Below are 42,543 nucleotides of genomic sequence, written 5' to 3'. Positions count from 1 at the left end.
TCGCCAAGCGTGACGCGGAGCGTCCCTAGCGCTCCGACAAAGGGCTGGGCCGGGAGTTCAGGCCCCGTGGCAGCAAGCCGGCAAACAAGGGCGTGATACGCCCCATACGCCGTTTAGCGGTAGATTCGCCCTCCGTTGTGGCGATGGCCTGCATGACGTCTGCACGCAAATACCACAAGGCCTCAATATCCGCGGCATTGCGCACCCGCCGCGCGACATGCTCAAAGCCGACCTCTTGCGCATGCGCCATGGCCTCTGACATTGCCGTTCGGATGAACTCGACTTGCCGCTTGGTGTCGGTCAAGTCTGGTTTGGGCTTGGTCAGAAGGCCGTAAAGGCTGCTGAGAAGACTGACTTTTGTCGTTTGCATGGTGTTTCTCAAGGGCGAATATAGCCATGCGTGCGGCTGTTAATGCAATCAATACATATTGTTTTCTTGGTTCACAAAATGTGACATTTCCAAGTTCAAACAAGCCTCATTTTTGAAATCGTATGCAATATGCTGTGGAATAATTTGGTATGCCACTGGAAAAAGCCGCAATATCTTGATGGTGTTGAATCAACAATAGATGAAGCTGGCGCGTTGTATGCTTGCGCTTTGTGTTGAACGGGGTATCTGTCCGTTACACCACAGGGCGTCAATCCACTAAACTGCGTTCCATTCATCCTGCTTTAAATCATTCGAATGGGTGTTCAAGCCACTGTTGTTTTCGCTGATCTCACTGAAAGCACTGCGTTTTTTGAAGCATTGGGGAACGAAAAAGCGACCCGAGCCATGACGCGGCTGACGCAGTGGATTGGTGACATTTGCCAAGCTCATCACGGTCGTGTGGTGAAACAGCTGGGCGATGGTGTGCTGGCCATCTTCTACAACGCGGGCGATGCCGCACGTGCCGTGATCGAAATGCAAAAGGGCCATCAATTGCGCCTGTTGCATTGGCCGCCCGCGATCCGCATGGAAATCAAGGCCGGCATTGCCAGCGGTGACGTGGTGGAGGTCAACGGCGATTGTTACGGTGATGCCGTCAACGTGGCTTCGCGTTTGAGTGACCTTTCTGGCGCCAACCAGATCTGGGCGACCGAGTCTGTGGTCGACCAGCTAGACGAAAACTCCGGCATCAGGCTGTTGTCGCTAGGATCGGTCAATGTGCGTGGCAAGGCCGAACCGTTGCGACTCTACCGTGTCGAATGGGAAGAGGCCGCCGGCAACGAAAACGTCACCTTGCAGGCAACCTTGCCGCAAATCAGAAAACTCGACAGCCACGGCGAGGGGCGCATTCACCTCACTTACCTGCATCGCAACCTCGAATTCACCTCGTCCAGCACTCCTACAACCCATCTGGGGCGTGGCGACAATGCAGAGTTCTTGGTCGACGACCCACGGGTTTCACGCATGCACGCCAAAATCGAATGGCGCAATGGAACGTTTGTTCTCACCGACCTGAGCAGTTTTGGCACCTGGGTTCGGTTTTCCGGAAGCGAGGGTGATGTGCCTTTGCGGCGCGACGAATGTTTGTTGCACGGCCAGGGCGAAATTGCCTTGGGTGTGCCTTTCAACGACCTGAGCTGTCCCACGGTCAACTTTTCGGTTTCGTTTAGTCACCCTTCGCTGTATTGAAGAGGCGCTGCGCGCGGCCCGGGTTTCGCGCACCAAGCTCGCCGGAACCGCTGTTTCAAGATTGGTTCGACAGACCACTAGAATTGGTGGGCGTAGTTGTCAAAAAATCGCAACAATTTCCAAGATAGACCGGTGTTGAAGTCATGACAAAGAAAACAAATATTGAGTTTGAAGATATGAACCTGCAGGTGGGCGTGCGTCTGCAGATCATGCCGGCTGAGTCAGCCAGCCCCGTCGTTCAATACTCCACCTTGATTGGATTTGTGGCCGACGAATACCTGTTGTTAAAAACGCCGCAAGAAGGTATTCAGGGGGTCAAGGACGGCAGCGCCTTGATGATTCGGGTGTTCTCGGGTGTGTCGGTTTACACCTTCGCCAGCAAGGTGCTGCATGTGCAGCAAAAGCCGTTTGCGGCGCTTTACCTGAGTTTTCCCAAGGAAATCCAGAAGGTCGGTTTGCGCAAGGCCGTGCGCGTGAAGGCTGACTTGCCCGTCAAGATCAAGAGTGGCAGTGACCCCGCCGCGTTCAAAATGGCGACGCTGTCTGACATCAGTCTGACCGGCGCCTTGGTTTCCACGGCGCGCCCCCTGGGCGGTGCGGGGGATTCGATCCAGATCGAGTTTTCGCTGCGCGATGAAAGCACCCATTCGGATGTGACCATCAGCACCGCCGCTTCGATTCGCAGTGTGCAGCAGTCGGCTGGCAGCACGGCCGATGGCATGAGTTTTCACACCGTGTATTCGCACGGCATCAACTTCCAGGATCTGAATGCCGCAGATCAAACCGTGCTGCAGAACTTCGTTTATCAAACGCTGCTGATACACCGTAGCTGATCGGCCTAGGTCTTCTGGGCGATGCCTTGTGGAGCGCTGATTTTTGTAGCGCACCCAAGGTGAATGAATCAGAATGCTGCTGCGTTCCTCTCTTTTTTCCAGCAGCAGCAAGGATTTCCGATGCCCAATATCGACTCTTTTTTTCAGTCGGTTAAGTTGCCCGTGATCTCCGAGGTTGGCCAAGCGCTGATCCGGACCTTGAACGACGAAGACGCCTCGGCCGCTGAAGTGGCGGCCATTGTGGCCAAAGATCCCGCACTCACCGCACGTTTGTTGCGCTTGGCCAATAGCGCCAGTTTTGGCCTGAGCAGAAGCGTGAGCACGCTGGACGACGCCATCAGCCTGGTCGGCATGGCGCGGGTGCGAACACTGTGTCTCGCGGCCTGTCTGGGAGATGCCTTTCCAGACGTCGAAGGCCTCAAACGCAGTGACGTATGGCGCAGTTGCATGGTCAGCGCGGGTTACGCGCAGTGGTTGTCCAACCATCTGGGCATGGACGGCAGCCAAGCCTGGTTGTGCAGCATGATGGTGCGTTTGGGCGAGGTCATCATTGCCCAAGCCCAGCCCTCGACACTGGCCGAGATCGAACGTTTGCCTCACGCCCCCGGTGGACGCTGGGAGCGTGAAACCCGTCTGACGGGTTTCAGCGAAGGCGAGGTCACCGCAGAGCTGGCCAGGCGCTGGAATTTTCCGGCTGAAATTGTCCGCGGGCTGAATGCTTCGGCCGAGCCCATGGCCGCGAAGCCGTTCAGCCGCCTGGGCGCCATCGTGCACTTGTCCATGTTGCTGGCCGACATGTTTGGAGAGGGCGTGGAGGGGGTGGAGATGTTGGACAAACTGCCCGAAGACGTGGTCAAGGCGTTGCAACTCAATCCCGAATGGATGCGCGCAAAATTTCCCGCAGCAACCTCGTTTGTCGACGTACGTTAGCGGCATCCGGGTGACCGGCCCGGTCCGCAGGCAATGGCCGCAAGGACTAAAATGCTCTGCGCCACCGGCGCTCGTGATGACCTAGTGCATCACAAGCGCACCCAGGCTGGTGTCAGCATGACCCATTTGATTCCAACCTCGCCCTTCATAAGGCAGCGCTTCATCACCCTGCGCTTTATGAACCCGATCAATGGCCAAGCCGGGTGCAGAAGTGCCCTGTCAATGATGGGGCCGCTGAATGGATGTTGAGCTCCCTCGTATCCCCGAAAAGCTCGCAACCTGCGTCAATGAAAAAACAGTGCGATCAGGATGATGATGGGAATCGGCACACCGAGGAAAAACAGCAGCAATGAACGCATAAGGCCTCCTGAGGGTTGGTGAATGGGCAACGAGTAGGCTGCGGAGTCGAGCTTCAGAGATCGCGCTGACGTCCGCCAAAAGTGGCCGCCAGGCTGGCGATGAACGCGCCACTCAGCAAGGCAATGAACAGCCAAAGCGCCGTGGTGGCGGAGGCTTTGCGCGCTTTGTCCGCGGCCTCACGCGCCGTGGTTTCGGCATTGCGCAAAGCGGTCTGCGCACGCGCATAAGCCTCACGCACACGTTCAGTCGCTTGTGCCTCGGTGAGGCCGGTGCGTTGTGCCACCAGTTGGGCGACATAACGCTGGTCTTCTGGCTGCAAAGCGCCGGTGCGTATTGTGTTCATGAAGATGGCCGTGACCTCGGTGGCCATGGCTGCGCGGTCTGCGGTCAACGCCGGGTTGGGGGCGCCGGGAACTGCATCGGGTGTTGTGCTGGCGGGCTGGCGAAAGAGCGAATCCACCACATAGGTGGAGGGTGTCATGTCGGCTCCGGCCTTGGCGATACCCGCTGCAGCCTGCGCGCCGCCACCGACAATCGAGCCTATGACGGCGCTGAGCAACACGGCGCTGGCCAGCGAGGCAATGGCCCAGGCCAGAAAGCCGTGCGCGGTGTCGCGGAAGTAGATCTCGTCGGCCTGGGTGTCCAGCCACTGCGCGCGCAGCCGCCCCGCCAGATAGCCGCCCAGTGCTGCGGCCAGCAGTTGCGTGAAGATGACCCAGGCAATGGCGGAGATGGTGAGGGTCTCCACCCCGACACCATCTCTCGCCCACGGTGAAATGGCAGACAGACCCAGGCCGGAACCGAGGATCAGCATGATCAGCGACAACGCCGCCGCACCGGCTGCGCCGGCCAGGATCGCGCCCCAACTGACGCCGCTGACCGAGGCGCGTGAAGGCGGTGCGGGGAGCCGGTCTACCTCAGGCCTATAGGCCATGGTGGCCATGGTGTCGGCTCGCAAAGCGCTGGTGTTGTCCATGATGATGCCTCCGAGAAATGATGTGGCCTGAGTATGGGATGGGGCCTTGCTCGAAGACTGTCGGATGCACAGCCCAGACACCGTAGGCGGACGAGCCGCACCGAGGTGGCGCAAAAGCCGTCAGCGTCGCGAGCAGCGAAGGCCCTGCAGCGCGCGGTTGCGCGGGCCTGTAGTGCTGCGGAGCTGGGAAATACCGGCCACTGCCTATCTTGCAGGCAATGTGTCGCTTATGCCCTCTGCGCAAAGCGCAGCAAGCGGTGGTTGCTATTATTTTTGAGATAGCCCGGACTTACCCTCAAGCTTATCCACAGAAGCAATGCACAAGTTGTTTTGCGTCTTGTTTTGGCTGCACAGACCTACAACGCGATGGGGGCCATTCCCACGAGAAGCCCCACACAAGCAAGTCATGCTGACGAGCAATTGCTTTTTGAGCTTCACAGAGGACCGCCATGCTGGCCATCATTGTTCCTGCGCACGACGAAGAAAACCATCTCGATGCCTGCCTGGCATCGTTGGAAGTGAGCGCCAAGAATCCCGCCTTGCGGGGTGAGGCGGTGGTGCGCATCGTGGTGCTCGACGACTGCACCGACGGCACCGCTCACCTCGTGCAGCGACACGGCGCGACGGCCGTCACCATCTGCGCCCGCAACGTGGGCATGGCGCGCAGTGCGGGTGCCAGCTTTGCACTGCGCCAGGGCGCTCGCTGGCTTGCGTTTACCGACGCCGATTCCACCGTCGCCGCGGATTGGCTTGCGGCGCAACTCGCACAGAACAGCGACGCCGTGTGTGGCACGGTCTCGGTCGATGACTGGGACAGCTATGGCGAACGCATGAAGGCCCACTTCAGCGCGACCTACAACTCCTGCCACGGCCATAGGCACATCCACGGCGCCAACCTCGGCGTGAGTGCCAGCGCGTATCAAAAGGCGGGCGGCTTTGCGCCGCTGGCCTGCTCCGAAGACGTGGCTTTGGTGCGGGCGCTGGAAGCCTGCGGTTGCAGCATTGCATGGTCCGCCGCGCCGCAGGTGGTGACCAGTGCACGGCCCGCGTTCAAGGCACCGGGCGGTTTTGGCGCCACCTTGTCGCGTATTGAGCAACTTGGTCAATGGGTATTGGCACCCAAGGTCGCTGCCGCATGAACACACGTGCCATGGAACCCAACGCTACATCCCCGGCCCATGTGCTGGCCGAGCGACTGCGCCTTGGCAAGCCCGCTGAAATGCAATGGCTTGATATGTTGATCGCCGAGGGCTTGGACCAACTGCCACTGCCGGGCGCCAGCGCGACCCTGGAGCGCTGGCGCGCGTTGGCGGCTGTGGGGGCCTTTGATCTGTCCCTGGCCAAACTTTATGAAGGCCATACCGACGCCTTGGCCATCCTGGCCGAATTGGCGCCGACGACTTCTTGGCACGAGCCCAGTGCCGACGGCCCTCGCAAGGCGCAGGACTCGTGGGCCGTCTGGGCGGCAGAGGCACCTGGGGGACGCACCACCTTTGTCTCGCAGGCCGATGGCACGGTGCTGCTGCATGGCAGCAAGTTCTGGTGCTCGGGTGCGTTGACTGCCAAACATGCACTGCTGACCGCCTGGGACCAAGAGGGCACGGGTCCGCAACTGATACGGGTAAACCTGCGCGCCCCGGGCATCACGGTGGACGCCTCGAAATGGCGCGCCGTGGGCATGGCCCACAGTGCGAGTGTCAACGTCAGGTTTGCCAATACCCGCGCACAACTTGTCGGGGCGCCGGGCGACTATCTGCAACGGCCCGGGTTCTGGCACGGTGGCGCCGGCATCGCTGCTTGCTGGTTTGGCGGTGCGCTAGGTTTGGCCAGAGCGCTTCGCAGCGCCGTGACGCGCGACGCCGCGCATGCCACGGCGGCCACGGCAACCGCAGCCGCGCCCCTGCTGCGCAGTATTGCACTGGGCCAGGTCGACCTGGCTTTGCGTTCGACGGCCGCGGTGCTGCGCGAGGCTGCCGCCTGGATTGATCACGACAACTTGGCCGATGCGCGTGAGGTGGCCTTGCGCGCGCGCCTGTCGGCCGAGCAATGCGCCAAAACCGTGCTGGATGCCGCCGGTCGTGCATTAGGCGCCACGCCGTTTTGTCTGGACGAAAAGTTCGCCCAGGCGGCTGCGGATCTGCCTGTGTTCATCCGGCAAAGCCACGCAGAACGTGACCTGGCAGCGCTGGGCGAGCGAGTGGCCGCAGTACCTGAGGCCTGGGCCTTATGAGCGCAGCCACCGCCGCAGAATCCCTCCAGGTGCTGGCAGCACGCTCGGCAGCGTCCCCGTTGGCGGATGGCGCTGCGCAAGACAGTACCTCGGCAGCTACGCCCGACAGCCCGGCGTATTTCGACGCCATGTTTGCTGTGAGCGACGATCCCTGGCAATTCAAATCGCGTTGGTACGAGCGCCGCAAGCGCGCCTTGACCCTGGCCTGCCTGCCGGCACAGCGTTATGCCTCGGCATATGAACCAGCGTGTGCCAACGGCGAACTTTCGGCCGCTCTGGCGCCGCGCTGCGACCGGCTGCTGGTGAGCGACGGGGTGGACAGGGCGGTAGACCTGGCGCGGGCGCGGCTGAGCACACACAGCAACGTCAAGGTCGTGAAGGCCTGGTTGCCGGACCAGTGGCCCGAGGGCAGCTTTGACCTGATTGTGCTGAGTGAATTTTTGTTCTACCTCACACCCGCCACGCTGCACAAGTTGGCGCGTTGTGTGTTGTCTTCGTTGCGCCCCCAGGGCGTGGTGCTGGCCTGCCACTGGGTGCATCCCATAAAGGCGTGTGTGCTGACCGGCAACACCGCACACGACCAACTGGACGATCTGCTGGCCCTGCCCAATGTGTGCCAGCTGCGGGAGCCCGACCTGCGGCTGGACGTTTGGACCCAAGCCCCCACTGCTGCTGCCCTGGACGGGCTGAGCTGAGTTTTTCCGCAAGTCCTTGAGACTCCTCAACCACCACCTATCCACTCAACGAAAGGTCATCATGGCTACCCCCAAAAAATCAAGCGCAGCCGCTACCGCAAAAGTTGCTAGCAAGAGCGCCGGGCAGCAGGCGATTGAACCCAGCCTGCACCAACAGAGCGGCGGGGCTTCGCACGAAACCCAGCGTTTTGGCGAAATCGTCGCCAGACCCCATGGCCTGGACAGCAAGGTCGCGAAAACCAGCGTCATGGCCCTCAACCAGGTGCTGGCCGACACCATTTGCCTGCGCGACATGTACAAGAAACACCATTGGCAGGTGGTGGGCCCCACCTTCAATCAATTACATCTGATGTTTGACAAACATTTCGAGGGGCAGGCGGCATTGGTGGATGTGATCGCCGAACGCATACAGGTACTGGGCGGCATCTCCCTGGCCATGGCCGCCGACATTGCCGAAGAAACCAAGATCCCCCGGCCGCCACGCGGGCGCGAGCCTGCCGCGGTGCAGTTGTCGCGCTTGATCGATGCACATACCTTGATCATCAAGGAAGCGCGCGCGCTTGCAGAAAAAGCCAGCGATGCGGGCGATTCGGGCACCGACGATTTGCTGGTCAGCGAGGTGTTGCGAACCAACGAGCTTCAGGTATGGTTTTTGTCGGAGCACCTGGTCGCGGCTTCCCCGGTCTGAGCTTGGCGCTACCGGTCTAGGCAATAGGCTGTTGATGGACATCGCACCCGAGCAAGCCCACGCCGAGACGCGGCAGATTGTGGGCGAGGGCACGGCCGAGCCGGTTTGGCGCGCGTGGCTGGGCGAATGCGCCGTGCCCAGGCTTTGCTTGGACGAAGTCCTGCGAGCAGACCAGCGCCTTGTCGTCCTGGCGCCGCACCCGGACGACGAGGTGCTGGCTTGTGGTGGCCTGCTGGCCAGCCATGCGGCACGTGGTGGCGCCTGCCTGGTGCTGGCCGTGACGGATGGCGAAGCCAGCCATGCCGGATCGAAAAAATTCTCCCCCCATGCCCTGGCCCAGGCGCGTCGTGCGGAAAGCAGCCGGGGCCTGGTGGTACTCGGCGTGAGCCCCACGGCGGTTGTGCGGCTTGGCTTGCCGGATGGGCAGGTGGCGGCGCATTCCGAAAAACTCGCATCCGCGCTGCAGCTTGTTTTGCAGCCTGGCGACGTGGTGTTGAGCACCTGGCGCAAGGACGGACATCCCGACCACGAAGCCACGGGCCATGTGGCCGCCGACATCTGTGCGCAGAAAGGACTGCGCTTTTTGGAAGCGCCGGTGTGGATGTGGCACTGGGCCAGGCCTGGCCACGCGCAGGTGCCGTGGCGGCAGATGGCGGCCTTTGGGTTGAACGATACAACGCTGGCCCTCAAGTGTCGCGCATTGGCGGCGCATGCCAGCCAGCTCAAGCCGCGCGACGGGCCAGACCCAGCGCCGGTCCTGGGCCCGGCCATCCGTGAACGCGCGACGCGACCCAGCGAATATTTCTTTGAGTTGGTGTGACGGATGGCGGGCGGGGCGGCCGTTGGAACGGGCCGGCCGCGGCTGTGGCCGCGAGACACCAGGCCTGTTGCCTCGCCCGGTGAAAACCCATGGAAAACCATGATGCCGGACAGTTATCGCGCCTCGAAATGCGCCATCTTCTGCGGCGCGGGCCGGTTGCTTAAAGTCATCTGCATGTCATGGACTCGAAACCAAAGAAGCGCGTGGGCATGCGGCCTGCCGCCCAGAGCGGTTTCTGAAGACGCGCAGCATCCAGGCGCAGTCTTCGATGACGAAGAAGGCCAGCCAACAGCCGACCTTCAGCCCGAACCCCAAGCCTGAGAACAGCCCGCGTGGCCCTGTGGGCTTCCGAACAGCCCACATTCAATCGATTACTCCCAACGAGACAAGCATATGCACAAAAAATTCAAACATCGCGCACTTGCGGCCGCCATCGCCGCGATCTCGGCCACCGGCCTGCTGACCGCCTGCGGTGGCGGCGATGGTGCCAACACTGTCAATCCCGGTGTTTATGACAGCCAGTTGGCCTTTGACAAGACCAAGTACACCACCATCACGGTCACGCTGGATGGCGTGAGCACACCGGTACGCTGGTACCGCGAGGTGTGCTACGTCGGCAAACCGATGCGGCTTGCGCCCACCCAGTCCGCCGGTGCCGTGGACAACCAGGCCTGTGGTTACCAGAACATGAACATCTTCGTGCGCGAAGTCGATGCGGCCAAGCAGGACAACGCCATTTTGCTCAACGTCAACAACTCCGGCTGGTTGGCCAGCTACCAGGGTGGCAAGGGTGGCTGGGACGGCACTAGCCCCATTACCAGTGCCAACTACACCGGTGCCGACATCGTCAACGGCGGCAGCTATGTCAGCAACAGCGACACCGACAAGCGAGGCGCTGCGCTGAGCCGCGGCTTTGTCTACATCAACATGGCTTCGCGCAGCCGAGGCGCGACCGCGCCCGCAGGCGTTTTCGATGACGGCATTTACCAGGGCAAGGCGCCGGCGGCGATTGTGGACGCCAAGGCCGCCGTGCGTTACCTGCGCCTGAACGACAGCCTCATGCCCGGCACCGCCAGCCGCATCGTGGTGAACGGCACCAGCGGCGGCGGCGCACAAAGCACGCAGCTAGGTGCGACCGGCGACAGCGCCGACTATCTGCCCTATCTGAAGGCCGTAGGCGCAGCCGGCATAGACACCAATGGCAAGAGCGGGATCAGCGACAGCGTCTACGCCATCGTCGCCTATTGCCCGATTCAGGACATGGGCAGTGCCGACCTGGCTTACGAATGGATGTTCAATGTGGTGGGCACACGCGCCGCGGTGTCGGCGGACCAGAAGGCCGGGCTGATCGTGGACGCCAGCGGCAATGAGTTGGTCCGGGCCTCCAACCCCGACCCTGCAGGCAGCAGCGCACTGATGAACAAGTTCACGGCTTACCAGGCCAGCCTGGGCCTGAAGAACGACGACGGCACGGCGCTGACGTCTAGCAATATGCTGGCGGCCCTGGAGCTCGAGATCAAGAAGGCAGCCAGCGCGTATGTCAAGTCCGGCAAGGCTTTTGTGGCCTACAACAGCTTTGGCAGCGCCGCGGCCAATGGGGTCGCCGGCGGCAGCGGAACCCTTTATTACAAGAACGACTTCATCAACGTCGATGCGAGCGGCACGGTCACCAATTTCGACATGGCCAACTACCTGAAGTTTGTGGCCAAGCAGGCGCGTCTCAAGGCCGTGCCATCTTTTGACCAAGTAGGCCAGACCGCCGCCCTCGCAGCAACCGCCACGGCCGACACCACCAAGGCCGGTGCCGTGGTCAACGGCAATTACAGCGGCGGCGAGTCCAACCTGTTTGGCACGGCTGCGCAGGTCTATTCCAACTTCACCGAATTCGCCTGGAACAACAACAATGGCGGAGACGCCATCAATGCCAAGCAAAGCGACGTGGGTTTGAAGAACACCGGCTACACCTGGGCCAACAACCCTCAGCAGGCCTATCTGCTGAACCAGTACAAGATGATCAACGCGCTACCCTACATCGGCAAGACCGATGGCATCACCACGCATTGGCGCGTGCGTGTGGGCGCGCGTGACCGTGACACGTCGTTCACCGTGGCCTACAACCTCAGCCGCGCCCTGAAAGCCGATGCCAAGGTCAAAGATGTCGACTACGCGTTGTTCTGGGACCAGGGACATGCCGGCAACTACGACGTGCTGGACGCGTTTAAATGGATAGACCAGAAGCTGGCTGCCGGTAACTAAAGCCAGGCCATAGAGCCAGGCCGAACAAGTCTCAGCATCATGCTGCGACTTGTTCCGCGTCACCTCAAACGTGTGGACGATCTCGCCGTGCCCCTGGTGAGATCGTCCACACGTTCTATGCGTCGTTCACGCGCCAACTGTCGAGTGCAAAGTCGCGCTCTATGAGTTTTTCGCCCAGCAAGAAACTCTTCACCTCGCCGAGCAGCGCCACACCTTCCGGCGGATAGGCCACCTCGGGGAAGTGTGACAAGGGGTGCGAGATCTTCACCACGTCCACCGGGAAGCCGCTGACCTCGGCATGGAAGGCGTAATAGGCCTCGCTGTCGCGGCCGATGTCGGCCAGGGCCGCGCGCCGTGCGCGTGTCCATGCGCCGGCCAGGCCGGGTCGCGCCGCCAGCAGTTTGTCGGACGCCACGATCACCGAGGTGCCGCGCAGCTTGGGGTGTTGCTCGGCCTGGTCTATGACAGGGTAGCCGCGTGCGGCCAGCAGCGGGCCGGTGTCGATCTGCGCCGCAAAGGCGGCGATGACACCCTTGTCGAGTGCCGCCTCGCCGTCGCGTGGAAACATGTGGATCACTTTCACCGACTTCTGCAAGCCGTGCTCTTTCAGCAGGCCCAGCACATAGCGGTGCATGTAAGAACCACGCGCCACACCAATCGATTGGCCATCCAGCTCCTTTACGCTGCGCACGCCGTTGCGTGGTGTCAGCAGCCACACGTTCAAGCCCACGGAATCAAAACCAATCAGTTGTGTCTCCAGGCCGCGTGCACGCGCCACGATGGCGGGGGTGTCGCCGTAGATGCCGGCGTCCAGCGCACCCGCAAAGAAGGCTTCGTTCAGATCCGGGCCATTTGGGAAGTTGCGCGTCACCACGTCCTTGATACCCAGCGGCGCCAGTTCGCGCAGCAGGTAGCCCTTTTGCAGAGCCCAGCCGGTGGCCGCCGCAGGCTTTTTGCCGGGGCCGATGTAGCCCAGGCGCAGCACACTGCTGTCGGCCGTCTGGGCGCTGGAGAAGCCGGGCAGGGCGCTGGCGGCGGCTGCGCCCGCGGCGCTCAGCAGCAGGCGGCGACGGGTGGCAAAGCGTGTAGTGGAAGGCGTTGTCAGAGTAGGTTTCATGGCATCAATGCGCGCGTTTAAGAAGTTCAAAACTGGCATCAGCCGCCGCTGTGGACTGGCGCCCACGGCCCCAGCCTATGGCGTGGCGGTAGCTGCCCAGCGGGGCCTGTGTAGACGGTTCGCGTTCTTCGGCGGTGGCGCGGCGATCCGCAATCGGGGCCACATACAGCGCGTCTTCAGGGCAATACAGCTCGCACATGAAGCAGGTCTGGCAGTCCTCTTGGCGGGCGATGTGTGGTGGGCCGTTGGTGACCACGTCGAATACGTTGGTAGGGCAGGCGCTGACACAGATGTTGCAAGCAGTGCAGCGCTCGGGGCTGATGAGTTCTATCATGCGGCGACCTCGTCGCGCACGGCTTGTGTGTGGACCCAGACCTCGTCCAGCCCTCCGCTGAGCAAGCGGTGGCGTTGGCCGGGGTCGAGCACGGCATGTTCGCGGCGGCGGTGCATGCCGCGGGTTTCGGTGCGTTGCAGCGCGCTGCGGTACATCCAGCGTGCGGTGGCCAGCATGGCGGCAGCCTCGCGGGCGCGCACCGCTTCCGTCGCACTGGCCGCCGGTGCGCTTTGGCGCAGGCGGCGCCACAGATCATCGAGCCGGCCTAATGAAGCCTGCAATGCTTCGGCTTCGCGGAACCAGTTGCGTTCGTAGGGGAAGACCTCTGCCTGCACCGCGCTCACCAGCGCCTGGCTGTTATAGGCCGTGGCACCTTGGCTGGACAGCGCCACACCGCCCGCGCGTTGCAAAACACGTTGGAAAACACCTGTGGTGTGGGCGTGCTGATCTTTGCCAAACGCCGCAGCACCCGCGCCGGCCCAGAAGCCGGACGACAGCGCCCAGGCGGCGTTGTGGCTGCCACCGCCGGTAAAGCCGCCGCAGATCAACTCGCGCGTGGCGGCGTCGCCTGCCGCATAAAGGCCAGGGACGGACGTGGCGCAGCTTTCGTCCACCAGGTTGAGCCCACCGGTGCCGCGCACCGTGCCTTCCAGACGCAAGCTCACGGGGAAATGCTGGGTGAAAGGGTTGATGCCCTGGCGGTCGAATGAAACGAAAAAGTTGGGTTGCGCGGTGCGCATCCAGGCCTGGATTTGTGCATCGGCACGGTCGATACACGCGTAGACCGCTTGAGTCTGCAGTTGCTGCGCGATGACGCTGCGACCACGTGAGGAACCGGCGCCTTCTATCACCTGGCCTTGGGCGTCGTAAAACGTCGCCCAGTTGTAGAACAGGGATTTGGTGACCGACGAAAACGCCGGGCCCAGGCCATAGGCATTCGAGAACTCCATGCCAGACAGCGCCGCGCCCACCTCGGCGGCCATCAACTGGCCATCGCCGGTCAACACATTGCAGCCGAGGGCCTTGCTCAGGAAGGCGCAGCCGCCGGTGGCGATGACCACGGCGCCCGCGCGCACCACCCAGGTGTCGCCGCTTTGCCGGTTCACGCCGGTGGCGCCTGCGACCGTGCCTTGTGTGTCGACCAGCAGCTCGAGTGCCGGGCTGTGGTCGAGTATGCGTGCGCCCGATGATTTCACCTGCTTGCGCATCAGCCGCATGTATTCGGGGCCTTGCAGCGAGGTGCAGCGCAACTTGCCTTCGTCATCGCTGGGAAAGGGATAACCCCAGTCTTTCAGGCGCTCCACGTTGTCCCAGGTCTGGGCCAGCACGCGGTCCATCCAGGCGTGCTCGGCCAGGTGGCCGCCCATGGTCAGGCGGCTGGCTTTGGCCAAGGCACGGGCATCACCGTCGGGTGACACGTGCCATAGCCCCGTGCCCGATGGTGCGGTGGCGCCCGAGGTGCCACAAAAGCCCTTGTCGGCGAGCAGCACGCGTGCGCCCTGGGCTGCGGCGCTGATCGCCGCCCAACAGCCGGCGGGGCCACCACCGATCACCAGTACGTCGACTTCGTGCCTATGGCTGCCGTCGGCACCGGACAGGGCATGGCCCGTAAATTCTCTGGCACCCATTTGTTTTCAACCTTGTGTTTGTGCGAGTGCTTCACTCTAAACAGCCGCATCGCGGCACACAAAGAAGAAATCCGTTCAACGATATGCGCTTTGCTGGCGGGCCGCACAAGACCCTGTTAAAGGTCTTTTTCGGAGCGCCGAAAGACATCTGTATCGAAGCAAATGCTGCAGCCCTTACCCCCGGGAAAGTTAATAGGTAAACATACAATACGAGAACAATCTCAATAGCGAAGGAGCAGCTTTCTCATGCCAGATCAAGAAGGCCAGGATGGTGCGCCAGGAAACCAGGTGGCTAGGGACGGACTGGTGCTGTCCGAGCGGGACGGGCGCGTGCTGGCACAGATGTCGGCGGGGGAGAACCGCGCGCCCTTGAGCGCTGCCAACGTGCGCCAGCTGCTGGACCAGTCGGGTCACGGCGACTGGATGGTGCTGGACGACGGCCTTGACACCTTGCTCGAACGCTGGGGCAACCACTCGGACGCATTTGATATCGACATCGCTGAAAAACGCGATGCCTCAGTGGCCGTGACGATCGCCGGTGATGGCGCCGTGGCCTGGTTGCAGGTTTCACCTGCGCGTGGCGGGCAGGGGCTGGCGGTGGTTGACGTGGCCAACGCCTTGAAGCAGGCGGGTGTCGTTTTTGGCATTGATGAAAATGCGGTGCTGCAGGCGTGTGCCGCCGTGATGCCGGCCAAGATAGAAGCCGCCTTTCAGAGGCCGCCTCTCAGCGGCGCAGACAGCACATTCGAGCTGCTGATGCAGACAGTTGCCGACCGCGCCCCTAAAGTCAACGAAGACGGCCTGATCGATTTCCGCGAACTCGGCGACATTCCCTTTGTTCAGCCGGGTGCACCCTTGATGCGCCGCCATCCCGCCACAGCCGGAGTGGCGGGCTGCGACGTGCGCGGCAACCCTGTCAATCCTTCGCCGGGCATCAACACTCCGTATGCCAGCCCGCTCAAGGGTGTGCGTTTCGCTGCTGACGACGCCGAACTGCTGGAGGCGGATGTCAAAGGTCAGCCCGTGCGTGTGGAAAACGGCATGCTGGTGGAGGATGTGCTGTCCCTGGAAAAGGTGGACATGAACAGCGGCAACATCAGTTTCGATGGCAGCATCGAAATCAAGGGTGATGTGATGGCCCACATGAAGATCAAGGTCACGGGCAATATTGTGGTACGCGGCACGGTGGAGGGCGCGGAGCTGGACGCTGGTGGCGACATCCAGATCAACAGCGGCATCATCGCCCATTCCAAGGTCAAGGCCGCGGGGGCGGTTGCTGCGCGTTTTATCGAAAACTCCGAGGTTTCGGCGGGCACTGTCATCTCTGTCGACGACATGGTGCTGCAAAGCGAATTGCTGGCACACAACCAGATCATTGTGGGCATCAAGGCGCAGAAGCGCGGTCGCATCGTCGGTGGCAATACCCGCACCATGATGAAGGTGCATGTGCCGCAGATCGGCGCGGACGACGCCAGCGGTGTGACCACGGTGCAGGTCGGCGTCAACCCCATCCTGGAAGCGCAGCTGCTGGAGATCGAGGCGCAGATCAGTAAATCCGAGACCGAGCAGAGCAATCTGAAAAAGGTCGTGCAACACCTCAAGACCAACGGCGACAAGAACCAGCAACTGCCGCGGGCCCAAGCCGCGCTGCAGCATGCGCTTCAAGTCTGGGGCGCACGCCTCAACGACAAACAAAAGGTAGAAGGACAACTCGCGACATTCGAGGACGCGGTGATTGAGGTCGGCCGGGCAGTTGAAGGTTCGGTGGTCCTGACCTTCGGCAAACGATCACGCCGGGTTCAACATGCTTACGAGGCAGGGGTGTTCAAACTCGCGCCTAGTGGACATATCGTGCATGTGGACTCACAGGGCACGGCTACCGTGGTGGGCTGAGCCGCCGCGCGAATACACGGCATCAGGTTCAAGACACTCGGGCCATTTCTTCAAAACATGCCGCCATCTTGCTGCTGAGTTCAGATGGCCTGGCCGTACAGCAGCAAAATTGCGGCTATCGCCCTTGGCCGCAATCACACACCGCGGCTTCAGCCCGTGACGTTCCAGGCGTGGAAACTCTTGATCTAAGATGGCGTGAAGAATGCTGCTCGCGCACCAGGCATGGATGCGCCCACAACAGCAAGACAGACCCAGCGTAAAAACAGGCCGAAGCCACAAGGAAACCAGGTGACCATGGCTGATTCAAAGACCCTGCAAACTTACTCAGACGATAAAAGCAGAATCCAGTCGATTGGCAAGATGATGGGTGTTCTGGAGTGTTTTTCGACGGTGAATCGACACCTGACCCTGGCCCAGATCGCCACAATGTCGGGCATGCCGCGCCCGACTGCGCACAGGATGCTGGCGGCGATGAAAGAGATAGGCTTTATCGAACAGGACACCCGCAACGGCAGTTACGGCTTGGGCATACGGCTGTTTGAGCTGGGCAATATTGCATTGGCCAACATGGACATTCTGCGCGAAGCCAAGCCGTTCATTGACAGGTTGTGCAAGTTGTCGGGTGAGTCGTCGCACCTGGGGGTGTTTAACGGCTTTCAGGTGGTGGTGGTCGACCGTGAGGAGTCGTCAGACCGTCACCTGAGCGGTACCCGTTTGAGCGAGTCATCACCTGCCCACTGCACCGGTGTGGGCAAGGCCTTGCTGGCGTTCCAGCGCAGCGAGGTGGTCGAGCAGGTCATTGCAGCCGGTCTCAAGGTCTACACCCCAACCACCATCTCCACGGCCGGAGCGCTGCGTAAGGAACTGATCGCCATCCGCAAGCGTGGTTATGCGATCGACAACGCAGAGCACGAGGTCTGGGTGCGCTGTGCTGCGGCCCCGATCCGCAACTCATCAGGCCATGTGTTTGCTTCGGTCAGTGTGACCGGTCCGGCCGACCGCATGACCGATCACAAGATCAGCAGTCTCGCGCCGCTGCTGCTGCAGACGGCCGATGCGATCTCGCGCCAGATCGGTTACGCACAGGCCAACTGAGCGCCGCGTTCCACTCGCCGCTCGGGCGAGCGCATTTCACCAGAAGCGCGCTGGTAAACACTGATTGTTCGGGATTTCGCGGGTCGCTAAAGTTTAAAAGAAATCCGGAATGACAGTCCGGATTCCGGACAGTTGGAAACTTCTTTTCTTTTAAGACTGGAGCCGCTCCGTGCCAAGCCCTGATGTTTCACTACGCCAGCAACTCACCGGTGTGTTGCCCCCCATTACCATGCCCTTCGACCAGAACGGCGACCTTGTCAAGGGAGGGCTGCGCGAGCAGATTGACTTCATCGTATCCCAGGGGGCCTGTGGGGTGGTGGCCGGGGGCAGTACGGGCGAAGGCCACACCCTGACCGACTCCGAATATGCCTCGGTGATGCGAGAGGCATATGACGCCACTGCCGAGCGCGTGCCATTTCTTGCCGGTTTGATTGTGCAGAGCACACGTAGCGCGATTGAACGGTCCCGGCTGCTCAAGGGCATGAAGATTGCCGCTTTGCAGGTCACACCGGTCCACTACCTGTTCAAGCCCGACGCGGATGCAACGGTGGAGCATTTCCGCACCATCGCCGATGCCACCGGCATCCCTATCCTGATCTACAACGTCATTCCCTGGAATTACCTCAGTGTGGATCTGATGCTGCGCATCATGGATGAGGTGCCCGGCGTCATTGGCATGAAGCAGAGCGGCGGCGACCTCAAGTCCATCTCTGACCTGCTGTTGCGCTGCAAGCCGGAGAACGTGGTGTTGTCGGGGGTGGACGCCTTGCTTTACCCCGGATTCTGTCTGGGCATGCATGGTGCCATCTCGGCACTGACCAGCGCGGTGCCAGGTACCGTTGTGCGCATCCAGAAGGCCGTAGAGGCCAACGACCACAAGACCGCAAGAGACTTGCACTACAAGCTCAACGCGTTGTGGAATGCGCTGAACCACGACAACCTGCCCGCTTGTGTCAAGTACATCCAGCATCTTCAGGGGCTGCGCATGTTTGAGCCACGCTCGCCCATGATGCGTGTGACCGAGCAACAAAAGCTGGCCATCAAGGCCGCCTTGCTGCCGCTCCTGGAATGAACCGCGCCCGTTGCCAATCCACCCATAAGAGGAGACTGAACCATGGCTATTCACGTGACGACTCGCAAACTGCTGGCACTTGCCGCGGGCACCGCTCTGCTGTCTTCCCTGCCGTTAGGGGTTGCAGCACAAGGGGCCGCCGATTTTCCCAACAAGCCGATTGAACTCGTCGTGCCTTTCGGCGCTGGTGGCGGCACGGATGTGCTGGCACGCGTAATTGCCGAAGCGGCCAAAAAACACACCAGCCAGGCCATCACCGTATTGAACAAACCGGGCGCCAGCGGTGGTATCGGGCTGACCGAAGTGGCTTTGGCCAAACCGGATGGCTACAAGATCGCCATGGTGACCGCGGAGATGGCCATCATCCCGCACTTGGGCATCATGAAACCCATGCCCGATGACTTCACCCCTATCGTTCGGCTGAATGCCGATCCCATCGTTCTGACGGTCCGGGCTGAGGCGCCATGGAACACGATTGAGGAGTTTGTCGAGGCCGCGAAAAAGTCCAAGGATCCCATGAAGTTTGGCAACGCCGGAACGGGTGGGCTGTCGCACCTCTCGGCCGAGGCGCTGAGCCAGAAGATAGGTACAAGCTTTAGCCATGTGCCTTTTCAGGGCAATGCACCCGCCGTTGTGGCACTGCTGGGGTCGCACATCGACGCAGTGACGTCGTCGCCGTCAGAAGTCTCCACCTATGTCAACAGCGGCAAACTGAGAGCTCTGGGTGTGTTTGCCGATCAGCGATTCAAAGGTGTAGGGTTTGAACAGGTTCCTACGCTGAAGGAACGAAAAATTGACTTGTCCATGGGCACATGGCGCGGCCTGGCCGCACCAAAGAACGTGCCTGCCGATGTCATGGAAAAGCTTTCGGGCATTTTCATCAAAGCCGCGAATGAGCCGGCGGTGCAGGAATCCATGGAAAAGCAAAACCTGGGTTACTCCGTGGTGGACGGCGCCACGTTCCGCAAGCAGATCATGGCAGACAGCGCCTTGTTCAAGCAACTGATTGACAAACTGGGTGTGAAGTAAACCAATAGGTAATCAACAGATGACACGACAAGACGTTTTCGACCTGACGGATCGCGTGATTGTGATCACCGGCGGACTGGGCCAGATCGGCCGGCAATTTGCGCTGGAGTTCATTGAACGGGGTGCCAAGGTTGCCATCTTCAACCGCAGCATCCCGGATGAGGCCATATTGCAGGAACGCTTCCCGGTTGCTTCCGGGCGGGTTGCCTTTTTCAAAGTGGATATCACCAACAAGAGCTCCATTGCGGCCGGGCTGGCGGCGTTGGTCACCCGCTGGGGCGTTCCGCACGTGCTTGTGAACAACGCCGGGCTCGATACCCAGCCTAGTGCCCCGCCCGAAGTATCCGGGCCGTTCGAGGACTTCCCGGAAGAAGTCTGGCGGGAGGTTCTTGAAGTCAACATGACCGGGACCTTTCTGTGCTGCCAGGTCATCGGTGGCGCAATGGCCAAGCTGGGGCGCGGCTCCATTGTGAACGTGGGCTCGATTTACGGCATGTTGTCACCCGTCCAGGACATCTACGCCTACAAGGAAGCCAAAACCGGCAAGGCCTTCGTCAAGCCCGTGGCTTACTGCGCCTCCAAATCAGGCTTGTACAACTTCACGCGCTACTTGGCGACCTATTGGGGGCGCAAAGGTGTTCGGGTCAATATCCTGACCCCCTCGGGCGTCAGGCGCGATTCGCAAGATGCCGAATTTCAGGCCAATTACTGCCAGCGTATGCCCATGGGCCGCATGGCGGAAGAAGACGAGTTCAATGGGGCCGCCGTTTTCCTGGCCTCAGATGCCTCCCGCTACATGACTGGCTCCAACCTGGTGGTCGACGGCGGCTGGACGGCCTGGTAAACCGAAAGAAACCCAACATGATGAAAGATCTTGCCGGCATTTATCCGGCCCTGCCTACGCCCATGTTGGCCAATGGCGACATCCATTACAGCAGCTTGCGAAACCTGGTCGACTTCGAAATGGCCCAAGGGGTGGATGGACTCTACATTGGCGGATCGACCGCAGAATCGTTCCTGCTCACCGAAGATGAACGAAAAAAAGTCACCGAGACCGTACTCCATCAGGCGGCCGGAAAAGTCAAAGTGATTGTCCATGTGGGCGCCGGCGGAACAGACGCGGCAGTGCGTTTGTCCCAGCATGCACGCTCCAACGGTGCAGACGCCATTTCTTCGGTGCCGCCGATTTATTTCAAGTACACCAATGAAGAGATCATTGCCTACTATCTGGACTTGATCGAGTTGTCAGATATGCCGCTGGTCGTGTACAACATTCCGGCGTTCACCGGCGTCAACATGACCCAGGGCCCGATCCGGGAATTGTTCAAACACCCGCGCGTGGTGGCGTTGAAGCACACCAACACCAATATGTACGAGCTCGAGCGCGTGTTGGCACACACCCCATCGCTGCTCGCCCTGAACGGTTATGACGAAGCTTTCCTGTCCGGACTGTCCATGGGTGCAAAAGGCATGATAGGAAGCACGGTCAACTTCATGGCGAGGAAATTCATTGCCCTGCGAGATGCCTTCCATGGCGGCAGGAACGATGAGGCCTTCCGTTTGCAGGGCGAAGTTAATGAGATCGTCGAGACCATGGTGGAGGTTGGTGTGTTCAACGCGGTCAAGTACGCCATGACGCTGCGCGGTGTTGATTGCGGAGCCTGCAGGGCGCCGTTCAAACCGCTCACAGATGCGTCCAAGACCAAGCTCAGGCAGGTTCTGGAAAAGAATCTGGGAGAGAGTCTTCGCGCCGATTGAATCCGGGCCATGTGTGCCCGTTCTTCCGTGACAGAGATTTGTTGCGGCCATGGAGAGCTTCTTAGGCACATTGAAGCCAGCGATTTTCTGCCTGGCCAGGTTCGCCAGCACTGCCGGTGTTGGGCGAGCGTCTGCGCCCATGCATTCAGTACCATGGCCAGAAACGTGTCAGGTTCAAACCCAAAGGCCTGAAGCCCGGTAGCTTGCCGAACGCCGGCCTTGGACCACAGTCCTTTGACCGGTGATCTACTTGCCATCCGGGCGCATATAGCGCAACCTTGTTGTAGACGCGGTGGCCGAGCAAATAAGGACGCGGCCACGTGGCACCAGGCTGCGCCTCATACCTGATTCTGGTGAATGGAATGCATATTCCAGAATTGCTATATCAACTGCTATATATTCGTTTGCGTCACACACCACCCAAGAGGCATGCATGTCGATCCAATCCATCCTGAAATCCACCGTGGTCGCACTGGCGATTGTCAGCGGAGCGCCGCTTTTCGCGCAGGGCACACCGATCAATACCGCGGCGTTTGACGCGCTGGTCGCGCAGGGGCCGGTCGCTGACGCGGCCACCATCGCGTCTAGCACCTGGGCCAGCAAGGTCAAGCAGGCTGGCACGCTGCGCCTTGGCAGCACCCAAACCTCGAATCTTTTCTCGCTGCTGAACGAGAAGGACGGCAAGATTCGCGGCTTCGACGCGGGTCTGGCCCAGCTCATCACCCGCTACATCCTGGGTGACGCGGCCAAGTACCAGTTCACGCAGGTCACCTCGTCCACACGTGAACAAGTGCTCATCAACGACCAGGTGGACATTGTGTTCGCCACCTACTCGATCACCCCCGCCCGTGCCGAGAAGATCTCGTTCGCCGGTCCTTACTACACCTCGCAGGCCGGGGTGTTGGTGAAGGCGAACAACAAGGCCATCCAGTCGTACAACGATCTCGCTGGCAAGAAGACAGCCACGCAGGCTGGCTCCACCGGGCCCGCCATCCTGGCGCAATTTGCGCCCAAGGCGACCGTACAGGAGTTTCAGACGCACCAGGAGGCCCTGGACGCATTGCGTCAGGGACGCGTGGAGGCCTATGTCACCGACTACACACTGCTGCTCAATGCACTGAGCCTGGGAACCGGTGACGCACAGCTGGCGGGTGCGCCCTTTGGCGCGCAAGATCCCTATGGCGTCGGCCTGCCCAAAGGTTCGGACGGCGTGGCCTTCATCAACGCCTTTTTGAAGAAGATTGAAGCCGATGGCACCTGGGCCAAGCTTTGGACCATCTCCATAGGACAACGCACAGGCAGCACGGCCGTCCCCACGCCGCCAGCCATCCCCTGATCAATGGGCAGTGTTTCCCGGCTCCTGGCTGACTACGGGCCTGCCTTTGGGCAGGCCCTTTTGTTGACCTGGAAGCTCACCGCAGTGTCGTTCGTCGCCGGCTTCGTGCTGGGCATGGTTGTGACGGTGGTGCGGCTGTTCCCGCTGCGACCACTACGTTTTGTGTTGACCGGCTACGTCGAGATCTTCCGCAACATTCCCAGCGCCGCGCTATTGATCTTCATAGTGTTCGCGCTGCCCGATCTGCAGGTCTTGATCGACTATGAGCCCGCCGTGATTTTGACGTTGACCCTGGTCTGTTCCGCGTTTACGGCGGACTACCTGCGTGCCGGCATCAACACCGTCGATGGCGGCCAGATTGAGGCGGCACTCAGCCTGGGTATGCGCCCCATGCGCATCATCATTGCCGTGGTCTTGCCACAGGCGCTGCGCGCGGTGGTGCAACCCATGACCTCGCTGCTGATTGCACTGATGTTGTCGACCTCGCTGGCCTCGCAGGTGCCATTTCCGGGCCGTGAACTCACTGCGCTGGTGGCCAAGCTCGCCAACGACTCGGCCGCTGGCATGCCCGCGTTCGCGGTGGCGGCGGCGCTGTACGTGGCCTCGGGGCTGCTGATCGCCTGGGCTGGTGCGGCCCTGGAAAAGAAGCTGCGGATACTGCGATGAGCCGCCCTCTGGAAGATATTCTTTTTGGCGATACCAGCCCCAGAAGCGCAGCCTTGACGCGCTCCGTGAGCGCAGTTGTTTCGGCCAGCCTGCTCGGGCTGCTGGCGGCCATTGTGTTCAGGTTTTATGACGCAGGTCAGTTTGCCGCGCGATTCTGGGAATTCTTCGCCTGGCCGACGACCTGGACCTTTCTGGCCAAGGGGCTGCTCGGCACCGTGCAATCAGCCGCCATGGCTGCTGTTATTGCGTTGGTCTTGGGGCTGGTGCTGATGTTGGGGCGCATGTCACGGCTGCGGCTCGCGCGCTGGCCCAGTGTTGCGCTCATTGAGTTCCTGCGTGGTGTGCCGACGCTGCTGCTGATCTATGTGTGTTTCCTGGTTCTGCCGTCTGTCGGGATCAAGCTGAGCACGTACTGGATGCTGACCTTGCCCATCGGCCTCAGTACCGCCGCGGTGGTGGCCGAGGTCTACCGCGCAGGTGTGCTGGCCGTGCCTCGCGGTCAGACGGATGCTGCGCGAAGCCTGGGCCTGACCGAAGCCCAGGTCTTTGTCTTTGTTGTTTTCCCACAGGCGCTGCGCTACATTGTGCCGGCGCTGGTTGCACAGCTGGTGATTGTGGTCAAGGACACGACCTTTGGCTACGTTGTCACCTACGGCGAACTGATGCAGAACGCCAAGGTGCTGATCGCCAATTACCACGCGCTGGTGCCGGTGTACCTTGTGGTTGCGCTGCTGTACTGCCTGGTGAACTACGCCATATCGCGGGCGAGCAAGCGGCTTGGGCGGCCTATGCACTGATACCGCAGCCCTAGGGTAGGCCTGCAGAGCGTTGTCCTCTTCAAGCTACGTGATGGAAGGTTGCCCCCGGTCTGCTCTGCTGCAGACCGTGTGTGGCGGCCGTTAAAGCACAGCAGTATTGAGCGACTCCGGCCGCTGTGCAAGAAGATGCGATAGCCGTTGCAGACCGGCCTGCAAGCGCCCACGCTCCTTGATACTGCCCAAAGAGATCCGTATGGCATTCACCGACCCGCTGCTTGTTGCAACGGCAGCGAAGGCCTCTGCCGGCATGACGGCGATGCCCTGGCTGTTGGCGGCACGTGCCAGTTGCGAGGCCCGCCAATATGCCGGCAACTCCAGCCATACATGCAGGCCGTCTCCGGCGCCGCTGTAGCGCCCCGCCAGGATATCCCGGGCCATCCAGTGGCGCTGGCGCGCCTCGTTGCGTACACCTTCCAACAGGCCGTTCGCCGATCCGTCGACAATCCACTGCGTGGCCAGTGCAGCCGTCAGCGGCGAGGCCATCAGGGCAAATGATCTGAGCGCGGCCAGGAAACGTTCGCGTTCGTGCGGCGAAGGTATGCGCACAAAGGCGACACGCAAGCCCGGCGTCAGGCATTTAGACAAGCTTGAGACGTAATACACCTGTTCCGAGGCGTAGGTGGCAATCGGTGGTGGCGGGCTATCGGCAAGAAGCCAGTAGGCATCGTCCTCGATGATGCGTACATTGCAGCGCTTCGCGACGTTGGCCAGCGCCTTGCGTCTGTGTTCCGGAATGGTGATGGCGGTCGGGTTGTGTAATGTCGGATTGAGGTAGACCAGCCCGGGCTTGTGCTGGCGGCAGGCTTGCTCAAGCATCTCGGGCACCATCCCATGCTGATCCGCTGCCACGGCCATGAGGCGCCGACCGAATTGCGACGCTGCGGCACGCAGGCCGGGATAACCGGTGGCTTCTGCCAGGATGACGTCGCCAGGCTCCGTCAACGCAAGAATCAATGCGGCGATCGCCGCTTGCGCTCCCGGACAGAGCACAAGCTGTTGAGCGTCCTGATGGCCAAACATTGGCGCCAGCCATTTCGCTCCAGCCATTCGGTCGGAGTCGCTTCCACCGGCCAGGTGGTAAGTCATCAGCAATTCGTTGTCGGCCCTCATCAGTACCTGAGACAAACCCTGTTTCAACATGTCGTCGAAGTCCACGCCATCGGGTGGTGGCGGGGTATTCATGCTCAGGTCGAGGAGAGCGGTCAATTCGACCTTGGGCGCCGCGACATAAGTGCCTCGGGCACCACGGCCCTCCAGCAGCTTGCGGCGTCTGGCCTCGTCGTATGCGCGCGTGATCGTCGTCAGGTCTACATCCAGCTGTGCGGCCAACTGACGCTGCGGCGGTAGGCGGTCACCCGGTTTCAACGATCCTGCTGCCAGCGCCGCCTGCAATGCATCCGCAATCTGCAGAAAACGTGGCCCGCCGTGTGGCGCCAATTGCGGCAACCAGGTGGGCCAATTTTCATTTTTTATGTTTTTCATACGTGGACAGTTTGTCTCAATGTATGGAAATTGCTTTTAAGTAGTATGTCTCAGGCATGCAGTAACAGCACTTTCGCAGGGCGGTCTTTGACGCTTTCTGCGCTCAGATCTGCATTCGGCAAATCACACTGCTGTATGCCCTTGAGGTTTCATCGTGAGATGTCATGAAAGATTCAACAGCATGCCTGTGAGAATGGTTTGCGCAAAAAAAGAAGTGCTTGAGGCCGGGCTTTAAGTTAGTGCACCTCATGGTAGATAGTGTCAAGTCATAGCTTGGAAAAATGCAGAATGATGGATTGGGTCCCTATAGTCTTCGTGATATTCAAGGTTCTCGTGCTTGGCACGGGCATGTTCTTCGCCATCAAGTGGCATTACGACCAAGGGAAGAGGGTGAAGGAGAAGCGCGCAGACCTGCGCACGGTCGCCAAGGTGGCCGCAGTCTTCGTGTTATTGCTGCTGGGCCTGGTGCTTGTCACCTTTGTCCTGGCCAGGATGCTAGGTTTGGACTTGGGCTTGGCATGATGGCCTAGGATGTTCGGCCGCTATCCAGTGATTTGCTGTTCTTTGAGCCCGCCGCGCTCAAGTTGCCAGCCGCTATTGCAGTCGCGACAAGGCTGTTCCGGTTGATTCATTTTGGGGGCTTCAGTACATAGCAGCCGACCGGGCCGGTGTTGGGCAGCTCTGGGTTGAAGAATCCCTCAGCGGACTTTCTCCAAAGACAAAAGGCCAGGTTTGCCCTGGCCTTTTGTACTTGCGCGCTAGCTGCTGGATCAGGGCAGCAGTTCGAACTTCAGGTCGGCCAATGGCGTGACCTTTTCTTCACGCACCAACTTGAACTCGGTGTTCGGGCCAATCCACTTGGCCCAGATGGCGTCGATCTCGCCGGCCTTGTCCATGGCCAGCAACGCGGCGTTGACCTTGGCCAGCAGCACGGGTTCATCCTTCTTCATGCCCACACCAATCGGCTGGAACACCATAGGGTCCTTGATCATCTTCAGCTCGACACCCGCAGTCTTGGACTGGTTCACCAGCTTGGTGATGGTCATGGTGTTGGCCACCACACCGACCGACTTGTTTTGCTGCACCGCCATGTAGGCCGAGCCGGTGTCCTGGAAGGTCACGGGTTCAGAACCGTTCATCTTGATCGACAGTTCCGACGTAGAACCCTTGGTCGAGCTCAGGCGCTTGCCCTTGTATTCGGCCTTGGTGGTGGCGGTGTCGGTGGCCTTCACGGCCAGCATTTCCTTGGCGATGTAGTAGGGGTCGCTGAACTGGATTTGCTCGCCACGGCTCTTGGTATAGGCCAGATTGGCCACGGTCAGGTCGACACGGCCCATCTTCACTTCGGGCACACGGGCTTCAACCGACAGCGGTGTGATCGTGGCCGTCAGGCCCAGGTGTTTGGCCAGGGTGTTGCACATGTCGACATCGAAGCCCACCATCTCGCGCGTTTTCGGATCGGGTGCGGCGAACGGCGGCACGTCGGCAAAGGTGCCGCACTTGAGTTCCTTGCGCTGGACCATGTCCTGCCATTGGTCGGCCTGGGCGGCGAAGCTGAGTGCGAGCAGACCGGCGATCGCCGTCATGCGGGGAAGACGAGAAGCTTGGAACATGGTGGACTCCTGGGGATAAAAGAAAAACGCTGGGGTGGGGGGAAGGGCGCTGGGTTGGGGACTCAATGCGCCCGCAGGTCGGACAGAAAACGTTTCGCTCGGGGATGCTGTGGGTTGCTGAAGAACTCTTGCGGCGTGGCGGTCTCCAGGATGCGGCCCGCGTCCATGAACCAGATCTGGTCGGCCACTTCGCGGGCGAAGTTCATCTCGTGGGTGACACACATCATGGTCATGCCGTCGTTGGCCAGGCCACGCATCACCTGCAACACCTCGCCCACCATTTCGGGGTCGAGTGCGCTGGTGGGTTCGTCGAACAACATCGCGGGCGGTTCCATCGCCAAGGCGCGCGCAATCGCCACGCGCTGCTGCTGGCCGCCCGAGAGCTGCGCCGGGTAGGCGTCGGCCTTGCTGGCCAGGCCCACGCGTTCCAGCAGCTGCTGTGCCTTGGTTTTGGCATCGCTGCGGTTCACGCCGCGCACACGCATGGGCGACATCATGATGTTCTCCAACACCGACAGGTGCGGAAACAGGTTGAAGCTCTGGAACACAAAACCGATGCGGCTGCGCAGGCGGTTCAGCGCCATGCTGGTCATGGGCGCGTGGATGTCGCTGCCATCAAACAGCAGTTGGCCCGACTTCACTTCTTCCAGCCGGTTCACCGTGCGGATGAGTGTGGACTTGCCCGAGCCCGAAGGCCCGCACACCACCACCACTTCGCCTTTCTTGACCTCGGCATTGATGTCGATCAAGGCGTGATAGCTGCCATACCATTTGTTGATTTCGTTGAAGCAGATCATGGGGAACTCTCAGGATGCGTGAAATGGTGTGGTCAGGTTTCAGCCGGTGCGGCGGTGGCGGGCAGAGCGGCAGGAGCGGTACCAAGTTGCCCCTGGCGCTTGCGCATCACACGCCGCTCCAGCCACTTGGCCAACTGCGTGAGGCTGTAGCACACCACGTAGTAGGTCACCGCCAGAATGAAAAACACATGGAACGGCTTGGTCAGCAACTGGTTGTTGATCTGGTTGGCCGCGAAGGTCAGCTCCTGCACGTTGATCACATAACCCAGCGTGGTTTCCTTCACCGCCGAGACAAACTGGCTCAGCAGGCTGGGCAGCATGTTGTAGAGCGCCTGCGGCAGGATCACCGCCCACATGGCTCCCAGGTAGCTGTGGCCCAAGGCGCGCGCGGCTTCCAGTTGGCCACGTGGCAGGGCTTGAATACCGGCACGCACCACTTCCGAGAGGTAAGCGCCTTCGTAGATCACCAGCGTGCACAGCATGGTGGTAAAGCCCGAGACGTTGCGGCCAATCAGCAGCGGCACCAGGAAGTAAACCCACAGGATGACCATCAGCAGCGGCACACCCCGCACCACATAGACCAGGGCCGTGGTGGGCCAGCGCAAGATGCGCCAGGGGGACAAGCGCGCCAGTGCCATCAGCACGCTCAGCGGGAAGGCCAGCGCAATGCCCAGTACCGACAGCACCAGCGTGCAGACGATGCCGCCCATGGGCCCATTGGGATACTGGCCGACCAACAGCAGCAGCCAGTTGTCGCGAAGAATGTTGTAGAGATCGATCATGACAACTTCGCCTATCGTGCGCCAGCAATGCTGTAGCGCTTGGACAGCCACGCACCGGCGGCCATGATCAGCAACGAGAAGCCCAGGTAGACCAGGGTGGCCACCAAATAGGCTTCGAAGGTGCGGAAGCTCTGGCTTTCGATTTCCTTGACGGCGTGGGTCAACTCGGCCACACCAATCGCCATCGCCAGGCTGCTGTTCTTGAATAGCGAAACGCTGTGGTTCACCAGCGCCGGCACGGCGTTGCGCACCGCTTGCGGCAGGATTACATAACGCATGGAACTGATGTAGCTGTGGCCCAAGGCACGCGCGGCTTCGGTTTGCCCATCGGGAATCGAGCGCAGGCCCGAGCGCAGGTCTTCACTGAAGTAGGCTGCCTGGCACAGGCCGAGCGCGATGATGGCAAACAGGGCTTCGCCGTTGTGCTCGGACAGCCAGGCCTGCACATCGTTGGGCAACAGGCTGGAGATGCCGAAGTACCACAGCATTAATTGCACCAGCGTGGGCACATTGCGGTGGTAGGACACATAGGCTTCCACCGCGCGTTCGGCGATGCGGCTGGGCGTGAGCCGCACAACCAGCAGCACCAGGGCCAGGGTCATCGCCAAAAGCCAGGAGCCCGCGGCAATTTGCAGCGTCATCCGCATGCCCTTGAGCAGCATGGCGCCGAACTCGTCGTTCAGCAGGATGGCCATCAGGTCGAAGTTTTTCATGCGTGACTTCTGAGGGACGTGGGGAACATCTTGAGGGCGGAAATGCGCGCGGCCTCAAGCCTGTGGGCGTTCTGGGCGCGTGGTCGACAAGCCGCCGGGTACCTGCAGCGTGGGGGTGATTTCCATGTGGCCCACGTTGACGGCAATCGGTGCAGCAATGGCGAAGGCAATGGCGTTGGCAATGTCTTCGGCCTGTGGCAACTCAAAGCCTTCGACAAAGCGTTCACGAATCTCGGCGCTGTCGCCATGCACGTGGGCAAAGATGTCGGTGGCCACGCGGCCGGGGCAGATTTCGGTCACGCGCACACGCTTGCCGTAGGCATCGATGCGCAACTGGCGCGACAACATGCTCACCGCCGCCTTGGTGGCGTGGTAGGTGCTGTTGCCACCGAAGTTGTAGGCCGCCGCAATCGAACTGATGTTGATGATGTGGCCACGGTCGCGAGCCACCATGCCGGGCAGCGTGAGGCGGCAGATGTGCAACACGGCGCGCAGGTTGACGTCGATCAACAGGTCTATGCCTTCTTCGTCGGCCTTCAGGATGGAGCCAGGGCGGTCCACACCGGCGTTGTTCACCACCACGTCAAAGGCCACCTCCTGGGTCAGGCGCGTGACGCTGGCCAGGTCGCTGACGTCGATGGCGTGGGGAATGCAGCCGGTGCGTGTCGCCAGTTCGCTGAGCTTGCCTGCGCTGCGCGCCAGGGCGTGCACTTGCAGGCCCTCTGCACACAGACGTTCGACGGTGGCCGCGCCTATGCCCGAGGAGGCGCCGGTCACGAGGGCTGTTTTGTAATCGGAAAAAGGCATGTCAGGTTTCTTTCTTTTCGGGGCGATAGGGACAGCGTTACTGGTTTTTTGCAGCGTGCCGTGTCTCGTATGAACTCACTTTATCGGCGCGACATCAATCGCGCCAAGACGGATTGGCTGTGAGGCGATAAGCTACCCTTATGCTGCGCCGCAACAGTGCACGGCCAGACGCGCAGGCGCCAAATTGGTGCCATGTCTGGGGTGGTGTTGCAGACCAAATCCGAGGCCGTGTTGGGCCTCATTTGGGGCGCAGAGAAAAGGGCGCTGGCCGCGTTCATGGCGCTGCTGGCGACTGCCGCGAGATGGGGACGATACGTCCGCCCACCGATTCGATCTTGGCCCGCACAGCAGCCGCCAACGCCACGGCGCCGGGGGTGTCGCCATGCAGCAGGATGGAGCTCGCACGCATGGGTATTTTGCGTCCGCTGTACGCGGTCACGGTACCTTCTTCGAGCAATTGTGTGACGCGGGCCAGCACCTTGGTGCTGTCGTGTATCACCGAGTCGGGCAGCTTGCGTGGCACCAGCAAACCGTTGTCGTCGCAGGCACGGTCGGCCAGGAAACTGCTGGCCACACGCAGGCCGTGGTGGTCACCTGCGCTTTCAATTGCCACGCTGGCCGAAGAGCTGATGATCAAGCCCGGATCGAAGCGCGCCACGGCTTCCACCAGTGCCATGGCCAGATCGGCATCGGCCGCTGCCATATTGCCCAGTGCACCATGAAAGCTCATGTGTGTCATGCGCCGGCCGCAGGCTTGCGCAATGCCGGCCAGGGCACCCAACTGGTACACCACAATGCTGGCCAACTCGTTTGTATCGATCTGCATGGGGCGGCGGCCAAACCCCCCCAGGTCGGGAAAGCCCACATGGGCGCCGATGTCTATGTCTATGCCACGCGTGGCCGCCAGGCGCACCGTGCGTTCCATGATGACCGGGTCGCCCGCATGAAAGCCACAGGCGATGTTGGCTGATGAGATGATCTTCAGCAGTGCCTCGTCGTCGCCCATGCGCCAAGGGCCGAAACCCTCGCCCAGGTCGGCGTTCAAGTCGATGTCCATTGCTTGCTCCTTAAAACGCGTTCACTTAGGGCGCGACGCTGATGTCGACCAGCGGTGTGCCGTAGCCCAGCGTGCTGCCCGGCGGCACGTGCCAGTCGCCGGTCCAGCCGTCGCATGGGGCACGCACCGGCAGCAGCAACAGGCCCACCTGCATCAGCGCGATCAGACCGCCGGCTTGCACCGTGCTGCCGGGCGTACACAGGGGTGTGTTGCGGCCCGGAATGTGATCGAGCAAGACGCCCAGCGAGCCCGCACGCACGCTGACGTGGTCGGCTGAGACTGCTGCATTCGATGTCGGGGCTGCTTGCTGCTCAGGGGCAGAACCATCACGGTGAATTTCAATTTGTAGGTTGGGGCCTTGCAGCTCCAGCAAATCGATGTCGGTGGCGGCCAACCATTCGGCCAGTTGGCGGATGTCTTGGGTCTGCATCGTCAGCTCCTTTGTAGCGCCCAGCGCTGCAGTTCAATCAGGCGGCGCACCTCGTCCAGCCAGGCTTGCACTTCGTCGAGTGCGGCGATGGCAGATTCATAAGTGGCTTCGATAAAGCGCACACGGCTGCCTATGGCTGCCTGTCCAAGCCGCCACAGGTCGGCCTCGATCACGGTGCCAAATTTCGGGTAGCCGCCCGAGGGTTGGGCGTCGCGCATCTGCACGATAGGCTGCCCGCTGGAAGGCACCTGGATCACGCCCGGCACAATGCCGTGTGAGCGAATTTCCATCGCCGCTTTGGGCACCAGCGGTGTGCCTTGCATGCGGTAGCCGTAGCGGTCGCTTTGCGCCGTGATCTTCCATTCACCGGCCCAAAAGGCCGCGCGTGAATCTTCTTTGAAGCCGGTGTATTCGGCGGCGGGCAGCACACGCATGGCGGGCAGGCCGTCAAGGGTCAGCGGCAGGGTCAGCGCGGGTGGCAGAACCCCAAAATCTACCGCAGCTGCAAGGCCGGGTTTGTCGGCGCGCAGCACATCGCCTTGGCGCACGGCGCGGCCATCGAAGCCGCCAAAGGCGCCGCGCAACTGGGTGCTGCGCGAGGCCAGCACCTCAGGCACGTCAACGCCGCCAGCCAGTGCCACATAGGCGCGGCTGCCGGTGCCGGCGAGCGGCAGGCTCAGCGTCAGCACCTGGCCCTTGCGCGCCTGGTGCACCCACCAAGGCGCAAGCATTTGCTGGTCGAGCCGCGCCTGGCAATCAGCGCCGGTGAGCGCGAAGGCACAGTCTTCGGTGAAGCGCACTTGAAACGGGTAGACCGGCACTTCGAGCGCGGCAGCGCCCGTGGGGTTGCCTAGCAACAGGTTGCCCACGGCCAGGGCCAGTTGGTCCATGGCACCGGCCGTGCCCACGCCAAAGCGCAGGCTGCCCAGGCGGCCCGCGTCCTGTACGGTGGCGAGCGCGGTGGAGGAAAGAAATTCAATCATTTAGGGCCTGTTAGCACCATGGATGCAAGTGCGAACGTGGTTAGAAAAGCGCCAATCAAGGCGCGGGGTGACGGCCAGGCGTTCGCCTGGCCTAGACCTGCAACGCGGAGTGGCGGTTTTTTAACCACGTTCCCTCCGGGTTGCAGCCCAAAAGACCAGCCGCAGCGTTGCAAAGCCTGGCCGGGGTTCACCCCGGCTGCGTTTTGCGCCTCGCCTCTGGCCCTTTGAACAGCAACGCATCTTGTATCCATAGTGCTAACAGGCCCTAACGATGTCCTGAACACGAAAGCGCACACAGTCGCCCGGCTGCAACACGGCCGGTGGGTCTTGCTCGGGGTGGAAGAAGTCCATGCTGGTGCTGCCAATGGTGTTCCAGCCGCTGGGGCCGGCCGAGGCCGACACACCGGTCTGCACACCGCCGATGGAGACCGAGCCGCCCGGCAGGTTGACGATGGGCACGGCGCGACGCGGCGTGGCGATGCGCTCGTCCATGCCGCCCAGATAACAGTAGCCGGGGTGGCTGCCCAGCGCATAAACAGGGTAGAGCGGCGCGCAGTGAAGTGCCACCACTTCGTCTATGCTGAGGCCGGTGTGCGCCACCACATCGGCCAGGTGTGGGCCACCCGCGCCGCCATACACCACCGGCAGTTCGATGATGCGGCCTTGCAGTGGCAGCGGGGCCGTAGATTCCCAGGCCTGCAGCACGGTGTTTTGCAAGGTTTGCAACGCGGCCAGTGTGCGTGGGGGCCGGGCGAAGGTCAGCATCAGGTTGTTCATGCCGGGCACGGCTTCACGCACTTCGGGCAGGGCCTGCAGTTGACCGGCCATGGCCCAGATGCGTTGCTGTGGCGCCAGCGCCAGGGCGCCCGGCGCTTCAAACAGCAGCGCCGTGGTGCCCAGCAGCGTGACGTTGGGTAGGGTGGTGTTGGCGTTATGCATGGGCGCCTTTAATTGCTTCAGAGTCTTTGGCGGCTGTGCGCTCGGCACTGCGTTGCTGCAGCCAGCGTTCTAGGTGATGGATGTCCACGCCGCCTTGCTGGAAGCCACTGTCTTCGATGATGTCGCGGTGCAGCGGCAGATTGGTGTCTATGCCGCCAATGTGCATCTCTGCCAGTGCCAGGCGCATGCGTGCCAGGGCATCGGCGCGCGAGCTGCCATGGACGATGAGCTTGGCAATCATCGAATCGTAGTAGGGTGGCACACGGTAGCCCGCGCAAACGTGCGAGTCGATCCGCACCCCAAAGCCGCCCGGGGGCTGCCAGGTGCTGATGCGGCCGGGTGCAGGTGCAAAGGTTTCCGGGTTCTCGGCATTGATGCGGCACTCCAGCGCGTGGCCAACGCAAGCCACCTGGTCCTGCGTCAACGCCAGATGCTCGCCGCGCGCCATGCGGATCTGCTGCTGCACGATGTCTATGCCGGTGGTCATCTCGGTCACCGTGTGTTCGACCTGCAGACGTGTGTTCATCTCGATGAAGAAGAACTCGCCGTCTTCAAACAAGAACTCAAAGGTGCCCACGCCGCAGTAGCCGATCTGGCGGCAGGCTTGGGCGCAACGTGCACCCACGCTAGCCAAAAGAATCGGGTCTATGCCGGGAGCGGGCGCTTCTTCCAGCACCTTTTGATGGCGCCGTTGCAGCGAGCAATCGCGGCTGCCCAGCCACAAGGCGTGGCCGTAGCGGTCGCACAACACCTGGATCTCCACGTGGCGCGGGTGGCCGAGAAACTTCTCGATGTAGACCTCGGGGTTGCCAAAGGCGCGGCGCGCTTCTTCGCGGGTCAGGGCCATGGCGTCCAGCAACTCGCCCTCGGTCTGCACGATGCGCATGCCGCGCCCGCCACCGCCGCCGGCGGCTTTCACCATCACCGGGAAACCGATGTCGCGCGCAATCTGCAGAATGGCGCCGTTGTCGTCGGGCAGCGAGCCATCGGGCCCGGGCACGCAGGGCACACCGGCCGCGCGCATCGCACTCTTGGCCGCCACTTTGTCACCCATGGTACGAATGCACTCAGACGGCGGGCCTATGAACACCAGGCCGGCTTCTTCTACCCGCGCGGCAAAGCCGGCGTTCTCGGACAAAAAGCCATAACCGGGATGGATGGCCTGCGCGCCGCTGAGCTTGGCCGCGTACAGGATCGCGGCCTGGTTCAAGTAGCTCTGGGTCGGAGACGCGGGGCCAATACACAGGGCCTGGTCGGCCTGCGCCACGTAGGCCGCATCGCGGTCGGCTTCGGAGTAGACGGCCACGGTGCGCAGCCCCAGGCTGCGGCAGGCGCGCTGAATGCGAAGGGCGATCTCGCCGCGATTGGCGATGAGCACAGTATCAAACATGGTGTTCCTCGCGGCTCATCTCCCAGCGCGCTGCGCGCGCCAGCGCAATTTGCTTCGCCACGCCTATGGCGTGAACGCCGCGATTGGCGATCAGTATGGTGTCAAACATGCTCAACCCAATCGCAGCAATGGTTGACCCGCTTCTACTTCCTGGCCCGACTCGACCAGCAGGGCCTGCACCGTGGCATCGTTTTCGGCGCGGATCTCGTTGAAGACCTTCATGGCTTCCACCACACACACGACTTGCCCGGCTTGGATCGATTGGCCTGCGGCCACGAAGGGCGGTGCGTCGGGGGAAGGGCGCCAGTGCACCACGCCATACAAAGGGGTGGTGATCTCGTTGGCGGCCGGCGCCACGGGCGTGGCGACGGGGGCTGCCACCTGTCGCGGCGTGGCTGTGGCCACGGGTTTTGCCGGCGGCTGGCTGGTGGGCGTGGGAGGGCCTGCCTGCGTGGCGGCTGCAGCCGTACCCCCCTTTTTTCGTACCAGCCGCAGCTGGATGCCGTCGCGCGTCAGCGCCATTTCGCTAAGGTCAGACGCGGCCATGGCGTCTATCAATGCCTTGATTTCCTGTAGATTCATCTCGGTTTTCCTGCCCTCGCGGGCGGCGTTCACACGCTGTGGTTCAACGTGTTCAATGCCTCTAAGTTACCGAGAGATGGCCCGCGACGCCAAGACCGTTTGGCTTTGCCGGGATAAGAGCGCCTTATGGGCGGCTCGACAGCGGCTCAGTGCGTGGGCGCCAGGGCCTGTGCGGATTCGGTGATGGCGCCAGGGGCCGCGTCCACCAGCAGATCGTTCACCAGTTCGAGCAGAATCTCGCGCACGGCTTGAGCGGGCTCAGACAACGGCAGGTGGTCCGACTGGCACAAGGCCAGCGGCGCTTCGATCACGGGTTCGACAATCTTGCTCTGCCAGGCCATGCCCGACGCGACAAAGCTGCGCGCGATAGAGGCCGGCAGAATTGTCGAACCCAGGCCATCGGCAATGGCCGCCGTGAGTGTGATGGCGGACTCGACTTCGGCCACCACACCTGGCGTCATGCCGGCGCGCATAAAGGCTTCGTTGACCAGTTTGCGCACAATGTTGTAGGGACGTGGCAGCAGCAACTGCACATCGGCCAAGGCTTCAAGCCGAATGTTTTCACCGGGTTGCGGTTCGGTGGCCGGCCCCACCAGGTACAACTCTTCCTTCACCAGCGGCAGGAACTTCAGCCCGTGTATGGCTTTGTCGCCATACAGCACGGCCAGATCCATGCGTCCGTTCATGATGAGTTCACTCAGCGTGGTGCCGTAGTTTTCGTTCAGGTACAGCAGGATGCCGGGATGGCGCGCACGCACACGGCGCAAAAGGGGCAGCGCCAGCGTGGCGGCGGCTGTGCCCGGGGCCACGCCCACCGACACCTGGCCCGAAAGCCCCAGGCCGGCGGCGGCCATGTCACTCATGGCCTGGTCACATTGGCGCAGGATGATCTGGGCATGGCGGTACAAGGCCTTGCCGGCTTCGGTGGGGGTGACGCCGCGTTGGGTGCGCACCAGCAGTTGTTGGCCGACTTCGGCTTCCAGTGTGGCGAGTTGCTGGCTCAGGGCTGGCTGTGCGATGAACAACACTTGGGCAGCCTGCGTCAAGCTGCCGATGTCTACGATTTTGACGAAATATTTGAGGCGGCGCAGATTCATACGCGAGATGCAAGCAAAAGGCGAGCCTAACATTCCCTTATGGACAAAGAGCAGGGGGCTAACCCGATGCACAGTGGGGGCGCAAGTCTTGTCATAAGCTCCTCCTATATCTCCAGAGCGATCTTGTCTTGGCTTTCCAAAACGACTACGCGTAACGTTCGGGCCTATCCGAGCGCCATGTGCACCCATCAATGCCGTGGCTTTGCCGATTTCACAGCCCGAAGGAAATGCCGTGTCCCGTTCCAGAATCGCCGCGCGCGTGCGCCGCATCAAGCCATCCCCCAGCAGTGCCGCCGCCGACCGCGCCAGCGAACTCCGCCGCCAAGGCCGCGACATCGTCAACCTGGTGGTGGGTGAACCCGATTTCGATACCCCGGCACACATCCGCGATGCGGCCTGCGCGGCCATTGCGCGTGGCGAAACCCGCTACACCATGTCGGCCGGCACCCCCGCGCTGCGCCAAGCCATCTGCGACAAACTGCTGCGCGAAAACGGCCTGCAATACAAGCCTAGCGACGTGGTGGTGACCTGCGGCGCCAAACACGCCATCTTCAACGCCCTATCGGCCACGCTGGAGCCGGGCGACGAGGTAATCATTCCCGCGCCGTACTGGGTGTCTTACCCCGACATGACGCTGGCCTGCGACGGCACACCCGTAGAGGTGGTCTGCCGCGAAGACGATGGTTTTCGCTTGACGGCTGCGGCACTTGAAGCCGCCATCACGCCCAAGACCCGCTGGCTGTTGCTGAACTCACCCACCAACCCCACGGGTGCGGCCTACAGCGCGGCCGACCTGCGCGCCCTGGCCGACGTGCTGTTACGCCATCCGCAAATCTTGCTGATGACCGACGACATCTATGAACACATTCGCTTCGACGGTGAAGTGTTGCCACACATCGTCGCCATCGAGCCGCAACTGCGCGACCGCACGGTGGTGATCAACGGTGTGTCGAAAACCTATGCCATGACCGGTTGGCGCATAGGCTACGCGGCCGGTCCCAGCGATCTGATCGGTGCCATGGAAACGCTGCAGTCGCAATCGACCAGCAACGCCTGCACCATCAGCCAGGCGGCCGCGCTGGCCGCACTGCAGGGTGACCACAGTTTCCTGAAAGACTTTGTGGCGGTGTACCGCCAACGGCGTGACCGCGCGCTGGAGTTGATCAACGCCATTCCCGGCCTGAGCTGCCGCACGCCCGGTGGCGCCTTCTATTTGTTTGTGAACTGCAGTGGCCTCATAGGCCGCACCACGCCCCATGGCAAGGTGCTGGAAAGTGATGTGGACGTTGCGCTGTACCTGCTGGATGCCGAAGGTGTGGCCATGATCCCCGGTTCTTCATATGGCGTGGCGCCGTACTTCCGCATGTCGATCGCCACCAGCATTGCCGTCATCGAAGAAGGCTGCCTGCGCATAGGCCGTGCGGCCGCGGCGCTGCGTTGATTATTTCTATTAAAACGAGACACGAAAGCACACCCATGGAATACAAAGCTCTGCGTAAAAACGCCTCTGCCCCACAAGTCGCCGCCAAGGTTCTAGAAGCCTTGCGGGACCTGCCAGTCGCCGCCCTCAGCGACAACATGCACCGCAACATCGGCACCTCGGGCCTGCACCCTTACCACCGCCCGGGCAAACAAAGCATGGCCGGCACGGCCGTGACCGCACGTTCACGCGGCGGCGACAACCTGACCTACTTGCGCGCGCTGGAGTTTTGCCGCCCCGGCGATGTGCTGGTGGTGGATGCCGGTGGCGATTTGAACAATGCCGTGGTCGGCGGCATCCTGTCGTTTTATGCCGCGCAGATTGGTTTGTCGGGTGTTGTGCTGGACGGCGCGATCCGTGACGTGGCCGAGATCCGCGAACGCGATTTCCCGGTCTACGCCCGTGGCGTGACGCACCGTGGCCCCTACAAGGATGGCCCGGGCGAAATCAACGTGCCCATCAGCGTGGGCGGCATGGTGGTGAACCCCGGTGACATCGTGGTGGGCGACCAGGATGGTTTGTTGGCCATTCCTACCGACGGTGTGGAGCAGTTGATCGAGAAGGCGCGTGCCGTGCTGGTGGCGGAAGAAAAAACCATGGCCGCGATGCGCGAAGGCCGTTGGGACCGCAGCTTCATCGACGTCCTTGAAGCACGCTGCAACAACTGATTTCACCTCTCTCGATTGCCTACATTCCATGCGACCTTCCGTACTGGCCACCCGCGCCACCTTCCCCGACATCGCCGACCGCCTGCGCGCCCACTTTGATGTCACCGACAACCCCAGCGACACCATCTGGAGCCGGGCCGAGCTGATCGCCCGGCTGCAAGGCAAGGCCGGAGTGATGAGCACCGGCAGTGAACGTATCGATGCGGATCTGCTCGACGCTTGTCCCGATCTCAAAGCCGTATGTAATGTGGGCGTGGGCTACAACAACATCGACGTTGCGGCCTGCACCGCGCGCGGCGTAGTCGTGACCAATACGCCCGACGTGTTGACCGAAACCACGGCCGACTACGGCTTTGCGCTGATGATGGCGACCGCGCGGCGTATTGCTGAATCCGACCGCTTCGTGCGCTCAGGCGAATGGACTAAAACCGGCATCCACGACCACTTTGTCGGCGGCGACATCCAGGGCGCGACGCTAGGCATTCTGGGCATGGGCCGCATCGGCCGTGGCATTGCACGGCGCGGTGCGCTCGGTTTTGGCATGCGTGTGGTCTACCACAACCGATCAAAGCTCGATGCCGCGCAAGAAGCTGAATCGGGCGCGCAGTACGTCGACAAGGCCACGCTGCTGAAAGAGTCCGACCATCTGGTCTTGGTGTTGCCGTATGCGCCCTCGTCGCACCACGCGATTGGCGCGGCCGAGTTGGCGCAGATGAAACCCACGGCCACGCTGACCAACATCGCGCGTGGTGGCATTGTCGACGACGCCGCACTGGCGGCGGCATTGCGCGCGGGCACCATCGCGGCAGCGGGCCTGGACGTGTTTGAAGGTGAACCCAAGGTGCATGCCGATTTGCTGACCGCGCCCAATACGGTGCTCACGGCGCACATCGGCAGTGCTTCGGTGCGCACGCGGCGCGCCATGGCGGCCTTGGCCATAGACAACCTGATCGCCTCGCTGGGCTTTGGCCCGCAGGCCGGTGTGCCGCTCACGCCGGTCAACAGCGTCAAACCACAAACACGAGGCTGACATGGCTGCACTGATGCATACAACGGGTGCCCCGGCTCCCGAGATGGCGGCCGCCTGCCGTTTGTTGGTGATGGGTGTTTCGGGCTGCGGCAAATCGACCCTGGCCGCGCAATTGGCGCAGGGGCTGGGCGGCCAGTTGATCGAAGGCGACGACTACCACCCGGCAGCCAACGTCGACAAAATGCGGCGCGGCATTGCGCTGGATGATGCCGACCGTTGGCCCTGGCTAGACCTGCTTGGCGCGCGTTTGGCGGCGGCCAGCGGTCCGGCCGTGCTCACCTGTTCAGCCTTGAAAAGAAGCTACCGCGATCGCCTGCGTGCGGCGGTGCCCGGCCTGCGCATTGTTTTTCCGCAGTTGGATTTGCCCGAGGCCACACGCCGCCTGGGCGCACGCAAGGGCCACTTCTTTCACCCCAAGCTGGTGGTCAGCCAGTTTTTGACACTGGAGCCACCCGTGGGTGAGCCCGATGTTTTTCGGATTTCGGCGCTGCTGGCGATATCCGACCAGACCAGAGCCGTTGCCCACTGGCTGCAGTCCTCCACAGCCGAAGGAACACCTTTGGCTTTTTCTCCCACAGATTTGGCTTTGCTGTGAATACATTTCTTCAAAAATTCGACCTCACCGGGCGCACTGCGCTCATCACCGGTTCTAGTGCAGGCATTGGCTTTGCGTTGGCGCGTGGCCTGGCGCAAGCTGGCGCCGCGATTGTGCTCAACGCGCGCAGCAGCGAAAAGCTGGAAGCTGCCGCCGCCACCTTGCGCGCCGAGGGCGCCACCGTACACACCGCCGCATTTGATGTGACCGATGGCGCGGCTGTGGCCAAGGCCGTGGCGCAGATCGAGAGCGACATCGCACCCATAGACGTTTTGGTCAACAACGCGGGCATGCAACGCCGTGGCCCGCTCGACCAGTTTGAAGAAGCGCAGTGGCACGAACTCATGAAGACCAACGTGGACAGCGTGTTCCTCGTCGGCCAGGCCGTGGCGCGCCACATGATCCCGCGCGGGCGCGGCAAGATCGTCAACATCTGCTCGGTGCAGAGTGAGCTGGGTCGCCCCGGCATTGCACCCTATACCGCCAGCAAGGGCGCGGTGAAGATGTTGACCAAGGGCATGGCGATTGACTGGGGTCAACATGGCATCCAGGTCAACGGACTGGGCCCGGGCTATTTCAAGACCGAGCTGACAGATGCGCTGGTGAAGAACACCGAGTTCACACAATGGCTGGTGAACCGCACGCCATCACGCCGCTGGGGCGATGTGGAAGACCTGGCGGGCGCGGCGGTGTTCCTGAGCAGCGAGGCCTCCAACTTTGTCAATGGCCACATCTTGTACGTCGATGGTGGCGTGACCGCCACGCTCTGAAAGGATTACTCTTATGGAAGCCCTTGTCATTCACGCCCCCGGCGACTTGCGCGTCGAAACCTTTCCGACGGCCGAGCTGGGCCCCGGCCAGTTGCGTGTGCGTGTGCGCTGCGGTGGCATCTGCGGCTCGGACCTGCACTACTACCAACACGGCGGCTTTGGCACCGTGCGCATCCAGGAGCCCATGGTGCTGGGCCACGAGGTGGCCGGTGTGATTGACGCCGTAGGTGAAGGCGTGGTCGGCTTCGCGGCGGGTGAACGTATTGCGGTCAGCCCCAGCCGGCCTTGCGGTGTGTGCCGCTACTGCCAGGAGGGTTTGCAAAACCATTGCCTGGACATGCGCTACTACGGCAGCGCCATGCGCAACCCGCATGTGCAAGGTGCGTTTCGCCAGGAGATCGTGGTCGAAACCCACCAGGCACACAAACTCACCAACAACGTGAGCGATGGTGAGGGTGCGATGGCCGAGCCGCTGTCGGTGGCGCTGCACGCGGTGCGCCGCGCCGGGCCGCTGGTGGGCAAGAAGGTCTTGGTGACCGGCTGCGGGCCGATTGGCGCGCTGCTGATCATCGCCGCGCGGCGCGCCGGTGCCGCACATATCGTGGCCACCGACGTGAGCCAGCACACGCTGGGCAAGGCATTGAAGGTGGGCGCCGACGAAGTGGTCAACGTGGCCGAAGAAGCCGAAGGCCTGAAACGTTTCACGGCCGACAAAGGCACATTCGACGTGTTGTTTGAAGCCAGTGGCAACGAACGTGCGCTGCGTGGCGCACTCGAAGCGCTGCGCCCGCGCGGCATCATCTTGCAGGTGGGCCTGGGCGGCGACATGAGCTTGCCGATCAACATGATTGTGGCCAAGGAGTTCGACCTGCGCGGCGCCTTCCGCTTCCACGAAGAGTTCGCCATGGCGGTGAATTTCTTGAACAAGGGCTTGATTGACGTGAAGCCACTGATCTCGGCCACGCTGTCGTACCGCGACTCGGCCCGCGCGTTTGCGCTGGCCGCCGACCGTTCACAAGCCATGAAGGTTTTGTTGAACTTCGATTGATGGTTGGTTTATGGCGATGCGGTGGCATAACCCACCGCAGGTTCTGAGAATTTCCAAGGAGACACCATGCTGATAGGCGTGCCAGCGGAGACGGTAGCGGGGGAGCGCAGGGTGGCGCTGACCCCGGA

General features: G+C 61.7%; 43 protein-coding genes. 25 read left to right on the top strand and 18 right to left on the bottom strand.

The genetic code is table 11. The annotated features are described in order from the left end of the window. Positions 1-25 precede the first annotated feature (25 nt). Complete coding sequence (locus ACFQ95_RS23790) at positions 26-370, bottom strand: hypothetical protein (protein WP_422835108.1); 345 nt, start codon at positions 368-370, stop codon at positions 26-28. 315 nt (positions 371-685) lie between these two features. Here ACFQ95_RS23790 and ACFQ95_RS23785 point away from each other — a divergent pair, with 315 nt between their 5' ends. From ACFQ95_RS23785 to ACFQ95_RS23775, 3 genes are all read left to right on the top strand, one after another. After that, positions 686-1,618 (top strand): adenylate/guanylate cyclase domain-containing protein, encoded by a 933-nt coding sequence (locus ACFQ95_RS23785; RefSeq protein ID WP_422835107.1) that lies wholly within the window; start codon positions 686-688, stop codon positions 1,616-1,618. Between the two features lie 143 nt (positions 1,619-1,761). After that, positions 1,762-2,451, top strand: coding sequence for a flagellar brake protein (locus ACFQ95_RS23780; RefSeq protein ID WP_422835106.1), 690 nt, complete (start codon positions 1,762-1,764; stop codon positions 2,449-2,451). Between the two features lie 120 nt (positions 2,452-2,571). Continuing rightward, positions 2,572-3,381, top strand: a complete 810-nt coding sequence (locus ACFQ95_RS23775) for an HDOD domain-containing protein (protein ID WP_422835104.1) — start codon at positions 2,572-2,574, stop codon at positions 3,379-3,381. A 412-nt stretch (positions 3,382-3,793) separates the two neighbouring features. Here ACFQ95_RS23775 and ACFQ95_RS23770 read toward each other — a convergent pair whose 3' ends face one another. Further along, positions 3,794-4,717 (bottom strand): hypothetical protein, encoded by a 924-nt coding sequence (locus ACFQ95_RS23770; protein WP_422835103.1) that lies wholly within the window; start codon positions 4,715-4,717, stop codon positions 3,794-3,796. Between the two features lie 449 nt (positions 4,718-5,166). On the opposite strand from ACFQ95_RS23770, the gene ACFQ95_RS23765 reads away from it, so the two are divergent. From ACFQ95_RS23765 to ACFQ95_RS23740, 6 genes are all read left to right on the top strand, one after another. Next, complete coding sequence (locus ACFQ95_RS23765; RefSeq protein ID WP_422835101.1) at positions 5,167-5,856, top strand: glycosyltransferase; 690 nt, start codon at positions 5,167-5,169, stop codon at positions 5,854-5,856. Further along, positions 5,853-6,947, top strand: coding sequence for an acyl-CoA dehydrogenase (locus ACFQ95_RS23760; protein ID WP_422835100.1), 1,095 nt, complete (start codon positions 5,853-5,855; stop codon positions 6,945-6,947). Before ACFQ95_RS23765 ends, ACFQ95_RS23760 begins: the two co-directional genes overlap by 4 nt. Continuing rightward, on the top strand, positions 6,944-7,642 hold the full coding sequence (locus tag ACFQ95_RS23755; RefSeq protein WP_422835098.1) for an SAM-dependent methyltransferase: 699 nt from the start codon (positions 6,944-6,946) through the stop codon (positions 7,640-7,642). The genes ACFQ95_RS23760 and ACFQ95_RS23755 overlap by 4 nt, the downstream gene beginning before the upstream one ends. A 61-nt stretch (positions 7,643-7,703) precedes the next feature. After that, positions 7,704-8,330 carry a Dps family protein gene (locus tag ACFQ95_RS23750; protein ID WP_422835097.1) on the top strand — a complete coding sequence of 209 codons (627 nt, stop codon included), beginning with the start codon at positions 7,704-7,706 and terminating at the stop codon, positions 8,328-8,330. Between the two features lie 34 nt (positions 8,331-8,364). After that, entirely contained in the window at positions 8,365-9,150 is a 786-nt protein-coding gene (locus ACFQ95_RS23745; protein ID WP_422835095.1) for a PIG-L deacetylase family protein, read from the top strand. A gap of 393 nt (positions 9,151-9,543) precedes the next feature. After that, positions 9,544-11,406 carry a subtype B tannase gene (locus ACFQ95_RS23740; RefSeq protein WP_422835092.1) on the top strand — a complete coding sequence of 621 codons (1,863 nt, stop codon included), beginning with the start codon at positions 9,544-9,546 and terminating at the stop codon, positions 11,404-11,406. Between the two features lie 115 nt (positions 11,407-11,521). Here the strand turns inward: ACFQ95_RS23740 and ACFQ95_RS23735 are convergent, their stop codons facing one another. Genes ACFQ95_RS23735 through ACFQ95_RS23725 form a run of 3 tightly spaced genes read right to left on the bottom strand, consistent with a single transcriptional unit; the run spans position 11,522 to position 14,485 of the window. Further along, positions 11,522-12,523, bottom strand: coding sequence for an ABC transporter substrate-binding protein (locus ACFQ95_RS23735; protein ID WP_422835090.1), 1,002 nt, complete (start codon positions 12,521-12,523; stop codon positions 11,522-11,524). A gap of 4 nt (positions 12,524-12,527) precedes the next feature. Beyond that, complete coding sequence (locus ACFQ95_RS23730; RefSeq protein WP_422835089.1) at positions 12,528-12,857, bottom strand: 4Fe-4S binding protein; 330 nt, start codon at positions 12,855-12,857, stop codon at positions 12,528-12,530. Then, a complete protein-coding gene (locus tag ACFQ95_RS23725) occupies positions 12,854-14,485 on the bottom strand; it encodes an FAD-dependent oxidoreductase (RefSeq protein ID WP_422835087.1) in 1,632 nt (543 codons plus the stop codon). Before ACFQ95_RS23725 ends, ACFQ95_RS23730 begins: the two co-directional genes overlap by 4 nt. Positions 14,486-14,731: 246 nt before the next feature. On the opposite strand from ACFQ95_RS23725, the gene ACFQ95_RS23720 reads away from it, so the two are divergent. The 9 genes from ACFQ95_RS23720 (at position 14,732) to ACFQ95_RS23680 (ending at position 24,131) form a co-directional block, all read left to right on the top strand. Beyond that, complete coding sequence (locus tag ACFQ95_RS23720; protein ID WP_422835085.1) at positions 14,732-16,378, top strand: DUF342 domain-containing protein; 1,647 nt, start codon at positions 14,732-14,734, stop codon at positions 16,376-16,378. 294 nt (positions 16,379-16,672) lie between these two features. After that, entirely contained in the window at positions 16,673-17,473 is an 801-nt protein-coding gene (locus tag ACFQ95_RS23715) for an IclR family transcriptional regulator (RefSeq protein ID WP_422835083.1), read from the top strand. Positions 17,474-17,642: 169 nt separating this feature from the next. Continuing rightward, entirely contained in the window at positions 17,643-18,545 is a 903-nt protein-coding gene (locus ACFQ95_RS23710) for a dihydrodipicolinate synthase family protein (RefSeq protein ID WP_422835081.1), read from the top strand. A gap of 42 nt (positions 18,546-18,587) precedes the next feature. Beyond that, complete coding sequence (locus ACFQ95_RS23705; protein WP_422835079.1) at positions 18,588-19,574, top strand: tripartite tricarboxylate transporter substrate binding protein; 987 nt, start codon at positions 18,588-18,590, stop codon at positions 19,572-19,574. Between the two features lie 19 nt (positions 19,575-19,593). Continuing rightward, complete coding sequence (locus tag ACFQ95_RS23700; RefSeq protein ID WP_422835077.1) at positions 19,594-20,418, top strand: SDR family oxidoreductase; 825 nt, start codon at positions 19,594-19,596, stop codon at positions 20,416-20,418. A 17-nt stretch (positions 20,419-20,435) separates the two neighbouring features. Beyond that, entirely contained in the window at positions 20,436-21,332 is an 897-nt protein-coding gene (locus ACFQ95_RS23695) for an N-acetylneuraminate lyase (RefSeq protein WP_422835076.1), read from the top strand. 433 nt (positions 21,333-21,765) lie between these two features. Continuing rightward, positions 21,766-22,668, top strand: coding sequence for a glutamate ABC transporter substrate-binding protein (locus ACFQ95_RS23690; RefSeq protein ID WP_422835074.1), 903 nt, complete (start codon positions 21,766-21,768; stop codon positions 22,666-22,668). Positions 22,669-22,671: 3 nt separating this feature from the next. Further along, positions 22,672-23,334: an amino acid ABC transporter permease gene (locus ACFQ95_RS23685; RefSeq protein ID WP_422835073.1), complete on the top strand. Its 663-nt coding sequence runs from the start codon at positions 22,672-22,674 to the stop codon at positions 23,332-23,334. Then, positions 23,331-24,131, top strand: a complete 801-nt coding sequence (locus tag ACFQ95_RS23680; protein ID WP_422835072.1) for an amino acid ABC transporter permease — start codon at positions 23,331-23,333, stop codon at positions 24,129-24,131. The genes ACFQ95_RS23685 and ACFQ95_RS23680 overlap by 4 nt, the downstream gene beginning before the upstream one ends. Positions 24,132-24,233: 102 nt before the next feature. On the opposite strand, the gene ACFQ95_RS23675 is transcribed toward ACFQ95_RS23680, so the two are convergent. Then, positions 24,234-25,634, bottom strand: a complete 1,401-nt coding sequence (locus tag ACFQ95_RS23675; protein WP_422835070.1) for a PLP-dependent aminotransferase family protein — start codon at positions 25,632-25,634, stop codon at positions 24,234-24,236. Positions 25,635-25,922: 288 nt separating this feature from the next. Here ACFQ95_RS23675 and ACFQ95_RS23670 point away from each other — a divergent pair, with 288 nt between their 5' ends. Further along, positions 25,923-26,156 (top strand): hypothetical protein, encoded by a 234-nt coding sequence (locus ACFQ95_RS23670; RefSeq protein ID WP_422835068.1) that lies wholly within the window; start codon positions 25,923-25,925, stop codon positions 26,154-26,156. Between the two features lie 248 nt (positions 26,157-26,404). Here the strand turns inward: ACFQ95_RS23670 and ACFQ95_RS23665 are convergent, their stop codons facing one another. The 12 genes from ACFQ95_RS23665 to nac form a co-directional block, all read right to left on the bottom strand. After that, positions 26,405-27,247 (bottom strand): ABC transporter substrate-binding protein, encoded by an 843-nt coding sequence (locus tag ACFQ95_RS23665; protein ID WP_422835066.1) that lies wholly within the window; start codon positions 27,245-27,247, stop codon positions 26,405-26,407. A 62-nt stretch (positions 27,248-27,309) separates the two neighbouring features. Then, entirely contained in the window at positions 27,310-28,044 is a 735-nt protein-coding gene (locus ACFQ95_RS23660) for an amino acid ABC transporter ATP-binding protein (RefSeq protein ID WP_422835064.1), read from the bottom strand. Between the two features lie 32 nt (positions 28,045-28,076). Continuing rightward, positions 28,077-28,826, bottom strand: coding sequence for an amino acid ABC transporter permease (locus tag ACFQ95_RS23655; RefSeq protein ID WP_422835063.1), 750 nt, complete (start codon positions 28,824-28,826; stop codon positions 28,077-28,079). Positions 28,827-28,837: 11 nt separating this feature from the next. After that, entirely contained in the window at positions 28,838-29,539 is a 702-nt protein-coding gene (locus tag ACFQ95_RS23650; RefSeq protein WP_422835062.1) for an amino acid ABC transporter permease, read from the bottom strand. A gap of 54 nt (positions 29,540-29,593) precedes the next feature. Further along, positions 29,594-30,346 (bottom strand): SDR family oxidoreductase, encoded by a 753-nt coding sequence (locus tag ACFQ95_RS23645; RefSeq protein ID WP_422835060.1) that lies wholly within the window; start codon positions 30,344-30,346, stop codon positions 29,594-29,596. Positions 30,347-30,620: 274 nt separating this feature from the next. Continuing rightward, positions 30,621-31,403, bottom strand: a complete 783-nt coding sequence (locus ACFQ95_RS23640; RefSeq protein ID WP_422835058.1) for a LamB/YcsF family protein — start codon at positions 31,401-31,403, stop codon at positions 30,621-30,623. Between the two features lie 25 nt (positions 31,404-31,428). Further along, positions 31,429-31,833, bottom strand: a complete 405-nt coding sequence (locus ACFQ95_RS23635; protein ID WP_422835056.1) for an acetyl-CoA carboxylase — start codon at positions 31,831-31,833, stop codon at positions 31,429-31,431. Between the two features lie 2 nt (positions 31,834-31,835). Next, complete coding sequence (locus tag ACFQ95_RS23630; RefSeq protein WP_422835055.1) at positions 31,836-32,816, bottom strand: biotin-dependent carboxyltransferase family protein; 981 nt, start codon at positions 32,814-32,816, stop codon at positions 31,836-31,838. Positions 32,817-33,071: 255 nt separating this feature from the next. Then, positions 33,072-33,755 (bottom strand): 5-oxoprolinase subunit PxpB, encoded by a 684-nt coding sequence (gene pxpB, locus ACFQ95_RS23625; RefSeq protein WP_422835053.1) that lies wholly within the window; start codon positions 33,753-33,755, stop codon positions 33,072-33,074. Further along, positions 33,748-35,145, bottom strand: a complete 1,398-nt coding sequence (gene accC, locus ACFQ95_RS23620) for an acetyl-CoA carboxylase biotin carboxylase subunit (protein WP_422835051.1) — start codon at positions 35,143-35,145, stop codon at positions 33,748-33,750. Before accC ends, pxpB begins: the two co-directional genes overlap by 8 nt. A gap of 111 nt (positions 35,146-35,256) precedes the next feature. After that, positions 35,257-35,727 carry an acetyl-CoA carboxylase biotin carboxyl carrier protein gene (gene accB, locus ACFQ95_RS23615; RefSeq protein WP_422835049.1) on the bottom strand — a complete coding sequence of 157 codons (471 nt, stop codon included), beginning with the start codon at positions 35,725-35,727 and terminating at the stop codon, positions 35,257-35,259. Positions 35,728-35,873: 146 nt separating this feature from the next. Continuing rightward, positions 35,874-36,824, bottom strand: a complete 951-nt coding sequence (gene nac / locus ACFQ95_RS23610; RefSeq protein ID WP_422835047.1) for a nitrogen assimilation transcriptional regulator NAC — start codon at positions 36,822-36,824, stop codon at positions 35,874-35,876. Between the two features lie 232 nt (positions 36,825-37,056). On the opposite strand from nac, the gene ACFQ95_RS23605 reads away from it, so the two are divergent. Genes ACFQ95_RS23605 through ACFQ95_RS23580 form a run of 6 tightly spaced genes read left to right on the top strand, consistent with a single transcriptional unit; the run spans position 37,057 to position 42,415 of the window. Next, positions 37,057-38,265 carry an aspartate transaminase gene (locus ACFQ95_RS23605; RefSeq protein ID WP_422835045.1) on the top strand — a complete coding sequence of 403 codons (1,209 nt, stop codon included), beginning with the start codon at positions 37,057-37,059 and terminating at the stop codon, positions 38,263-38,265. A 35-nt stretch (positions 38,266-38,300) separates the two neighbouring features. Then, positions 38,301-38,972, top strand: a complete 672-nt coding sequence (locus tag ACFQ95_RS23600; RefSeq protein WP_422835043.1) for an RraA family protein — start codon at positions 38,301-38,303, stop codon at positions 38,970-38,972. 28 nt (positions 38,973-39,000) lie between these two features. Then, on the top strand, positions 39,001-40,002 hold the full coding sequence (locus ACFQ95_RS23595) for a 2-hydroxyacid dehydrogenase (protein ID WP_422835042.1): 1,002 nt from the start codon (positions 39,001-39,003) through the stop codon (positions 40,000-40,002). Position 40,003: 1 nt separating this feature from the next. Continuing rightward, positions 40,004-40,597 carry a gluconokinase gene (locus tag ACFQ95_RS23590; RefSeq protein ID WP_422835040.1) on the top strand — a complete coding sequence of 198 codons (594 nt, stop codon included), beginning with the start codon at positions 40,004-40,006 and terminating at the stop codon, positions 40,595-40,597. Next, the gene (locus ACFQ95_RS23585; protein WP_422835038.1) at positions 40,594-41,367 is read left to right on the top strand and encodes a glucose 1-dehydrogenase; all 774 of its coding nucleotides are present in this window, start codon (positions 40,594-40,596) and stop codon (positions 41,365-41,367) included. The genes ACFQ95_RS23590 and ACFQ95_RS23585 overlap by 4 nt, the downstream gene beginning before the upstream one ends. Positions 41,368-41,380: 13 nt before the next feature. After that, positions 41,381-42,415: an L-idonate 5-dehydrogenase gene (locus ACFQ95_RS23580; protein WP_422835036.1), complete on the top strand. Its 1,035-nt coding sequence runs from the start codon at positions 41,381-41,383 to the stop codon at positions 42,413-42,415. Positions 42,416-42,543: the final 128 nt, after the last annotated feature.

The organism is Variovorax sp. HJSM1_2, from assembly GCF_049316285.1.
Lineage (GTDB): Bacteria > Pseudomonadota > Gammaproteobacteria > Burkholderiales > Burkholderiaceae_C > Rhodoferax_B.
Note: the sequence above shows the minus strand (reverse complement) of the source record. Positions and strands in the feature narration are given on the sequence as shown.

Bases quoted from the DNA above. Each gene is read 5' to 3' on its own strand.
- ACFQ95_RS23760 (WP_422835100.1), top strand. From the start codon at position 5,853: ATGAACACACGTGCCATGGAACCCAACGCTACATCCCCGGCCCATGTG.
- ACFQ95_RS23590 (WP_422835040.1), top strand. From the start codon at position 40,004: ATGGCTGCACTGATGCATACAACGGGTGCCCCGGCTCCCGAGATGGCG.
- accC (WP_422835051.1), bottom strand. From the start codon at position 35,145: ATGTTTGATACTGTGCTCATCGCCAATCGCGGCGAGATCGCCCTTCGC.
- ACFQ95_RS23690 (WP_422835074.1), top strand. From the start codon at position 21,766: ATGTCGATCCAATCCATCCTGAAATCCACCGTGGTCGCACTGGCGATT.
- ACFQ95_RS23735 (WP_422835090.1), bottom strand. From the start codon at position 12,523: ATGAAACCTACTCTGACAACGCCTTCCACTACACGCTTTGCCACCCGT.
- ACFQ95_RS23720 (WP_422835085.1), top strand. From the start codon at position 14,732: ATGCCAGATCAAGAAGGCCAGGATGGTGCGCCAGGAAACCAGGTGGCT.
- ACFQ95_RS23780 (WP_422835106.1), top strand. From the start codon at position 1,762: ATGACAAAGAAAACAAATATTGAGTTTGAAGATATGAACCTGCAGGTG.
- ACFQ95_RS23660 (WP_422835064.1), bottom strand. From the start codon at position 28,044: ATGATCTGCTTCAACGAAATCAACAAATGGTATGGCAGCTATCACGCC.
- ACFQ95_RS23630 (WP_422835055.1), bottom strand. From the start codon at position 32,816: ATGATTGAATTTCTTTCCTCCACCGCGCTCGCCACCGTACAGGACGCG.
- ACFQ95_RS23655 (WP_422835063.1), bottom strand. From the start codon at position 28,826: ATGATCGATCTCTACAACATTCTTCGCGACAACTGGCTGCTGCTGTTG.
- ACFQ95_RS23750 (WP_422835097.1), top strand. From the start codon at position 7,704: ATGGCTACCCCCAAAAAATCAAGCGCAGCCGCTACCGCAAAAGTTGCT.
- ACFQ95_RS23680 (WP_422835072.1), top strand. From the start codon at position 23,331: ATGAGCCGCCCTCTGGAAGATATTCTTTTTGGCGATACCAGCCCCAGA.
- ACFQ95_RS23600 (WP_422835043.1), top strand. From the start codon at position 38,301: ATGGAATACAAAGCTCTGCGTAAAAACGCCTCTGCCCCACAAGTCGCC.
- ACFQ95_RS23665 (WP_422835066.1), bottom strand. From the start codon at position 27,247: ATGTTCCAAGCTTCTCGTCTTCCCCGCATGACGGCGATCGCCGGTCTG.
- ACFQ95_RS23745 (WP_422835095.1), top strand. From the start codon at position 8,365: ATGGACATCGCACCCGAGCAAGCCCACGCCGAGACGCGGCAGATTGTG.
- ACFQ95_RS23725 (WP_422835087.1), bottom strand. From the start codon at position 14,485: ATGGGTGCCAGAGAATTTACGGGCCATGCCCTGTCCGGTGCCGACGGC.
- ACFQ95_RS23675 (WP_422835070.1), bottom strand. From the start codon at position 25,634: ATGAAAAACATAAAAAATGAAAATTGGCCCACCTGGTTGCCGCAATTG.
- accB (WP_422835049.1), bottom strand. From the start codon at position 35,727: ATGAATCTACAGGAAATCAAGGCATTGATAGACGCCATGGCCGCGTCT.
- ACFQ95_RS23775 (WP_422835104.1), top strand. From the start codon at position 2,572: ATGCCCAATATCGACTCTTTTTTTCAGTCGGTTAAGTTGCCCGTGATC.
- ACFQ95_RS23770 (WP_422835103.1), bottom strand. From the start codon at position 4,717: ATGGACAACACCAGCGCTTTGCGAGCCGACACCATGGCCACCATGGCC.
- ACFQ95_RS23740 (WP_422835092.1), top strand. From the start codon at position 9,544: ATGCACAAAAAATTCAAACATCGCGCACTTGCGGCCGCCATCGCCGCG.
- ACFQ95_RS23580 (WP_422835036.1), top strand. From the start codon at position 41,381: ATGGAAGCCCTTGTCATTCACGCCCCCGGCGACTTGCGCGTCGAAACC.
- ACFQ95_RS23650 (WP_422835062.1), bottom strand. From the start codon at position 29,539: ATGAAAAACTTCGACCTGATGGCCATCCTGCTGAACGACGAGTTCGGC.
- ACFQ95_RS23715 (WP_422835083.1), top strand. From the start codon at position 16,673: ATGGCTGATTCAAAGACCCTGCAAACTTACTCAGACGATAAAAGCAGA.
- ACFQ95_RS23635 (WP_422835056.1), bottom strand. From the start codon at position 31,833: ATGCAGACCCAAGACATCCGCCAACTGGCCGAATGGTTGGCCGCCACC.
- ACFQ95_RS23640 (WP_422835058.1), bottom strand. From the start codon at position 31,403: ATGGACATCGACTTGAACGCCGACCTGGGCGAGGGTTTCGGCCCTTGG.
- pxpB (WP_422835053.1), bottom strand. From the start codon at position 33,755: ATGCATAACGCCAACACCACCCTACCCAACGTCACGCTGCTGGGCACC.
- ACFQ95_RS23790 (WP_422835108.1), bottom strand. From the start codon at position 370: ATGCAAACGACAAAAGTCAGTCTTCTCAGCAGCCTTTACGGCCTTCTG.
- ACFQ95_RS23700 (WP_422835077.1), top strand. From the start codon at position 19,594: ATGACACGACAAGACGTTTTCGACCTGACGGATCGCGTGATTGTGATC.
- ACFQ95_RS23705 (WP_422835079.1), top strand. From the start codon at position 18,588: ATGGCTATTCACGTGACGACTCGCAAACTGCTGGCACTTGCCGCGGGC.
- nac (WP_422835047.1), bottom strand. From the start codon at position 36,824: ATGAATCTGCGCCGCCTCAAATATTTCGTCAAAATCGTAGACATCGGC.
- ACFQ95_RS23685 (WP_422835073.1), top strand. From the start codon at position 22,672: ATGGGCAGTGTTTCCCGGCTCCTGGCTGACTACGGGCCTGCCTTTGGG.
- ACFQ95_RS23785 (WP_422835107.1), top strand. From the start codon at position 686: ATGGGTGTTCAAGCCACTGTTGTTTTCGCTGATCTCACTGAAAGCACT.
- ACFQ95_RS23645 (WP_422835060.1), bottom strand. From the start codon at position 30,346: ATGCCTTTTTCCGATTACAAAACAGCCCTCGTGACCGGCGCCTCCTCG.
- ACFQ95_RS23595 (WP_422835042.1), top strand. From the start codon at position 39,001: ATGCGACCTTCCGTACTGGCCACCCGCGCCACCTTCCCCGACATCGCC.
- ACFQ95_RS23695 (WP_422835076.1), top strand. From the start codon at position 20,436: ATGATGAAAGATCTTGCCGGCATTTATCCGGCCCTGCCTACGCCCATG.
- ACFQ95_RS23755 (WP_422835098.1), top strand. From the start codon at position 6,944: ATGAGCGCAGCCACCGCCGCAGAATCCCTCCAGGTGCTGGCAGCACGC.
- ACFQ95_RS23730 (WP_422835089.1), bottom strand. From the start codon at position 12,857: ATGATAGAACTCATCAGCCCCGAGCGCTGCACTGCTTGCAACATCTGT.
- ACFQ95_RS23670 (WP_422835068.1), top strand. From the start codon at position 25,923: ATGATGGATTGGGTCCCTATAGTCTTCGTGATATTCAAGGTTCTCGTG.
- ACFQ95_RS23765 (WP_422835101.1), top strand. From the start codon at position 5,167: ATGCTGGCCATCATTGTTCCTGCGCACGACGAAGAAAACCATCTCGAT.